The sequence below is a fragment of the Aequoribacter sp. genome (assembly GCF_965659035.1).
Lineage (GTDB): Bacteria > Pseudomonadota > Gammaproteobacteria > Pseudomonadales > Halieaceae > Aequoribacter.
Genome location: NZ_CBFHWH010000001.1, coordinates 68,356 through 125,654, shown reverse-complemented (window position 1 = coordinate 125,654; position 57,299 = coordinate 68,356). Strand labels below are relative to the sequence as shown.

51 protein-coding genes, 1 pseudogene and 1 riboswitch (2 of these 53 only partly in view) are annotated in these 57,299 nt (G+C 52.6%); of the genes and pseudogenes, 30 read left to right on the top strand and 22 right to left on the bottom strand.

The features are described from left to right. The 4 genes in view from ACTF5Z_RS00575 to ACTF5Z_RS00560 are tightly spaced (at most 8 nt apart) and all read right to left on the bottom strand, a layout consistent with a single transcriptional unit that may run on beyond the window. On the bottom strand, positions 1-169 hold the 5' portion of the coding sequence (locus ACTF5Z_RS00575) for a heme ABC transporter ATP-binding protein (RefSeq protein ID WP_438984083.1). It extends 623 nt beyond the left edge of the window; only the first 169 of its 792 coding nucleotides appear in the window; it begins with the start codon at positions 167-169; the stop codon falls past the left edge of the window. Next, on the bottom strand, positions 162-1,175 hold the full coding sequence (locus ACTF5Z_RS00570) for a FecCD family ABC transporter permease (RefSeq protein WP_438984082.1): 1,014 nt from the start codon (positions 1,173-1,175) through the stop codon (positions 162-164). Before ACTF5Z_RS00570 ends, ACTF5Z_RS00575 begins: the two co-directional genes overlap by 8 nt. Continuing rightward, positions 1,162-1,767 carry a cob(I)yrinic acid a,c-diamide adenosyltransferase gene (gene cobO, locus ACTF5Z_RS00565; RefSeq protein ID WP_438984081.1) on the bottom strand — a complete coding sequence of 202 codons (606 nt, stop codon included), beginning with the start codon at positions 1,765-1,767 and terminating at the stop codon, positions 1,162-1,164. Before cobO ends, ACTF5Z_RS00570 begins: the two co-directional genes overlap by 14 nt. Positions 1,768-1,775: 8 nt before the next feature. Then, positions 1,776-3,626, bottom strand: coding sequence for a TonB-dependent receptor plug domain-containing protein (locus ACTF5Z_RS00560; RefSeq protein ID WP_438984080.1), 1,851 nt, complete (start codon positions 3,624-3,626; stop codon positions 1,776-1,778). 94 nt (positions 3,627-3,720) lie between these two features. Next, positions 3,721-3,866: riboswitch (cobalamin riboswitch) on the bottom strand. 130 nt (positions 3,867-3,996) lie between these two features. On the opposite strand from ACTF5Z_RS00560, the gene ACTF5Z_RS00555 reads away from it, so the two are divergent. From ACTF5Z_RS00555 to ACTF5Z_RS00535, 5 genes are all read left to right on the top strand, one after another. Continuing rightward, positions 3,997-4,515, top strand: coding sequence for a DUF501 domain-containing protein (locus ACTF5Z_RS00555; RefSeq protein ID WP_438984079.1), 519 nt, complete (start codon positions 3,997-3,999; stop codon positions 4,513-4,515). Between the two features lie 31 nt (positions 4,516-4,546). After that, on the top strand, positions 4,547-5,599 hold the full coding sequence (locus tag ACTF5Z_RS00550) for a 3-deoxy-7-phosphoheptulonate synthase (protein ID WP_423849315.1): 1,053 nt from the start codon (positions 4,547-4,549) through the stop codon (positions 5,597-5,599). A 63-nt stretch (positions 5,600-5,662) separates the two neighbouring features. Beyond that, a complete protein-coding gene (locus ACTF5Z_RS00545) occupies positions 5,663-5,950 on the top strand; it encodes a FeoA family protein (protein WP_438984107.1) in 288 nt (95 codons plus the stop codon). Continuing rightward, positions 5,950-7,776, top strand: a complete 1,827-nt coding sequence (feoB, locus tag ACTF5Z_RS00540; RefSeq protein ID WP_438984106.1) for a ferrous iron transporter B — start codon at positions 5,950-5,952, stop codon at positions 7,774-7,776. The genes ACTF5Z_RS00545 and feoB overlap by 1 nt, the downstream gene beginning before the upstream one ends. A gap of 59 nt (positions 7,777-7,835) precedes the next feature. Next, positions 7,836-11,363: a PAS-domain containing protein gene (locus ACTF5Z_RS00535; RefSeq protein ID WP_438984078.1), complete on the top strand. Its 3,528-nt coding sequence runs from the start codon at positions 7,836-7,838 to the stop codon at positions 11,361-11,363. Between the two features lie 28 nt (positions 11,364-11,391). On the opposite strand, the gene ACTF5Z_RS00530 is transcribed toward ACTF5Z_RS00535, so the two are convergent. Further along, on the bottom strand, positions 11,392-12,054 hold the full coding sequence (locus ACTF5Z_RS00530) for a LuxR C-terminal-related transcriptional regulator (protein WP_438984077.1): 663 nt from the start codon (positions 12,052-12,054) through the stop codon (positions 11,392-11,394). A 270-nt stretch (positions 12,055-12,324) separates the two neighbouring features. Between ACTF5Z_RS00530 and ACTF5Z_RS00525 the strand changes: the two genes are divergently transcribed. From ACTF5Z_RS00525 to ACTF5Z_RS00500, 6 genes are all read left to right on the top strand, one after another. Further along, entirely contained in the window at positions 12,325-13,707 is a 1,383-nt protein-coding gene (locus ACTF5Z_RS00525) for a DcaP family trimeric outer membrane transporter (protein WP_438984076.1), read from the top strand. 78 nt (positions 13,708-13,785) lie between these two features. Beyond that, the gene (locus ACTF5Z_RS00520) at positions 13,786-14,052 is read left to right on the top strand and encodes a DUF4212 domain-containing protein (RefSeq protein WP_423849319.1); all 267 of its coding nucleotides are present in this window, start codon (positions 13,786-13,788) and stop codon (positions 14,050-14,052) included. Positions 14,053-14,064: 12 nt separating this feature from the next. Continuing rightward, entirely contained in the window at positions 14,065-15,795 is a 1,731-nt protein-coding gene (locus tag ACTF5Z_RS00515) for a sodium:solute symporter family protein (protein WP_438984075.1), read from the top strand. A gap of 63 nt (positions 15,796-15,858) precedes the next feature. After that, on the top strand, positions 15,859-16,341 hold the full coding sequence (locus ACTF5Z_RS00510) for a hypothetical protein (RefSeq protein ID WP_438984074.1): 483 nt from the start codon (positions 15,859-15,861) through the stop codon (positions 16,339-16,341). A gap of 8 nt (positions 16,342-16,349) precedes the next feature. Then, positions 16,350-18,197 carry a DUF294 nucleotidyltransferase-like domain-containing protein gene (locus ACTF5Z_RS00505; RefSeq protein WP_438984073.1) on the top strand — a complete coding sequence of 616 codons (1,848 nt, stop codon included), beginning with the start codon at positions 16,350-16,352 and terminating at the stop codon, positions 18,195-18,197. Continuing rightward, positions 18,197-18,853: a 3'-5' exonuclease gene (locus ACTF5Z_RS00500; RefSeq protein WP_438984072.1), complete on the top strand. Its 657-nt coding sequence runs from the start codon at positions 18,197-18,199 to the stop codon at positions 18,851-18,853. The genes ACTF5Z_RS00505 and ACTF5Z_RS00500 overlap by 1 nt, the downstream gene beginning before the upstream one ends. A gap of 6 nt (positions 18,854-18,859) precedes the next feature. Here ACTF5Z_RS00500 and ACTF5Z_RS00495 read toward each other — a convergent pair whose 3' ends face one another. Next, the gene (locus ACTF5Z_RS00495; RefSeq protein WP_423849324.1) at positions 18,860-19,825 is read right to left on the bottom strand and encodes an NAD(P)H-dependent flavin oxidoreductase; all 966 of its coding nucleotides are present in this window, start codon (positions 19,823-19,825) and stop codon (positions 18,860-18,862) included. An 88-nt stretch (positions 19,826-19,913) separates the two neighbouring features. Between ACTF5Z_RS00495 and ACTF5Z_RS00490 the strand changes: the two genes are divergently transcribed. The 3 genes from ACTF5Z_RS00490 (at position 19,914) to ACTF5Z_RS00480 (ending at position 22,912) form a co-directional block, all read left to right on the top strand. After that, on the top strand, positions 19,914-20,459 hold the full coding sequence (locus ACTF5Z_RS00490) for a PadR family transcriptional regulator (RefSeq protein ID WP_438984071.1): 546 nt from the start codon (positions 19,914-19,916) through the stop codon (positions 20,457-20,459). A 62-nt stretch (positions 20,460-20,521) separates the two neighbouring features. Next, positions 20,522-22,126, top strand: a complete 1,605-nt coding sequence (locus tag ACTF5Z_RS00485; protein WP_438984070.1) for an ExeA family protein — start codon at positions 20,522-20,524, stop codon at positions 22,124-22,126. Positions 22,127-22,129: 3 nt separating this feature from the next. Beyond that, positions 22,130-22,912, top strand: a complete 783-nt coding sequence (locus ACTF5Z_RS00480) for a general secretion pathway protein GspB (protein WP_438984069.1) — start codon at positions 22,130-22,132, stop codon at positions 22,910-22,912. On the opposite strand, the gene alr is transcribed toward ACTF5Z_RS00480, so the two are convergent. The 5 genes from alr to ACTF5Z_RS00455 are packed head-to-tail and all read right to left on the bottom strand — an operon-like array spanning position 22,907 to position 27,191. Further along, complete coding sequence (gene alr, locus ACTF5Z_RS00475; RefSeq protein WP_438984068.1) at positions 22,907-23,971, bottom strand: alanine racemase; 1,065 nt, start codon at positions 23,969-23,971, stop codon at positions 22,907-22,909. The two genes, ACTF5Z_RS00480 and alr, sit on opposite strands and share 6 nt — an antisense overlap. Further along, positions 23,968-24,837 (bottom strand): aminotransferase class IV, encoded by an 870-nt coding sequence (locus ACTF5Z_RS00470; RefSeq protein WP_438984067.1) that lies wholly within the window; start codon positions 24,835-24,837, stop codon positions 23,968-23,970. Before ACTF5Z_RS00470 ends, alr begins: the two co-directional genes overlap by 4 nt. Further along, positions 24,837-25,694 (bottom strand): glutamate cyclase domain-containing protein, encoded by an 858-nt coding sequence (locus ACTF5Z_RS00465; protein ID WP_438984066.1) that lies wholly within the window; start codon positions 25,692-25,694, stop codon positions 24,837-24,839. The genes ACTF5Z_RS00470 and ACTF5Z_RS00465 overlap by 1 nt, the downstream gene beginning before the upstream one ends. Beyond that, the gene (locus ACTF5Z_RS00460) at positions 25,684-26,424 is read right to left on the bottom strand and encodes a 5-oxoprolinase subunit PxpA (protein WP_423849331.1); all 741 of its coding nucleotides are present in this window, start codon (positions 26,422-26,424) and stop codon (positions 25,684-25,686) included. The genes ACTF5Z_RS00465 and ACTF5Z_RS00460 overlap by 11 nt, the downstream gene beginning before the upstream one ends. After that, positions 26,421-27,191 (bottom strand): putative hydro-lyase, encoded by a 771-nt coding sequence (locus tag ACTF5Z_RS00455; protein ID WP_438984065.1) that lies wholly within the window; start codon positions 27,189-27,191, stop codon positions 26,421-26,423. Before ACTF5Z_RS00455 ends, ACTF5Z_RS00460 begins: the two co-directional genes overlap by 4 nt. A gap of 131 nt (positions 27,192-27,322) precedes the next feature. On the opposite strand from ACTF5Z_RS00455, the gene ACTF5Z_RS00450 reads away from it, so the two are divergent. After that, the gene (locus ACTF5Z_RS00450; RefSeq protein WP_438984064.1) at positions 27,323-28,888 is read left to right on the top strand and encodes an acyl-CoA synthetase; all 1,566 of its coding nucleotides are present in this window, start codon (positions 27,323-27,325) and stop codon (positions 28,886-28,888) included. A gap of 12 nt (positions 28,889-28,900) precedes the next feature. Next, complete coding sequence (locus ACTF5Z_RS00445; protein ID WP_438984063.1) at positions 28,901-30,418, top strand: DUF3336 domain-containing protein; 1,518 nt, start codon at positions 28,901-28,903, stop codon at positions 30,416-30,418. 1 nt (position 30,419) lies between these two features. Here the strand turns inward: ACTF5Z_RS00445 and ACTF5Z_RS00440 are convergent, their stop codons facing one another. Next, positions 30,420-31,439 carry a phosphotransferase family protein gene (locus tag ACTF5Z_RS00440; RefSeq protein ID WP_438984062.1) on the bottom strand — a complete coding sequence of 340 codons (1,020 nt, stop codon included), beginning with the start codon at positions 31,437-31,439 and terminating at the stop codon, positions 30,420-30,422. Between the two features lie 137 nt (positions 31,440-31,576). On the opposite strand from ACTF5Z_RS00440, the gene ACTF5Z_RS00435 reads away from it, so the two are divergent. Further along, a complete protein-coding gene (locus tag ACTF5Z_RS00435; protein WP_438984061.1) occupies positions 31,577-33,271 on the top strand; it encodes a class I adenylate-forming enzyme family protein in 1,695 nt (564 codons plus the stop codon). A 7-nt stretch (positions 33,272-33,278) separates the two neighbouring features. Here ACTF5Z_RS00435 and ACTF5Z_RS00430 read toward each other — a convergent pair whose 3' ends face one another. Beyond that, positions 33,279-34,277, bottom strand: a complete 999-nt coding sequence (locus ACTF5Z_RS00430; protein ID WP_438984060.1) for an AraC family transcriptional regulator ligand-binding domain-containing protein — start codon at positions 34,275-34,277, stop codon at positions 33,279-33,281. Positions 34,278-34,400: 123 nt separating this feature from the next. Here ACTF5Z_RS00430 and ACTF5Z_RS00425 point away from each other — a divergent pair, with 123 nt between their 5' ends. From ACTF5Z_RS00425 to ACTF5Z_RS00395, 7 genes are all read left to right on the top strand, one after another. Further along, the gene (locus ACTF5Z_RS00425; RefSeq protein ID WP_438984059.1) at positions 34,401-35,576 is read left to right on the top strand and encodes an acyl-CoA dehydrogenase family protein; all 1,176 of its coding nucleotides are present in this window, start codon (positions 34,401-34,403) and stop codon (positions 35,574-35,576) included. Positions 35,577-35,703: 127 nt separating this feature from the next. Further along, the gene (locus ACTF5Z_RS00420) at positions 35,704-35,976 is read left to right on the top strand and encodes a hypothetical protein (RefSeq protein ID WP_438984058.1); all 273 of its coding nucleotides are present in this window, start codon (positions 35,704-35,706) and stop codon (positions 35,974-35,976) included. Further along, a complete protein-coding gene (locus ACTF5Z_RS00415; protein ID WP_438984057.1) occupies positions 35,964-37,097 on the top strand; it encodes a CaiB/BaiF CoA transferase family protein in 1,134 nt (377 codons plus the stop codon). The genes ACTF5Z_RS00420 and ACTF5Z_RS00415 overlap by 13 nt, the downstream gene beginning before the upstream one ends. 13 nt (positions 37,098-37,110) lie before the next feature. After that, a complete protein-coding gene (locus tag ACTF5Z_RS00410; RefSeq protein ID WP_438984056.1) occupies positions 37,111-37,893 on the top strand; it encodes an enoyl-CoA hydratase/isomerase family protein in 783 nt (260 codons plus the stop codon). After that, positions 37,894-38,667 carry an enoyl-CoA hydratase gene (locus ACTF5Z_RS00405; RefSeq protein WP_438984055.1) on the top strand — a complete coding sequence of 258 codons (774 nt, stop codon included), beginning with the start codon at positions 37,894-37,896 and terminating at the stop codon, positions 38,665-38,667. 8 nt (positions 38,668-38,675) lie between these two features. Then, the gene (locus ACTF5Z_RS00400; protein ID WP_438984054.1) at positions 38,676-40,220 is read left to right on the top strand and encodes an acyl-CoA carboxylase subunit beta; all 1,545 of its coding nucleotides are present in this window, start codon (positions 38,676-38,678) and stop codon (positions 40,218-40,220) included. Further along, entirely contained in the window at positions 40,220-42,028 is a 1,809-nt protein-coding gene (locus ACTF5Z_RS00395) for a DUF3604 domain-containing protein (RefSeq protein WP_438984053.1), read from the top strand. Before ACTF5Z_RS00400 ends, ACTF5Z_RS00395 begins: the two co-directional genes overlap by 1 nt. A gap of 4 nt (positions 42,029-42,032) precedes the next feature. Here ACTF5Z_RS00395 and rapA read toward each other — a convergent pair whose 3' ends face one another. From rapA to ACTF5Z_RS00360, 7 genes and pseudogenes are all read right to left on the bottom strand, one after another. Then, positions 42,033-44,771 (bottom strand): RNA polymerase-associated protein RapA, encoded by a 2,739-nt coding sequence (rapA, locus tag ACTF5Z_RS00390; RefSeq protein ID WP_438984052.1) that lies wholly within the window; start codon positions 44,769-44,771, stop codon positions 42,033-42,035. A 6-nt stretch (positions 44,772-44,777) separates the two neighbouring features. Beyond that, positions 44,778-45,596, bottom strand: coding sequence for a TatD family hydrolase (locus ACTF5Z_RS00385; RefSeq protein WP_438984051.1), 819 nt, complete (start codon positions 45,594-45,596; stop codon positions 44,778-44,780). 167 nt (positions 45,597-45,763) lie between these two features. Then, positions 45,764-45,958, bottom strand: a pseudogene (locus tag ACTF5Z_RS00380) (cold-shock protein); the annotation flags it as partial. Positions 45,959-46,203: 245 nt separating this feature from the next. Then, the gene (locus ACTF5Z_RS00375; RefSeq protein ID WP_423849970.1) at positions 46,204-46,416 is read right to left on the bottom strand and encodes a cold-shock protein; all 213 of its coding nucleotides are present in this window, start codon (positions 46,414-46,416) and stop codon (positions 46,204-46,206) included. A 56-nt stretch (positions 46,417-46,472) separates the two neighbouring features. Continuing rightward, the gene (locus ACTF5Z_RS00370) at positions 46,473-49,235 is read right to left on the bottom strand and encodes a valine--tRNA ligase (protein ID WP_438984050.1); all 2,763 of its coding nucleotides are present in this window, start codon (positions 49,233-49,235) and stop codon (positions 46,473-46,475) included. A 32-nt stretch (positions 49,236-49,267) separates the two neighbouring features. Then, the gene (locus ACTF5Z_RS00365) at positions 49,268-49,705 is read right to left on the bottom strand and encodes a DNA polymerase III subunit chi (RefSeq protein WP_438984049.1); all 438 of its coding nucleotides are present in this window, start codon (positions 49,703-49,705) and stop codon (positions 49,268-49,270) included. A gap of 4 nt (positions 49,706-49,709) precedes the next feature. Next, a complete protein-coding gene (locus ACTF5Z_RS00360; RefSeq protein ID WP_438984048.1) occupies positions 49,710-51,185 on the bottom strand; it encodes a leucyl aminopeptidase in 1,476 nt (491 codons plus the stop codon). Positions 51,186-51,270: 85 nt separating this feature from the next. Here ACTF5Z_RS00360 and lptF point away from each other — a divergent pair, with 85 nt between their 5' ends. Together lptF and lptG are read left to right on the top strand one after the other, a co-directional pair. Further along, positions 51,271-52,389 carry an LPS export ABC transporter permease LptF gene (lptF, locus tag ACTF5Z_RS00355; protein WP_438984047.1) on the top strand — a complete coding sequence of 373 codons (1,119 nt, stop codon included), beginning with the start codon at positions 51,271-51,273 and terminating at the stop codon, positions 52,387-52,389. Beyond that, on the top strand, positions 52,376-53,437 hold the full coding sequence (lptG, locus tag ACTF5Z_RS00350; RefSeq protein WP_438984046.1) for an LPS export ABC transporter permease LptG: 1,062 nt from the start codon (positions 52,376-52,378) through the stop codon (positions 53,435-53,437). The genes lptF and lptG overlap by 14 nt, the downstream gene beginning before the upstream one ends. A 1-nt stretch (position 53,438) precedes the next feature. On the opposite strand, the gene ACTF5Z_RS00345 is transcribed toward lptG, so the two are convergent. Further along, a complete protein-coding gene (locus tag ACTF5Z_RS00345; RefSeq protein WP_438984045.1) occupies positions 53,439-53,888 on the bottom strand; it encodes an RDD family protein in 450 nt (149 codons plus the stop codon). Positions 53,889-53,975: 87 nt separating this feature from the next. On the opposite strand from ACTF5Z_RS00345, the gene ACTF5Z_RS00340 reads away from it, so the two are divergent. Together ACTF5Z_RS00340 and ACTF5Z_RS00335 are read left to right on the top strand one after the other, a co-directional pair. Further along, positions 53,976-54,656 carry a response regulator transcription factor gene (locus ACTF5Z_RS00340; protein ID WP_438984044.1) on the top strand — a complete coding sequence of 227 codons (681 nt, stop codon included), beginning with the start codon at positions 53,976-53,978 and terminating at the stop codon, positions 54,654-54,656. Beyond that, positions 54,649-56,070, top strand: a complete 1,422-nt coding sequence (locus ACTF5Z_RS00335; RefSeq protein ID WP_438984043.1) for a sensor histidine kinase — start codon at positions 54,649-54,651, stop codon at positions 56,068-56,070. Before ACTF5Z_RS00340 ends, ACTF5Z_RS00335 begins: the two co-directional genes overlap by 8 nt. Here ACTF5Z_RS00335 and ACTF5Z_RS00330 read toward each other — a convergent pair. Continuing rightward, positions 56,033-56,662, bottom strand: a complete 630-nt coding sequence (locus tag ACTF5Z_RS00330) for a hypothetical protein (RefSeq protein WP_438984042.1) — start codon at positions 56,660-56,662, stop codon at positions 56,033-56,035. The two genes, ACTF5Z_RS00335 and ACTF5Z_RS00330, sit on opposite strands and share 38 nt — an antisense overlap. A gap of 146 nt (positions 56,663-56,808) precedes the next feature. On the opposite strand from ACTF5Z_RS00330, the gene ACTF5Z_RS00325 reads away from it, so the two are divergent. Further along, entirely contained in the window at positions 56,809-57,120 is a 312-nt protein-coding gene (locus tag ACTF5Z_RS00325) for a BolA family protein (protein ID WP_438984041.1), read from the top strand. Next, a protein-coding gene (gene trhO / locus ACTF5Z_RS00320; RefSeq protein WP_438984040.1) for an oxygen-dependent tRNA uridine(34) hydroxylase TrhO crosses the window boundary here: on the top strand, positions 57,117-57,299 show its 5' end (the start). It continues 795 nt past the right edge of the window; 183 of the gene's 978 nt are visible here — the first part of the coding sequence; its start codon is at positions 57,117-57,119; the stop codon falls past the right edge of the window. The genes ACTF5Z_RS00325 and trhO overlap by 4 nt, the downstream gene beginning before the upstream one ends.

Here is a 57,299-nt window from a genome sequence, read left to right as displayed (position 1 = left end):
CTAGCTCACCGGTTAGAGCTCTAAGTAGCGTGGTTTTGCCAGCGCCATTAGGCCCCATCAAGCCAAAGATTTCGCCCGGAATGAGATTAACGGATAAGCTGTGTAAGCGTGTCTTGCCGCTAATTGCGATGCTGATTTCGGATGCTGAAATGACCGTTTGATTAGGCATGCTTCGCACCACGATTCAACAGATACAGAAAGAAAGGTACGCCAAGCAAGGCGGTTATTATTCCCGCCGGTAATTCCACTGGCGCGAGCACCGTACGTGCAATCGTATCAGCGCAGATAAGCAGAAAGGCCCCCAGCAAACTGGCGGCAGGAATCAGCCGTGTATGGCTCGGGCCGAATAGGAGTCGCGCCATGTGCGGAACAATGAGCCCGATGAAGGCGATGGTGCCCCCCATCGCAACCGACGTGCATACAGCAATCGCCACGGCGATGATCAGCGCGTTACGAACGCTTGAGACGTCGATGCCGAGATAACGCGCTTGTGAATCTCCAAGTAACATGACGTTGAGTGCTTTGCGGTAATGCAAGGCCGCTATGGTTAACACAAGGGCCGGTCCTGCTACTACCGTCACGCGCTCAAAATTTGCCGAGTCCAGGCCGCCCATGCGCCATAGTGAAATTTGCCGCAGTGCGGCATTATCGGCGAAAAAGTCCATGAGGTTGCCCAAGCTACCCGCCAGAGCCGTGATAGCAATGCCAGCGAGTAGCATCGTGCTCACAGAGAATTCGCTGCCTCTTTTAGCCAGTTGATACACCAGATAGCTGGCGGCTAGACCGCCAACGAAGGCGCCGATACTGACGGTCGTTAAGGACATCAAGCCCACGCCAGTGGCGCTGAACAGGACAATGGCAAGGCTGGCACCCAGCGAGGCCCCAGCGGTGACCCCGATCAGAGAAGGATCCGCCAAGGGGTTGCGGAATAGGGCTTGCATGACAACACCACCGAGCGCCAGTATAGCGCCAATCAGCCCAGCTAAAAGTACCCGTGGAAGCCGCAGTTCCATAACGATGAGCCGGGCACTGTCGTGATCGGGTCGAGCGATGTCGAAAAGAGACGCAACACCAATATCAATGGTGCCCGTAAACAAAGCCGCAACGCCGGCCCCAACTAATAGTATCGTCAGTACCAGCAGCGTTGTCGGCTGTGCTTGTTTAGTAATCCACACCGTGACGAGCCTTGATCCCAGCCGTGTAGGCGTGCTTGATCTCTTTGACTTCCGATACGGTATCCATGATAGCCTGCAAAGCCTTGCCACCGCCGCGGCCGGTCACTACCACGCTCTGCTCTTTAGGGCGCTGGGAAATGGATGAAAGCACCTCGTCATGATTCAGGTAGTCAAACGACAGCATGTAGGTCAGCTCATCGAGGATGATAAGATCAAACGCTGGATTATTCAGCATGCTTTTCGCTACCGCCCAGGTTCTCTCGGCGGCTGCAATGTCACCGCTTCGATCTTGAGTGTCCCAGGTAAATCCTGTGCCCATTTGATAAAACTCTACTTGGGGGCAGTGCTTGCGCAGGTACATTTCTTCCCCCGACAAGATGACGCCTTTAATAAACTGAACAACGCCAACCTTTTGGTCGTATCCTAAAGCGCGCATTACCATGCCAAAGGCTGAGCTCGATTTGCCTTTGCCATCTCCGGTTAACAACAGCGCAATACCCCGTTCCTCGGTCGCTAGCGCGATGCTCGCGTCGACCGATGCTTTTTGTTTCTGCATCGCCTTTTTGTGCTTTTGCTCGCGTTGTTCAGACATAAGGACCTCTAAAATTGATAGGACAAGCCGGCATAAATTGCCGCGCGACTGGCGTAATAACCGGGGATTTCTCGGGTATCTGCGTCGAGCGCGTTCTCTATGCGCAGATAGGGCTTAAGATCGCGTGTCAACGCGTACTGTAACTTGAAGCTCAACGCAGTATACCCATCGATCGACTGATTCACTATGCCGCGCGAATCGCCGCGGTACTGCATCGCTACTTGGCCAGAGAGCTTGTGTTGCGGATGGTTGTAGCGTATCGAGAGCGCAGCTTGGTTATCGGGTCGATAGATTCGTGCACTGCCATCTGGACGTTCGCTATTCATCATTGTCGCGTTGGTTGCTACGGTCAATCCTGGGGTTACTGCCCAGTCAGCACTCAGCTCGAGACCCGATACCAATGCTTCGCCGTCGTCTTGTAAATAACCGGTGTAAGCCTCCAAATCGAAGAAAATTTCGTCCTCCACGGTCTGCCGAAAATAGGTGGCCTGAACATGAAGGTCAGCGTTGACCAGCCATTCAACCCCAATGTCAAAGCCCGCGCTTTGCTCTTCTTTAAGTTGAGTCGTGGTGGCTAAGCCATAGGCATAAGGGCCAGAATTGTAGGCGATTTCATACAAGCTGGGGGCTCTGAAGCCGGTGCCGTAGCTGATTTTGTATTTTAAGGTGCTATCGTTCAGTGTTTGTACGACGATGCCTGTGAGTCGAATTGAGTTGTGACGCCCAAAGTCGTCGTTGTCGTCAGTCCGGGCACCGGCAGCTAAAGTGAGCGAATCCATTGGCGCCCATTTGATTTCGGTGTACACGCCGAGCTGATCGCGTTTACGGGTCAGGCTACCGTCATTGAGTTCTGATTGATCTGCATCGGCACCAACAACCGCATGAATGCGCTCGTTCAAATCCAGTTTGCTGGCCCATGCAAGTGACCTCAACTTACCACTAGCGCCAAACGAAAAGGCCTTGTCACTATAAAAAGCTTTGTCAGTCTGACTTTGGCTGTAGCTGAGTCGATGCAGTGCGGTGTCGCCGGTATAGTTTGCTGCAATTTGGTGAGCTTTGCTGTCGTACTGGTCGGTGCAGTCATGGGTCACTTGGAAACTCGCGCTGTAGCAACCATCGTATTCGTTGGTCGCTGATGTGGTCCGGTGCACGACACTGAGCTGCAGGTTGTTGGCTGCTTGCCAGCTGCCGCTCAGATGCTTTGTGTCGTTATCGTAGCCGTCAGAATCTTTTGCCGCGGTATCGGCTGTCGATGCATTGAATCCGTCTAGCGAGCTATTCTGCCAACTTGCCTGTAGGTAGCCATGCTCACCGCTGATCGCGCTTTTGACAAACAGTGATTGCTGATTGTAACGTCCGGTCTCAAGAGAGAAGGTGTTGCTCCATCCCGGTTGGCTGGGTTTCGAGCTCAAATAAATAATACCACCTGCATCCGCCCCGTACATGAGTCCTTGCGGGCCGCGTAAAATTTCCACCGAGGTGAGGCTTTGTGTAGTTAGGTGTTCTAACCGAGGACTGTGTTGTGTGCCTGACGTATCCGTTAAAGGGATACCGTCAAGTACCACAAGGGTTCGGTATCCTTCCTCGCCTCTAATACGCACAGTAGCGGCCTTGCCCGCGCCACCGGTGTGTGTCACCGACATGGATGGCTGGTACTGCAGGACATCCACTAAAGATAAGTTCCCATAGTAATCGAGATCTTCTTTGGACAGCTTTGTGATCGCGGTTGCGATCTCACTCCAGGGCTCGGGGACCCGTGAGCTGGTTATTACGATTTCTTCCAGAGCAGTGGTGCTCGAAGCGAGTGCGTTACAGCTTGCAAGAAGCAGGGCGCAAGAAGCGCTTTTTTTGATAAACACAGTGTATCCTCAATGCCAAAATGTACGGCGATTGAGGGAGGGGTCATAGGCCTAATCGGTGTCAACGAGAAACCCTGATGGAAAGCCCTCCGCTCCATCGGTTGCTGTTCCGGCAGGTATCGGGCTTACAGCGGGGGCTGATTACCGTTGCGGGGGCAGCGCTGGATTTCTCACCAGACTTCCCTTTTAACCTACCCAGCCCACGAGAGGGCGGCAGGCACCAAGAACGCAACCAGAGTAGGTCGTCAGGTACCAGCTGTCAATTGCATTGAGTCGCATTAGCGTATGCAAATATGACGTAAATCACTGTCTGCGGTAGCTGTATCTGCTATGCTAGCGCGCTTTTAGCGCATATAAGACTGTGTTTACTGTGAGCCTAGAAACAAATATTGAAGCCATTGTTGCCCAACAGATAGGACGAACCCCGCAGGGTTTTCAGGGCGTCGCGGTTTGGCGCCGCAGTCGCCCAGCGGTTATCCGAGTCGCTCCTATTGTTCGCAAACAACCGTTCCCGACGACGTTTTGGCTAACTGATCCGGAACTTAACCTGGTGTTAGATCGACTCGAGGCGGGCGGGGCGATCGCCACTTTGCAGTCTCAAGTGGATGTTGATCCGGCAATAGCGGCGCGAATGGCGCAGGATCATCGAGCACACCAAGCGCTGAGACAAAGGCTGTGGACGTCTGTGCAGGCGCAGGAAGTGGCAAGTTCAGCCTTTGCAAAAGTGTTTGAGTCGCGCGGGATTGGGGGTATTGAGGCGGACGACCGAATTCGGTGTTTGCACACGTGGATGGCCTCGCATCTGGTGGTCAGGAATGTCATCGGGGAGATGACGGAAACCCTGCTACCTGAAGGTTTGTTGGATGATTTAACTAAGGCCACAGATTGATGTGGCATAAAAAGTAAGAGGTAGTAGCTGAATGACGACCACGGATGATACTCGGATCAATAAAATCATAGAACTGGTTGCGCCAGAGGCCCTGGTGGCTGAAATCCCGGCAACTGAGGTGGCTGTACATACGGTTTCACGCGCTCGGTCTGCCATTCACAACGTGCTGAACGATGAGGATCCTCGTTTAGTCGTGGTTGTTGGGCCGTGTTCTATTCATGACCCAGTAGCGGCGATGGATTATGCCCGCCGACTAGCAGCGTTGCGTGAACGCTATGCCAATGAGCTTGAGGTGGTCATGCGTGTCTATTTTGAAAAGCCCAGAACGACCGTGGGCTGGAAAGGCCTCATTAACGACCCGGACCTGAACAACACGTTCAAAATCAATAAAGGTTTGGGTCTAGCGCGACGTCTGTTGGCAGAGTTGGCTGAACTCGGTTTGCCTGCCGGTACCGAATATTTAGATTTAATCAGTCCTCAATACATTGCTGATTTGGTTTCGTGGGGTGCAATCGGCGCACGCACCACCGAGAGCCAAACACATCGAGAGTTGGCGTCAGGGTTGTCTTGCCCCGTCGGTTTTAAAAACGCCACGGATGGAGACATTCAAGTTGCCATCGACGCGATTAAGTCAGCTTCTAACCCTCATCATTTTTTGTCGGTCACAAAGCAAGGGCATTCGGCGATTTTTCAAACCGTCGGAAACGAAGATTGTCATGTCATTCTGCGGGGTGGTAAACACCCCAACTATGACATGTTCTCGGTCGATGATACGGCAGCAATGCTGATAAAAGCAGGTCTGCCACAGCGTATTATGATTGATGCAAGCCACGCCAATTCTAGAAAGAATCCTGCGCGTCAGATGGACGTCATCAACGATATCGCAACGCAAGTTGGACGGGGTAGCCGCAGCATTTTCGGAGTGATGATCGAGAGCAATATCGTCGGCGGGCGTCAAGATGTTATCGATACGCAGGCGCTGACCTATGGCCAAAGCATCACCGATGCCTGCATTAGCTGGGAAGATACGGAGCGCGCGCTAGAGGTCTTAGCCGACGCTGTGCTCAAATCGGGACGGCTGTAGTCAACACCCGCGACCTTGGTTTTTGCAAATGATAAGTATTACCATTTGCATTTAAATCTGTTAATGTGTCGGCGTCTATCGTGTGCCGTTTCGAGGTTTAGATTGGATCAACAGTCCCTTTCATTGTGGCAACTGCAGCGCGGGGATACTGTGCTGATTGCACGTTATTCAGACGCGCTTGCTAGCAACTATTGCCGTCGGCTCCAAGAGCTGGGTTTTCGTCTTGGCGCGAAAGTGGTTTGCACCGCAGCTCCAAGTCTGGGTGCGCCGAAACTGTACCGCGTTGATAATGCCGTGTACTCCTTAGACAAACTTGTTGCCGGCGCAATTTACGCAGAGAGACTGGCGTGATGAAAGACGTGCTCGTTATTGGAAGCCCCAATTCGGGTAAAACCCTGCTGTTCAATCGTTTGACTGGCCTGAAGCAAAAAGTGGCAAACTTTCCGGGTGTCACTGTCAGTACCCACGCGGGCACAGCGAGCTTTGATCCCACCTTACAGTTGGTTGATTTCCCGGGCGTTTACTCCTTGCACACTATTTCTGGCGAGGAGGAAGTGGCCGTCAGAGCATTTCAGGAGGCCATTCAGAAGATCGATAAGACTAAAGCCGTGCTCTGCGTGCTTGACGCTACCCGCTTAGAAAAAGGCTTGTTTTTCGCCCTTCAGGTACGTGAGGCCTGTGTCGCCGCAGGCCTGCCCTTTGTCGTTGCGTGCAATATGGTCGATATCCTGGACAAGCACAAACTTAGGCTCGACCTCGACGGGTTAGAGCGCGAATTGGGCGTACCCCTGGTTGGCGTATCCGCTAAATCTGGATTCGGGTTGGAGCGCCTGCAACAGGTGCTATCTTCCGATAACTTGACCACTCCTCCAGCAGACTCAAACTTGCTTGCTAGGGATGAGGGATGGGAGCGCAATCGGGCGGAGCAGCTCGCACACACTTACGGGCCAAAAGGCGACTTGTTACTCAAAAGCCATAGCCGCTTAGATGATTTCTTTTTACACTCAGTCAGTGGTGGATTGGCGTTTTTCGTTATTATGTTCTCTCTGTTCCAGGCCATTTTCACTTGGGCTGCTCCGATGATGGATGCCGTCGAAGCCTCCCTGGGGTGGGCTGCTGAGGGCATAGTGCCCTATATCGGCAATCAACTTGCCGCAGATTTCGTCCGAGACGCAATTTTTGGCGGTGTGGGTGCCTTTTTAGTGTTTGTGCCGCAAATTTTTGTGCTGACTTTGGTGGTCGGTACTCTCGAAGATTCTGGCTATCTCGCGCGTGCGGCGGTGATTTGCCATAGGCCCCTCAATGCGTTTGGGCTAACGGGTAAGAGTTTCGTGCCTATGCTCAGTGGCGTGGCGTGCGCCATTCCGGCAATTTACGCGGCACGTACCATAGAATCGCCCCGCAAGCGCTGGCTCACCTATATGGCCATCCCCTTGATGCCTTGCTCGGCGCGTTTACCGGTTTATGCGCTGCTGATCGCGGCCTTTATTCCCAACGAGTCAATAGCCGGTGGTCTGTTAGGATTACAGGGTTTGGCGATGTTCGGCATTTACTTATTTGGGATTGTAACTGCTTTGCTGGTGACAGCGGCAATTTCTCGGGTTACGCCGGACGCAGAGCACGATGCACCTTTCGTGCTTGAGATGCCACCCTACCGACTACCCTCGTGGCAATCTATTCTGAGAGGCGCTATCGAGCGTGCGGGGTATTTCGTTAAGAAGGCTGGCCCCGTTATTTTTTGGATTACCATGTTAATTTGGTTTTTAGGCTATTTCCCTAATCAAGGACAGGATTTATCGCAGTCTTATTTAGCCTGGGCGGGCCGTTTGATCGAGCCTGTATTCCAACCACTTGGCTTAGATTGGAAGTATGGTATCGCGATTTTAGCGTCTTTCGTGGCACGCGAGGTGTTTGTGGGTACTTTGGGGACGCTGTACGGTATCGAGGATGCGACCGAGAACGTGGTGTCTTTGGCGACGAGGGTTCAAGAGAGCGGCTTGCCTTTGGCGTCTGGCGTTGCGCTGCTGGTGTTTTTCGCGGTCGCGGCACAATGCGTCTCGACGCTAGCAACCCTCTACCGCGAAGGCGGTAGTGCCAAGTTACCACTGCAGTTACTGGTCGGTTATGGACTGCTGTCTTACGCGTTGGCTTGGTGTGCCTTTACTCTTCTAAGCTGACCAATAGTTCCTAGCTCGCGGCTCCTGAGGTATGCTTCTCTTATAAAAAAGGGGAAGCAATGATTTCACCAACGCTGTTAGCGACACTCGGTATTGCCTACATCTTTGTCTTGTTTCTAGTGGCATGGCTAGCGGATCGCCGAGTTGAGGCTGGCCGTTCGCTATTGTCCGGAAAGACCATGCGCGGGTTAGTCTATGCACTCTCGCTTGGTGTGTATTGTTCTTCTTGGACGTTTTATGGCGCCGTGGGTACAGCTAACACTAGCGCTTGGGCGCACGCACCCATCTATCTCGGTCCAATCTTGCTAATGATCTTGGCCTGGCCGGTATTCAAACGCCTGGTCGATACACGGCGAAAGCAGCGCGTCACATCGTTAGCCGATTATTTATCGGCTCGGTTTGGAAAGCGACCTTCTTTAGCGCTTATCGTGACTGTGGTTGCCGTCGCTGCGGTGGTGCCCTACATCGCCCTGCAGTTCAAAGCCTTGGCTCAAGCATGGCAAATGATCAATGTGCACTTTGCGGGTCAAACCTTCCAACAATTGGACACTCAAAGTGTTCCACTTATTGCGGGGCTATTGGCAATTTTTACAGTGCTGTTTGGCGCTCGACGCCTAGATGGCAGCGAGCGGCACGCTGGCGTTATGTCGGCTATTGCTTTCGAATCGCTGATAAAACTGGTGTCTTTTTTAGTCGTGGCATTTTTTGCGCTTGAATATTTGGGGGAAGACAGTGCCTTAGATCCGATACCCAATTTTATGCCCCCGCTTCAGGCAGCAACTTTAGATGCCGATTTCATTGCCAAAACCTTGTTGAGCGCGTTAGCCATTTTGTGCTTACCAAGACAATTCCACGTGAGCGTAGTGGAATTACAAGAGGGCACTAGAGTGGGTTTAAGTCGCTGGGTGTTCCCACTGTATTTATTGTGCTTTCTGCTGCTGGTTATCCCGATCAGCCAAGCGGGGCATATATTGTTTGCCGACAATCCGCAAGTCAGCCCTGACACATGGGTGCAAATGATCCCGCTCGCTCTCGACGCACCTTGGGTGGCCACCGCCGCATTTATTGGTGGTATCTCGGCAGCGACGTCCATGGCGATTATCGCAACCCTAAGTTTATCGATTATGCTCACCAACGAAGTGGTGGCGCCTGCACTGATGCGATTGAGCGCCGGCACGCCCTCGAGTCTGCTGCGCTTGGGTGATAATTTAAAGCGGGTCAGGCGCTTGCTGATCGTGGTGATTATGATTGCCGCTTGGTGGGTTACTGAAGCACTGGTGAATGTGACCTGGCTGACATCTATTGGCTTTATGTCGTTTTTAGGAGCAGCGCAGGTAGCTCCCGGTTTAATCGCCGGCTTGTATTGGCGCAAGGCGCATGGCTTAGCCGTCATGCTGGGGATGTGTTTTGGTTTGTCTCTGTGGTTTTACACTTGCGTCATTCCTTTTGTGTTTGCTGGACAGTATGAATGGCTCAGTGCTGGCCCTTGGGGTTTGGCTTGGCTCTCGCCGATACGATTTTTAAGCCTCGATTTGGGCTCGATTATTGCCAATGCCACATTTTGGAGCCTGGGATTTAACCTAGTCACGTTGATACTGATGTCGTTGCTTTTGCCAATGGCAGCCTCGGACAAACGGCAGGTTGCTTTGTTTTTCCCGGATACCGAACGGGATGCCACCCATCTGGACTTTTCCTTGACCTTAGTCAGGGTGAGTCAGATTCAGGCGCTTTTGACACCGTTTCTGCGCGATCATGGCTATCAGAGTTTGTGGCGCGAGTTTGAGAGCGCCTATGAACAACGTCTTTTGCCCGGCGATCGGGCGCCAAAATTTGTGGTCGAGCGAGTCGAATCAATACTCGCCGATATCATTGGCGTGGCATCAGCGCATCGTGCTATGGAACAACTCGAGTACGGACAACAGCTCGCATTTCAAGATCTCGCTGGAATGGTGACCGATGCCAGTAAGCACAACAGTATTAACCGGTCACTGCTGGAGAGTGCGGTAGAAAACTTAACTCAAGGCATTGCTGTGGTAGACCCTGAACTACGACTGGTTGCCTGGAACAAACGCTATGAGGAACTATTTGATTATCCTCCACGCTTTTTATACTCGGGCTGTCCAATCGAGCGTGTTTATCGTTTTAATGCACAACGAGGAATCTTAAATACACGAGAGGGTGACATTGATGGCGAGATCGAAAAGAGACTTGGATGGTTACGTGAAGGCAACCCTCATCGGCTCGAACGAACGCTGCCGAATGGCAAAGTGATCGATATTCGAGGGAATCCGCTACCACAGGGCGGCTTCGTTACAACGTATATCGAAGTCACTGACTACCACGATGTGTTGGCGCAGTTAGAGGATACGCGAACGGCCCTCGAAGCCGAGGTTGCCTCGGGCACGAGAACGCTGCTTGAGACGAACACTCAATTGCGCAAAGAAAATCGACTGCGAGCTGAAGTCGAATCGCAGCTGCGTGACGCTGGGCGGAGTAAGTCACACTTTATGTCAGCGACCAGTCATGACTTATTACAACCCATTCATGCAGCACGTCTATTTACAGCAAGCTTACAGCAAAACCTGTTACAAAGCGGTGAGATGAATCCGGGCTTGGTTGCGCATATTGACCAGTCCTTGCAGCGGGCAGAACGTCTGATCACGGATCTACGTGAAATCAGTCGGCTCGATTCTGGTAGGCACGAACCTGCCGTCGCCGAGATCGCATTGCTTGATGTGCTCAGTCCTGTACTCGCCGAGCTTACAGCGATTGGGGAATCAAAAGGGCTGACCTTGCGGTGCGTGCCTTCAACACTTTGGCTTAAGGTCGATCCGGCGATGCTCACACGCATCCTGCAGAATCTAATTGGTAACGCCATTCGTTATACCGACCGTGGCAAAGTATTGGTCGGTGTGCGGCGACGAGCTGCTCACGCAGAAATTCAAGTCTGGGACACAGGTCGTGGCATTTCGCTCGCCGATCAGGCTCGAGTGTTTCAGGAATTCGAGCGGATAGGGCGAGGCGACGCGAGTCAAGACGATGGCTTAGGTTTGGGACTGGCGATTGTTCAACGTTATTGCGATTTGCTAAATATTAAGCTCGATATGAAGTCCGAGGAGGGAAGGGGCTCGTTATTCAGTGTTCTTGTGCCTGTGGTCACGCCGCGTGCGACAGCGCCTACTATTGCAGCAGAACCCTTGGCGCCGCGCACTGCCTCGGGCCGGGTGCTGTGCCTTGACAATGATCCGACGATTGTCGCGGGTATGGAGCAATTGATGACCGCCATGGGTTTACAGGTCACGACCCTCACCCACGAACGGGAGTTAATGAGTCTTCCTGCTCCCGTTGCCGAGAGCATTGATGTCGCATTAGTGGATTATCATTTGGACGACGGCACTCGGGGTGTCGATGTCATAACACAGTGGTTTAGCAATTTGGGCAAGACCTTACCTGTGGTTGTGATCAGCGCCGATGATTCGGATTCTGTGCGCAAAGCAGTAGCAGAGGCAGGGTTCAGGTTTATGCCCAAGCCCGTGAATGTAGGACGGCTGCAAGCCCTGATATCCGCGTTACTGAGTAAATCCTAACGCGTGGATGTCCGCCGTTTGGCCCGCATTACTGAGCGTGCTCTTGGGGTTGCTCAGCGGCTAATTGACTCAGGGCAAGAACAGCTTGAGTCCGCGAAAATACACCGAGTTTGCGCATGATCTCTGTCATGTGCGCTTTGATTGTGGCTTCTTTGACATTCAACTCGTAGGCAATCTGTTTGTTGAGTAATCCCTCTACAAGCATAGACGAGACTTTGAGTTGTTGTGGTGTGAGCGATGCGATTGCGGCGGCCGTGTCGATCGTTTCCAATTGTGTCGGGCGGGAGCTGATTGTAAGGTTCGGGTGCAGTCCGGTTTCCCCTTTTAAAACCGCCAGCACACATTGTTCGATCGTTGTTTTATCCGCTGATTTTTCGATAAACGCAGCGGCTCCAAAGTCCAAGGCTTTTCGAACGGTCGTACTGTGCCCATTGGCTGAAATCATAATAACAGGCGTTGCGGGAAAATTACCGACAAACCATGACAAGGCCGAAAACCCAATGGCTCCGGGCATGTTTAAGTCGAGTAAAAGCAGTGATAGCTCCGTCTCGCGCTCAGCCACTTTTTGCAGGGAATCAACATCTGGTACTGATAAAATCTGGTGGTCAGGTAGCAAATCTTTGAGAATGCCGCCAATGGCACCAGAGAAGAGCGGGTGATCGTCGGCAATTAATATGGTTTTTATTGTCATTAGCCCTAGCCAGTAATTCAGGAGTCAACAAAGTCTACCAATAAAAAGGCCGGGAGCAAGTCCCGGCTAACTGGTGGCATTGCCACCAAGGGCTATGTCATCGAATCAAAGAGTGACTCGACGGGTAAAGTGTAAGCGTCTTTCTTAATTCGTGCAGTCGACTTTGGTCTAAATTCGCTCAAAATTTGACTAAGGTCTAATAGTCGTCGGTCTTTCTTGCCCTGCAAACTGCCCCCTGCGGTAACAACAACCAAAAAAGGGGTAGAGAATATGAATAAAAAACGATTGGCTTTGGCTTTAAGCGTACCGTTGCTAAGCGCTCAAATGGCGCTGGCATCGGGTGGTGCTGAGAACGTCGAGTCGCGTATCAATGCTTTGGAAGCTCAAATTGCGGAGTTGAAAGCCATGCTGGCAGCGACGCAATCGCAAACTGACGCAAACGCCAAAACCTTGCAGACCACACAGGTTCAAGCGAGCGAAACAGCGAGCGGCTTAGAAACCGCGGTCGCCACGTTAGACTCCATGAAGGGCAAACTGTCGAACACCGAGTTTGATTATGGCGGCTTCATCCAGCTAGACAGCATTACCACGACCTATCAGGAGGGTAAGCCCGGTAATCGTCTGATCGATGATTTTTTGGTGGCATCGCTTATTCCTGTGTCGGGCCCGGGCGCGCAGACCGACAGTTACACCAACACGAACATTCACAACAAGACCTCTCGGGTATTCTTTAAAACCAAAACGCCCACGGACGCGGGAACCATCTCGAGCCATGTCGAAATGGACTTTATGCTCAGTGGTGCAGGGGATGAGCGTATCTCGAACTCTTGGAACCCTCGCTTGCGGCATGCTTTTGTGAAATGGGACTACGAACCCGGTAAATCGGTATTGGCAGGTCAAACGTGGTCGACCTTCTTCAACGTGGGTGCGTTACCCGGTGTATTAGACTTTGTTGGCCCGGTAGGGACCTTGTTTAATCGTCAGCCGATGATCCGTTGGACGAACGGGAACTATCAGTTTGCTCTGGAGAATCCGGCGACACGTTTGAATAGTTTGACGGGCACACGCTTGGATGATGCGGAAGCTATGCCGGATATCGTGGTTCGCTACAATGGCGGTGATGGCAGCCATTCGTATTCTTTGGCCGGTGTAATGCGGACCCTTCAGTATGAGGATCGCAGTAATCTAGCGCTAGAGGGCCAGAACGACAAGGCCATGGGGTACGGTTTGAGCTTGGCGGGTAAGGTTGTCACCGATGGTAAGAACAACCTCAAATACATGTTGAACTATGGCTCTGCTTTGGGTCGTTACTTAGGCTTGAATGCCTTTAACGACGGTTACCTGAATGCGCAAGGGGATATCGAAACCATCGATCAAACCGCATTAACGCTCGCCTACGAGCACTATTGGACCCCTGAGTGGCGCAGCGTGTTTTCTGCTTCTGTCGCGAGCGCTGATAACCCCTCGATGGCTGATTACGCCGCTGCCGGCGGTTTGGCCAAACAATATCAGTCGTTCCACGCGAACCTACAGTATTTGCCAGCGCCCGGATTGATGTTAGGCGGTGAGCTGTTGTTCGCCAGCAAGGAGTTGGAAGATGGCCGTGATGGCGACATGAATCGTCTGCAGCTGTCGGTCAAATATGCTTTCTAAGACTAAGGTCTAACAGCGCGTGACTGGCTTGAGGGGTAACATCAAGTCAGTCGGGTTTATAACAACAAGGAGATACTCATGTCCAAATTAACCGATGATCAAGCTCGAGCTTACTGGAAGCGAAATTTATCGCTGATGGTCAAGCTCATGGTGGTCTGGTTTATCGTCAGCTATGGTTGCGGCATTTTGCTTTTTGATGCCTTAAACGAGATCAGATTGGGGGGTTACAAACTAGGATTCTGGTTTGCACAGCAGGGTTCGATTTACACCTTTGTGGCCTTAATTTTTTATTACACCAAAAAGATGGCAGCGTTGGATCGCGAATTTAACGTTGAAGAAGAATAAGGAATTAACGTCATGGATTTACAAACATTAACCTATATTGTGGTTGGCTTCACCTTCGCGCTCTACATCGGTATTGCAATTTGGTCGCGTGCCGGCTCAACCAAAGAGTTCTACGTAGCCGGCGGTGGTATTCATCCCGTTGCTAACGGTATGGCAACAGCGGCTGACTGGATGTCGGCAGCATCTTTCATTTCAATGGCCGGTATGATTGCCTTTATGGGCTACGGCGGCTCGGTGTTTTTAATGGGCTGGACAGGCGGCTTCGTGATCTTGGCGATGTTGCTGGCGCCCTATTTGCGCAAGTACGGCAAGTTTACCGTACCTGAGTTTATCGGGGACCGTTTCTATTCTAAAGCTGCACGAGCGGTGGCGGTTGTCTGCCTCATTATCTGCTCCGTAACTTATGTTATCGGTCAGATGAAAGGTATCGGCGTAGCCTTCTCGCGCTTTTTAGAAGTCAGTTACGAGACGGGGCTGTTGGTTGGTATGGTCATCGTGTTTTTTTACGCCGTGCTCGGTGGTATGAAAGGCATTACCTATACCCAGATCGCGCAATACTGCGTACTGATCCTGGCCTACACCATTCCTGCGATCTTTATCAGTTTGCAGCTGACAGGTAATCCTTTCCCTCAGTTGGGGCTAGGCAGTACCCTAAGTGGCACCGATACCTTTTTGCTCGATAGACTTGACCAGACGGTAACCGAACTGGGGTTCAAGGAGTACACCACGGATGTACGACTATCAACCTTGAACATGTTTGCTTACACGCTGTCACTGATGGTGGGCACAGCGGGCTTGCCTCACGTAATCATCCGTTTCTTCACGGTACCTAAGGTGCGAGATGCCCGTTCTTCTGCGGGCTGGGCCTTGGTGTTCATTGCCGTGTTGTACACAACGGCGCCTGCGGTTGGTGCGATGGCTCGATACAACATCATGAACACGGTTGAACCCGAGCCAGGCCAGTACTTGGCGTACGAAGAGCGTCCCCAGTGGTTCAAAAATTGGGAGAAAACCGGTCTTTTGGGCTACACCGACAAGAATGGCGATGGCCTTATTCAGTACAGCGCGAATAAAGAGACGAATGAGTTGACCAAGGTAGATAACGACATTCTGGTTCTGGCTAATCCAGAAATCGCCAAGCTGCCTAACTGGGTCATCGCGCTCGTGGCTGCCGGTGGATTGGCTGCGGCTTTGTCGACGGCTGCCGGCTTGTTACTCGCAATTTCTTCAGCGATCTCGCACGACCTATTAAAAGGTATGCTGACACCAGACATCGATGAAAAGCAGGAGCTGATGGCTTCACGAGTGGCAATGGCAGCCGCGATTGCCGGAGCGGGTTATCTCGGGTTTAATCCTCCTGGATTTGCTGCAGGTACGGTTGCTCTGGCGTTTGGTTTAGCCGCATCGTCGATCTTCCCTGCGCTGATGATGGGCATTTTCAGCAAACGCGTTAACAAAGAAGGTGCCATTGCAGGTATGGTAGCTGGTATTGGTGTGACCTTGTTGTACGTGTTCCAGCACAAAGGAATTATGTTTATCCAAGGCACCGAATTCTTGGGAAGCATGTCACCGAACTGGTTTATGGGGATCGAGCCCAACGCCTTTGGTTGTATTGGCGCGATTGTGAACTTCGTAGTAGCCTTTGCTGTGTCTAGCGTAACGAAAGAAGTGCCAGATGAAGTGCAAGAGTTAGTTGAGAATATTCGCGTGCCCGCAGGAGCAGGAATGGCCCAGGACCATTAAGGTGGCAATGGAGCTATAAATCTAGAACGGGCAGTTTACTGCCCGTTTTTTTTAGGAATACTTATGTCAGTTTTTACCAATAAACATGTCGTCGTCGCGTTACTCGTGGCCCCGGTTTTAGCGATTGGCGCGTGGTACGCGGTCGGTCTGATTGGGGCTGAGCCTGCACAAAAAGCTCTACCAGGTCAGAGTTACCCTTTGGTCGCGAAGAGCAACTGTCGGTATGCCAGTGGGCAGTGTTCACTGGAGAACGGTGACATTGAGTTTGAGCTCACTCCAGTGACCTCTAACGGCGCGCTGAGCTTAAAAATTACGAGTAACCAGAGTATTGGGCGGGTCATGCTGGGACTAGGGCTGGATACCGATCCGCCCAAACCAGAAGAGGCGCCTTATGATGCCTCCAGCAAGTCCTGGCATTACGCGGTGACTGAGAATCAAGCGGATAAATTGTTTTTTGTCGCTGAGATTCGCGGTAGCCGCTATTTTGCGAAACTCGATACCGTATTTTTTGAACGTTTAAGTAGCATACCCCAAGGCCGGGATTAGGTGGTGCTATGGCAGATGAGTCCGCCGAATTAAATCCGGTTCTTGAGTTCTTGGGTGGCACGCTCCCGTTTGATTCGTTAGCATCAGAGCGACTGGCTGCGATCGCGGCCCAAATCCAAATTTGTTACCACCCACAGGGCGAGCTTTTTGACGACGACGAGGAAGTTGGGTTAAGGGTTCTGCGCTCGGGCGCTGTCGATTTATTCTATCAAGATGGCTCCTTGATGGATCGCTTGGGCGAGGGGGAAAGTTTCAGTCTTCAGGGGCTTAACGCAACAGGCCTTCAGGTAAGCGCCAAAGCTATCGAGGATGCTCTTGTTTATATCTTGCCTGCCAGCGCCTATCAGGCGCTGCGAAAGGAACACCGGCATCTTGATCGCTATTTTTCGGCCCAGCGCAGTCGGCGGTTGCGACGAGCAGCGCGCTATGAGCCCGTTCCACACAGGATGAATGCGCCAATCGCTGGCATTATGGCGAGATCTCTGCTGACGGTCGCGGCCGCCACACCAATACAGCACGTCGCGCAGTTGATGTCCGAGCGGAGAGTCAGTTCGGCATTTATTACCGAGGGCGAGACCTTATGCGGAATCGTGACTGATCGTGATCTCCGGGTCCGTTGCGTGGCCAAAGGGCTTGATGTGCTGGAACCTATTAGCGCCATCATGACCACGGATCCAAAGACTTTAAATGCGCAGGCCACCATCTTTGACGCCACACTTGCTATGACGCAGCTCGGGGTGCACCACATTCCCGTGGTCAATGAGGATTGTTTGGTGGGTATTGTCACGACCTCTGATCTGATGCTCGCCAAACAAGATGATCCAGTCTACTTAGTCACACACATTGGGCGCCAGGACTCCGTTGAGGCGATTGCGACAATGGTGGCCCAATTGCCATCGCTCATGGTTGCTTGGTCGTCATCTGGACTAAAGTCCCAACATGTGAGCCGCTTACTCACAGCAATCAGTGATGCCGTGGTTATTCGATTGTTGCAGTTAGCTGAGGTGCTGTATGGCCCCGCGCCTGGTCCATACTGCTGGTTGGGTTTTGGGTCGCAGGGACGGGGTGAACAGTTGCTTGGTGCCGATCAAGACAATGGGATGGTCATCGATGATAGCGTCCCAGAATCGCAGCGAGATTGGTATCGAGATGTCGCCCATTATGTCTGCGATGGACTCGCGCGCGTGGGCTATCGCCACTGTCCCGGTAATATCATGGCGAAGAACCCTGAGTGGCGATTGAGTTTGCAGCAGTGGCAAGAGACCGTTGCTAAGTGGACCCGAACTCCCACTGATGATGCGGTAATGCGGGTGACGATATTTTTTGATATCCGCGGGATTTATGGTGACCAAAGTCTGGCAGAGAGATTGCAGCAAACCATGTTGCGTGAGGCCAAAAACAATACGATTTTTATTGCTGCACTGGCATCAAACGCGCTTGCTGCGACCCCACCTTTGGGCGTATTCCGACGCTTTATCGTTGAACATGACGGTGAGCACAAAGAATCGGTCAATATTAAGAAGAGGGGTATTCTACCAATCACAGATATTGCGCGTTTGCATGCCCTGGCCAATGGCTTGACTCAGGTTAATACCGACGAGCGTATTACCACCTTGGCTAAAGCCGGCGTGTTACAAATTAAAAATGCACGCAACCTGAGCGACGCACTGCATACTTTGCAGCAGGCTCGAATAGATGAGCAGTGCCGGTTGATTACGGCAGGAGAGGCACCTGGCAACTATATCAACCCTAGAGCGCTTGGCACCATGGGGAAGGAACAACTACGTGACGCCTTCACCATTATTAAAGAGGCGCAGAGCGCTATCAAACTGCGCTACCGCTCGGGTTTAGATTGATGTTGAGCCGGTGGCGCACACTGTGGCGACAAAGGCGAGCCCGGCCTCTCGCAGGACAGTGCTTAAAAGATTTTTGGGCGCTGGGGAAGGGCACGCAGATCAGCGACTATCGGGGCTTTATTGTTGTTGATTGCGAGATGACAGGGCTCAACGCCGCTAAAGATGAGTTGCTTAGTATCGGGTGGGTTCGGTTATCTCATCAACGTATTGAAATGCGCAGTGCTAAGCATCGTTTAGTGAAGAGTGGTGTGAGTGTCGGTCAGAGCGCCACCATTCATTTGATTCGTGATTGTGAACTTCAAAAGGGACACAACATTGATGATGTGTTGCGTGAATTGCTGACGGATGCTCTCGGCTTCTTACCTGTGTTTCACAATGCGAGCTTGGACTTGGCGTTTTTAAATGGCGCCGTTGAGCATGCGTTTGGTGCACCTTGGTGGCCGAGTTATGTGGATACCTTGTTAAACGAGAAACGCCTATCGGAGCGTCACACTGAAGTGCCCAAGAGTGGGGCTTTGACGCTGGCCCAGAGTCGACGGCGATACAATCTGCCTGACTACCAGGGGCATAACGCTATGGTCGACGCAATTGCGACGGCGGAACTGCTATTGGCCCAGATAAAAAAAGGGGTGACGATATCACCCCTGTGGTCTTGATACGCTTTAGAGTGCAGCCAGTCGGGCTTTCGCCGCTTGGTACTCTTTGATTAAGCGTGCTACGCGGTCGCCAGCAGATTCTACTGACTTAACCGCCCCAATGCCTTGGCCGCAGCCCCAGATGTCTTTCCAGGCTTTAGCGTCGGTGTTGCCGCCCGAGCCGAAGTTCATCGCTGACGGATCACTCACGGGCAAATTGTCTGGATCCAAGCCTGCGGCGCGTACAGAGGGCTTAAGGTAATTGCCGTGTACACCGGTGAATAGATTGCTGTAGACGATGTCATCTGCTGCGTAATCAACGATCGCCTGCTTGTAACCTTCGTCGGCATTCGCTTCTTTGGTCGCAATGAAAGCTGACCCGATGTAGCCCATATCTGCGCCCATGGCCTGTGCTGCGAGCACAGCGTCTCCGGTCGCGATTGACCCTGATAGTAACAGTGGCCCATCAAACCACTCGCGTATTTCTTGGATCAAGGCAAAGGGTGACAAGGTTCCCGCGTGACCACCCGCGCCGGCGGCTACGGCAATAAGGCCATCCGCACCTTTCTCAATCGCCTTGCGGGCAAATTTATTGTTGATGATGTCATGCAGCACAACGCCGCCATAGCTATGAATGGCCTCGTTGATTTCAGGTTTGGCGCCCAAAGAGGTAATAATGACCGGCACTTTGTGTTTTACACACAGCGCTAAATCTTCCTGTAATCGGTCGTTAGACCCATGCACAATTAAATTGACTGCGTAGGGTGCCGCGGGAGCGTCAGGGTTTGCCGCATCGTGTTCTGCAAGCTCTGTTGTGATGCGAGTCAACCACTGATCTAGCACTTCAAGGGGACGCGCGTTTAAAGACGGAAATGAACCGATCATTCCCGCTTTGCATTGTGCGATCACGAGGTCTGGGTTAGAGATGATAAACAGTGGCGAAGCAATGGCTGGAATGCGCACCTTGTCCTTCAAAATTGCGGGTAAACTCATGGCCTGTCTCCTAGGTGGTTTTAGATTTGCTCAACTATGCAATAAATTGCATAATGAGTCTACCGATAAATGGAGTTTTAATCGTCACATGTCGCTTGCCCACGCCATCATGACCGCCGTTTTAGATGACGAGCTGACTGGCTATGAGCTGGCCAAGCGGTTTGACACCAGTCTTGGCTTTTTTTGGCAGGCCTCGCATCAACAAATTTATCGAGAGTTGAAGACGCTAAGCGAGAAAAACTTCCTCACCTCGCGTGCAATATCGCAACAAAAGCGCCCTGATAAAACCGTCTATCGTCTTACCGATGAAGGCCTTGAGCATTTGCAGGCATGGGTGCATAACACCACTAAGCCTAGGCTTGCGAAAGATGAGTTGTTTATCAAACTCTACAACTTGTCAGAGGACAATCTAGCCGCTCTGATAGGTGAGGTGCGAGAGCGTCGCGAGCACGTGCAGAGAAACTTAAGTTTGTACTATCGCATCCGTGAAAAAAGCTACGCGAATTTTTCGGAGTTGAGCACGCGCATGAAAGGTGTTGCACTGGTGCTGGACGCTGGTATTCGCGATGCCGAGTCGATACTGCTATGGTGTGACAGTGCCCTTGAGCGCTTGGGTATGATTACGGCTGGATGACCGGTTGTTTTCCTCTCCCTGCGCCTGGGGCATAATGGCGGCATCTAGCATTGAGGTAGTGTATGTATCTTGAATATTTTGGTTTGGTTGACGCGCCGTTCTCGATTGCGGTCAATCCGCGCTACTTGTATTTAAGTTCACGTCACAAGGAAGCTCTCGCACACCTGTTGTACGGTGTCGCGGGGGGCGGTTTCGTCATTCTGACAGGTGAGGTCGGTACCGGTAAGACCACATTAAACCGTTATTTTTTGGCGCAGCTGCCAGACACGACCGATATCGCGATGATTCAAAATCCTGCTTTATCGTCGCAAGAGTTTTTAGCCTCTGCCTGCGATGCCTTTGGTATCGACGTGGACCAAGACGCAAGTCTGAAGGTGTTAACCGACAAGCTGCGGGCATTCTTGCTGCAAAATCATGAAAAAGGCCGACGCAGTATTCTGATGGTAGACGAAGCACAGCACCTTGAGTTGGATGTGTTGGAGCAGGTTCGGCTGTTGACCAATCTAGAGACAGACACTCAGAAGTTGTTACAAATTGTACTGATCGGTCAGCCTGAACTGATGGCAAAGCTGAATAAACCAGAGCTCAGGCAGCTGAATCAGAGGATCACTGGCCGCTATAAACTGGGCGCCTTGACGCTAGACGAGACGCGCGAGTATGTCGAACACCGCCTCTCAGTCGCGGGAATGGCGCCTGGTGTAAGCCCCTTTAGCGATGCCAGCATTCGCGCGATTCATGAGCGTACGGGCGGAGTCCCCAGACTGATCAACTTACTGTGCGATCGCGTATTGGTCGCCTTGTTCGCCAAACAAAAGCGCAGTGCAGACAAAAAGCTGGCGCACCTAGCGGCTCAAGAATTATGGCAAACGGATGGGGAGGTTCAGGTGCGGACCGATGCGGTCGCGTCTTCGAGACGACCCTGGGCGATCTTAGCGAGCGCGGGGGTAATAGTTTTCGCAGCGGTGCTGACTTGGTATTTGGTTCAGCGCGACGTCAGTGTCGCAAACCAGTCACCGCAAGCTTTCACCCAGCCTCTTAACGACGCCGGCGCATCCGAGCCTGAACCGATGCCTATTCGTGCTTTTAATCAATTGAAGCAAGTGCTTTGGCGTGCCTATGATGGCTACGGACGCGCTTGTACCAACGATGCACTGTTGCGTTGTGTCGAGGCCACACAAGGGGATTGGCAGAGTATTGCCCGCTTAAACCGACCGGTTATCCTGCATTTGCTGACGCCTCTGCGCGAGCGACACTTTGTGCTCGTAGATACTGTGCGACTCGATAATGGGCGAGTGTCGAGCGTGACGCTGGTCTCGGATGACGGTGGTGTGCAGGCTGAACTTGACGAGTTGGCAGCTCTGTGGACGGGCGACTATTTTTATATTTGGCGACCCCCGATGAGTTTTGACGCGGCAGTCGGTTTGGGTTCAATCGGTTTGGACGTAGTAGACATAGCTCAGCGTTTTGGGCGCTACGACAGAACTAACCAGGTGCTCGCGGACGAGGTATTTACCCAAGCCCTGCATGAACGGGTAATTCAATTTCAGGCGGAGCAGGGTTTGACAACGGATGGTATGGTAGGTCGTGAGACCTTGGTTGCTTTGGCTGCGCAGATGAATGAAAGACCGACTGCCGCTAGCGTATTAGACGCTTGGCGAGATTTGTAGCCTATGTCTCTTGTAAGCGATGCGCACCGTCGTGCTAATGGTGAAATAGTCACCACACAAGTGCCGTCTCACTCGATTTCGGTATCATCGTGGGTATTGAGTATTGTGCTTGCAGCGGCACTGGGAAGTGCAGCGACGGTCTGGTTTGTAAGCACAGCTTTTGCACCTGACAGTGAAGTGGTTGTTGAGCCCGCGCAGACTCCTGTGATCAATAGTGCCGTATCGAGTGCAAAACCAGTGGCCTCTGGCAGCGCTGATCCAGTCGAGACGCAGACGTCGAGTGAGCCTTCGGCGGCTCTTATGGCCTTGTACGATCGCGCCAGAGCAGAGCGAACAAGTTTTACTCAACAATCCGTTGAGTCTGAGATGCCAGCGAGTTCGATTCAAATCGCCACAGATTCAGCCCCTTTGCCATCGCAATCTGAGCTTAGTGTGCCAGCTCCAGCGGGCATGAAACCCGCTGAGATAGACCAGAATCAGCTGCTCGCTCGCGCACAAAGCTTGTTGGCGAGCAGTCAGCGCGATGCGGCACTCGCAAGCGCCTTACCCTTGCTCGAGTCTCTAAGTGACGAGGCTAGGAATAGTGTGCCGACTTTATTGTATAGTGCGCACGATTTCCAATCCCAAGGCGTGAGCAAAGTGATGATTAACCGCGAATGGTGGTCCGAGGGGCAGCAAATTAGCGGCATCAAAATCATTGAAATCCGGGAAAAAAGCACCGTGTTCGAGACTGGAGATGGCACGCGCTTTTTGTTGCCGGCACTCAGCAGCTGGGTAAACTTATAGCAACCAGTTGCCGCTTCGTGGTAAGCGTTTCGGAATGCGCGCCATGATCTCGTAGCCGGATAATTCATTGTGGTTGGCTAAAGCATGAAGCGTCATGTGGTTGCCCCATACTTCGACCAAATCTCCCTCTTTTGCCACAGGTATGTCGGTCACATCAATCGTCAGTAAATCCATTGAGACTCGACCGACCACTGGGGCAAATTGATTGTGGAGCCAGACCTTGGTTCCACTCTTTATGGATCTTGGGTAGCCATCGGCGTAACCGATAGGCAAGGTAGCAATTTTCGACACTCGCTCGGCGCACCAGGTGCTACCGTAGCCGACGCATTCGCCCACAGCCAGCGATCGGATACTGTGAATACGAGTGTAAACACTCATGACCGGCCGCAGGTTCTCTTCGATATGCGCCAGCGGGCTTCCCCCGTAGAGTGAGTAACCGGGTCTTACCCAGTCCAAATGCGTATTTGGGTGCATAAGGCACGCCGGTGAGTTGGCCGCACTCATCATGAGCTTGTGGCGTTCCCCCAAACGAGTCAGTCTGGCGAGCTGCAAGGCGGTCTTCTCAGCATCGGTATCGGCGTCCGAGAAGTGCGTAAACAGGACGGTATCCTGAGGTAAGCGGTTATCGCGACACAGCTCGTTTAGCTGTGTTTCTGATAGGCCTAGCCGGTGCATACCGGTATCGGCTTTTATCCAGACCGTAGGGCGTTGATCGAGCGGTTGAGCCAGATAGTCACGAACTTGCCAAGTGTTGGTGAGCGCGACCGTCAAGTCGTGTTGATAAGCCGCATCGAGCTCAGCGGCATCAAACGTGCCTTCAAGCACTAAAATCGATGCGGTTGGGTTGAGGGCTCTCAGCTCAAGACCTTCGGTACAGTGAGCCACCGCGAATCCATCGGCGATGTCGGACAGAGCGGGCGCGATAAGTTTAAGGTCATGCCCGTAGGCGTCGGCTTTGACGACACACATGAGTTTGCTGCCGAGGCAGTGCTGCTTTAGCCATAGCGCATTGGCGCGAAGCGCCTCAATATCGATATAAGCGAAGGTTGGGCGTGTCATGCGTACTCGTATTTATGCCGTTGGAACAGGTCAATAACACTTGCCCACATGGGGCCAATCTCTCCATTGCCAATGACTCGCTCGTCGATTTGTGTTACCGGCGCCAGCTCTCTCGTGGAAGAACTCAGCCACACTTCGTCCGCGTCTAGAAAATCCTGCAGACCGAGATCTTGCTCTAACACGGTGATCTTGCTGTGGTCTCGAAGGACATCAATGACTAAGCCTCGAGTAATACCAGGCAATAAGGTGTTGTCCAAAGCCGGGGTAAAAATCACGCCATTTTTAATGCAGAACACATTGCTGGCCGAGGCTTCTGTGATTTTTCCGGAGGGCCGATACAGTAAGGCCTCGTCAAAACCTTCATCAACGGCGTGTTGATAGTGCAGAACGTTACCCAGCAGTGCGGTGACTTTTACATCACAATGCAGCCAGCGAAGATCCTCCTGGGATTTTAACTTTAGGCCCACACTAGGCTTGTTGGTGCTGGAGGGCGGTGCAGGTATTTGGAAACTGTAGGCAAACTGAGTTGGGCTTAAATCGTCACTGTAGGTGTGATGACGCTTTGCCGCGGCGCCCCGTGAAATGTGCAAATAAACGCCACAATGCTCTGTGGGTGATCCCTGTGCTAGCGTGCGAATGATGCCGGCCCAGTGGCTGTCGTCATGACCTGCTTTTATACCGATTGCTTTTAAGTTGCGCTGTAAACGATCGATATGCCGCTGCAGTGCAATCGGTTTGCGATTGTGACACGGAATGACCTCGTAGATACCGTCGCCAAACAAGAAGCCTCGGTCCATAGGCGAGATCTGTGCTTCGTTTTTTGGTAGGTAATGACCGTTAAGATACGCGAGTTCAGGTTGTGTCATTAGGCGCCCTTCTCTGTGCTAAAAATGTTAATCAGCGCATCAATCAAACGATTGCCGCTACCCAATGTCAGTCCATCCTCGGTCGCTGTGGTTTTGTGGGTAACACCATCGACAGCACCATGCTGGGTCAGCCATTCTAACAAAGGTCTTTGCTGCAGATCCTGTAAAAACGGCTTGTCCGACCAGTGACCTAAGAAGCCGACGAGGGCATAGGCCCCCCAGTTACTCACGTCGGCAATTACCAGCTCGTTACACCGACCCACCGCTTGCTGTATCGGTAGATCCGCGGCGACAGCGTCGATGTTCCCCATGCCCGCCTCGTTACCACCGTCGCCAATGCCTATGGTGGGGCAACCTTGGGTCTTCATAAAACTTTCGAAATTACCGCATTGCGCTGATATGTCGATGCCTCGGATATTGTAATAATTGCCGTCTGCCGCGGCTCCAGGGACCTCAATCGCGAGAATCAAGTCGGGCTTGATCCTCCCCAAACTTTCATCGCAGTGTCGCTGCTGCTCGCTGGCATGTGCTGCGTGCAGCGCTAACACTTGGTGCGTCGGTGCAAGCACAGCGGCTAATGCGGGTGGTCCTGCAAGCCAGACTTCAGCGCCCAGGCTTTGCAGAGCTTCGTACAGTGCCATCGCGCCAGCCGGCCCGTCTGTCTCAAAGGTATTGGATACAGGGAATCCTGTGCCGATAAGAATTGTTTGATTTCGATGTTCCCAAAGTTGCTGCGCTGCGCGAGCGCAGTAGCCTGGCGTTAGTTGCGGACGAAGGCGAGCCATACCTCGGGGATTGTGCGCTACCAGCAGTTCTTCAACGCGCTTGCTTAATCTCAATGACTCTTCAGTTAACACAGGTATCCACCAAGTCGCGAAGTTCTGTCAGTGCCGCTAAGGCAGAAGGGCTGTCGCCATGCACGCACAAGGTTTCGGCCTGAAGGTTTATCGCTGCGCCGCAATCGCTGATAACTCGACCCTCTGTGATCAAGCGACGTGCTTGGTTTAGCATTTCAGACTGGCTTAATACGGCGCCCGGTTGTGATCGCGCAAGCAGAGTCTTGTGTCTGGTGTAACGACGATCCGCGAACGCCTCAAGCATTAAATCCACGCCCACATGAGCGGCCTGTTCGAGCATCGAGTCTGTGGTTGCCCCGGCCGGCACCATCAGTTTGAGTGCGCAGTCTTTTGCGACCTGCAGCAAGGCATTGAAGGTCTCTGGCTGGCTGAGCATGTCATGGTAGAGCGCGCCGTGGGGTTTGATGTACGTGACCTGTGTTTCAAGCGTTGTGGCCATGCCGGCTAACGCTGCCGTCTGATAAAGCATATCATTGTACAGGTCTTGAGGCGCGATTCGCATTGATCGCCTGCCAAATCCGACGCGGTCGGGGTAGGAAGGGTGTGCCCCAATTTCCACTTGGTTTTTTTTAGCCAGCTTTAAGCTTGCGAGCATGGTGCTCGGGTCGCCAGCGTGAAATCCACAGGCAATATTTGCTTGGTCTATCAATGGCATAATGTGTTCATCGTCGCCGAGATGCCAAGCGCCATAGCCTTCGCCTAGGTCGCAATTTAATCTAAGTCGTGTCATAAGGTCGCAAGCTCTGCATTGCGTAAATCGGTCACTAACATATGCCCGGGTGCATGGGTAATCGCACATGGAATTTTCGCCGCGCGCAGGGCCTGTTGCGGTGTGACGCCGCAGGCCCAAAAAACAGGGATCTCACTCTCGAGAATCTCGACGTTGTCACCGTAGTCTGGTTTGTTGATGTCATCAATACCGATATCTTTGGGGTTGCCAAAGTGAATCGGCGCACCGTGCACAGCGGGGAAACGGCTGCATATTTGAATCGAGCGAATGGTATGAGACACGCTCAGAGGCCGCATGCTCACCACCATATTACCGCTAAAGGGCCCCGCACTTTGACAGGCAATGTTGGTATTGTACATTGCGACATTCCGATCCTGTTCAATATGGCGCAATGGTATGCCCGCCTGGAGTAGGGCGTCCTCGAATGAGAACGAGCAACCCAAGCCAAAAAAAACCCAATCATCCTGCCAATAGTCGTTAATGTCCTGCAGTTCTTCGGTTGGACTGCCATCGACAAAAAGTTGGTATTTTGGGCAGTCAGTGCGAATATCGAAATCCCCAAGCAAAGGCACATTTGTCTCCCCTGGGTTCGATTGCCCAATAATGGGGCACGGTTTGGGGTTTAGAGCGCAGAACCTTGCGAAGTCAGCCGCAAAGGCTTCGGGCAAGGCTACGATATTGCATTGCACATAGCCATCGCACGCACCCGCAGTGGGCCCTGTCCATTTACCTGTTCGGCACAGTTGTCGTAAGTCACTCGGTGTCATAAGCTAAGGGCTGAGTAAAGAAAGCAAAACGTTATCAGAAGCGCCAGGTTTTAGACAGTACTTGCCGCCAAAATTCGTGACCCTGAGCACTTGTGCTCTCGATCTCTAAGACATTGGATAAGGATAAGATCATGCCGCATATCTCAGTAACCGCTGAACAAACACCGTTAAAGCCAGCCGTCATCATGGCCAACAGTGGCGAAATCACCACCTATCAAGAATTCGATCAGCATTCAAACCAAGTGGCGCAACTGTTCCGTACTCTGGGTGTACACGCGGGCGATCACATAGCGTTGATGATGGAAAACACTGCGCATTTTCTAGAAATTTGCTGGGGTGCTTATCGAAGTGGAGTGATTTTTACGCCGATCAGTACGCATTTAAAGGCGGAAGAAATCGCCTATATACTCGAAAACTGTGAAGCCAAAGTCTTCGTCATTAGTCATCGTTTGCGGGACCAAGCGGCAGATTTGTTGCAGGTCGCCAGTGGTATCGAACACCGCTACATGTTCGGCGGGATAGCAAAAGGCTACGAGTCGTGGGATGAGGTGTTGGATCAAATGCCCCGCGAACCTATCGATGATCAAAGCAAAGGCACGGCCATGCTGTATTCATCGGGTACCACGGGTAAACCAAAAGGTGTGTTGCCGGTAACACCTGATGCGGCCTACGATTCACCGCACCCATTGGGGGCTTCTCTGGGTGTGTTTTTCGGTTTTAGCGACGAAACAACCTATTTAAGCCCCGCGCCTTTGTATCACGCGGCGCCCTTGCACTACAGTATGATGACGCAAGATATGGGCGGCACTGTCGTCGTTATGGAGAAGTTTGACGCAGAGGACGCGCTCTCTGCAATCGAACGCTATGAGGTGACCCACAGCCAATGGGTGCCGATTATGTTTGTGCGTTTGCTGAAACTGCCCGCCGAGATTAGGGCCAAATACGATCTGTCGACGCATCGTTTTGCAATTCATGCCGCCGCGCCGTGCCCGGTTGAGATCAAGCAGCAAATGATCGACTGGTGGGGGCCCATCATTAACGAGTATTACGCCGCGAGTGAGAGTATTGGGGCGACGTTGATTACATCCCCTGAGTGGCTCGAGCATAAAGGCTCGGTGGGGCGTGTCACCGCAGGTAAGCTACACATTCTGGATGACGACGGCAACGAATTACCTGTGGGTGAGGTTGGTACGGTGTATTTTGAGGCTGCAGCTACGTTGGGAGCGCGCTTTGAATACTACAAGGAACCCGAAAAAACAGCCGAGGCGTATTTGAACGACGCGTTGGCGACCACAGGTGACGTGGGTTACGTCGATGAGGAAGGCTATTTGTATCTTACCGATCGTAAACACTTCACCGTTATCAGCGGTGGCGTAAATATTTATCCCCAAGAGATCGAGAATATCCTTATCAATCATGACTTGGTCGCAGATGTGGCGGTCTTTGGTGTGCCCGATGAAGAGTTTGGGGAGCGGGTGCACGCAGTCGTTGAGCCCGAAAATTGGGTCGACGCTACAGACGAGGTCGCCATCGAGCTGGTAGAGTGGCTGAAGGAACGTTTGTCGTCGATAAAAGTGCCCAAGGCTATCGATTTTACGGAGAAGTTGCCACGTATGGATAACGGTAAACTGTACAAACGTCATTTGGTTGATGCCTACAAGGCAGCGGCTAGAGCAGACGATACCAAAGCCAAATAGAGCGAGAAGAGTATGTCGAAAATAACTGAGCTGAAGGCGCAAGAAGAGGCTCTTGCCACCGCACTGAGCTATCCCGAATGGAGGAGCGCGGCGCAACAGCACGATGAGCTATCTGGCGCTTTGCGGTGGCGTCAGCGCGATCAGTCAAGTTTGTACGACTACGCTCAAATTCGGTTGCGACTGGATCGACTGCGCGCCTTACGCGTCAAGCAAGATTATCACGGTTTGCTTTTTACTCTAAATGAAGGCATCCATGGCAATATGGGGGGGATGGGGCGCAACACCCTATATCAGCGTTCTAAGTTTGGCACCAAAACGCTTATCGAGCAGTACATAGAAGAAATCAGCGACGCCCTTGTCACGCTTGCTGAACTCGATGATTCGGTGATCAGCGTGGAAGAAAAGCTCGATTTCTTTTACCGCGCCAACATTTGCTATGGACGCTCTGCTCTGATGCTCAGCGGTGGCGGCGTGCTAGGTTTTTACCACATAGGGGTTGTGAAAACACTGCTAGATCAAGGTTTGCTGCCACGGGTCATATCGGGGTCAAGTGCGGGGTCTTTGGTTGCGGGTATTGTGGGCACACACGACGACAAGGCCTTAGAGCACTTCTATGATCCAACGTTGATTCGAAATGAGGCGGAAAGAGAGGCCGGTGTGCTCGCTCGTCTGTTCGGCGGTGGTGCGAGCATCGATATTAGTGAGCTCCGCGACATTATTGCGCGTCTGATTCCCGATATGACGTTTCAGGAAGCCTACCATTTGACCGGGCGGCAAATAAGTATCACGGTAGCGCCAGCAGAGCCGCATCAGCGGTCGCGGCTGTTAAATGCCATTACGTCACCCAATGTGTTTATCCGGTCTGCGGTTGAGGCTTCTTGCGCTGTGCCGGGCGTTTTTCCGCCTGTAATGCTGATGGCTAAGAATGTGCACGGAGAGGCACAACCCTACCTGCCGTCGCGGCGCTGGGTAGATGGTTCCATAGCGGACGATTTGCCCGCTAAGCGACTGTCGCGTCTGTACAGCACCAATCATTTTATTGTGAGCATGATCAATCCCTTGGTGACGCCGTTCCTAAAACTGCGAGGGCCAGAGGATCGCTCACGGTTGCGAAAAGCGCTGGGCGATTTGGGTGTTGGAGTGTCGCGTGAAGTCTTAAATTTTTATCGCGGCATTGTGCAGAAAGAGGGCGATCGCTGGCCGCGTTTAAATTTGTTGGTTAATGGTGTCCACAGTCTGATCGACCAAGATTACAGCGGCGACGTTAACATCGTTCCAAAATTTCAGTGGCGGAACCCTGCTAAGCTGTTGGCTCATATGTCTGAGCAAGAACTGTTGGAGTTGATGCAGGCCGGAGAGCAAGCCACATTCCCCCACGTGGAAACCATCCGCACTTGCACGCGGATATCTCGAGTGATGGAGCAAATCCTGGAGCGCTTTGAGTCAGGCGATCTCAAACCCAAAGTGCTCGTGAAAAGGCCCAGAATGGCGCGGCGTCGCCCCGCGCCTCGAGTCATTAAAGCCGCTTAAGTTAGGGAATTAAACTCACGCCCATGGCCGCCAGTGGGTAAACCAAATCGCCTCTGGCGTCGGCTTCGGCGCTTGAGGCCGTGCCAATCTGAGCCCGTTTTCGAATACCTTGAACAATGGCCGCGAGGCGAAAAAGAGAGAAGATCAAATAAAAATTCCAGTGTTGAATCTCTGTTCTACCCGTGCGTTCGCAGTACTTAGCAATGTACTCGTCGTTGCTTGGAATGCCCAAGGAAACGCGGTCAACATCACTCAAGCCGCGCATGCTGCCCTCTGAGGGTAGCATCCAAGCCATGCACTGGTTTGCCAGGTCTGCGATGGGGTTGCCCAGGGTGGATAGCTCCCAGTCGAGTAAAGCAATGACCTGCGGCTTGTCGTGCGCAAACATCATGTTATCTAAGCGGTAGTCACCATGAACGAGTGATACTGAACCATCGTCGGCAGGCATGTTGTCGACCAGATACTTCATTAAGGTTTCCATGTCGGCGATCGTATCGATTTCCGATGCTCGGTACTGCTTGGTCCAACGGATGACCTGGCGCTCGAAGTAATTTCCGGGGCGTCCGTAATCGCCTAAACCTACCGCCTCAACGTTGACGTTGTGTAAGGCCGCCAGAGTGGCGTTCATCGAGTCGTAAATACCCGCTCGTTCTTCGGGTGTTTTAATTTCGGGAAGAGTGGGATCCCACAGAATTCGCCCTTCTTTGTATTCCATAACATAGAACATAGAGCCAATAATAGAGTCGTCTTCGCACAAGACATACGTGCGTGGGACCGGCACGTCAGTATCAGCCAAGGCACTGATCACTCGGAACTCGCGATCGACCGCGTGCGCCGACTTTAAGAGCTCGCCTTTGGGTTTGCGACGCAACACAAAATGCTGCTCGCCACTGGTCAACTTGAAAGTTGGGTTGGACTGGCCTCCCGCAAACTTTGCGGCTTGGAGTTCGTCGCCCAGCCCTGGAATGTAATCTTTTAAATACGCGCCCAAGCGTTTTGTATCGATATCGTGGTTGCTCATACCGTTTCCTATTGTTATGCGAGGGCCGAGTTTAGCATTGATTTGTGGTGCTTGGTAAAGTGCGAATTCGGCCCAGGGGCATTGCAGGGGCGGGAGGGTGCAGGTATGCTCGCTGACAATAAAAAGAGGAGGTAATCGTGTTTGATGTCTTAAATACTGTCTGGGAAGAAATGGTTGCCGAGGGTAGCCCCTTTGAAATTGTTAACCGTGAAATCCACGGTGTGCTGCAGCGAGACTTTAAAACGGCACCCCCCAACTTGGCTGCGTTTTGGCAGGCAACCGAGGCGCACGGTGAGCGTGATTACTTGGTCTACGAGAACGAGAGAATTACCTATGCGCAGGCTCACCAGATTACACGCTCGATAGCCCAGTATCTTCACCAAAACGGAGTCAAACAGGGCGATCGCGTTGCGATTGCAATGCGTAATTATCCCGAATACATGCTGATTTACTGGGCGATAGTGTCCATGGGCGCGAGCGTCGTTGGTATGAATGCCTGGTGGGTCGACGACGAGATGGTCTACGCGCTAAACGATGCGAAACCCGTATTTGCATTTATGGATAAAGAGCGCTTGGAACGTTTCGAGCGCATTCGCAGCCAGTTTCCCGATTTGCAGGTGGTGGCTGTCCGTGTTGCCGATGCTGATCTCGGGTGCGCCAACTCTTACAGTGAGGTATTAACTGCGGATTCAATTTGGCCAGAGGCGTCACTCGATAGTGATCAAGACGCTTGTATATTCTACACCTCTGGTACGACGGGGCGCCCCAAAGGTGCTCAATTAACGCACCGCAGCTGCATCGCGAACGCGTTGAATATGGTATTCATGACAGGTGTTCAGGGCGAGGCTTTACGCCGCATCGCGGGTGCACCGCCCAGCACGCCGTCGCCGCCTCCCGTCGCATTGGTCGCCACGCCGTTGTTTCATGTGACCGCCAATAATTGCGTCGCGTACTTGGCAACGCTCGCTGGAGGTACACTCGTACACATGTACAAGTGGGATGTGGTCGAAGCGATGCGTCTGATAGAGGCCGAAAAAGTGACCGCCCTCAGTGCGGTGCCCGTGATGTCACGTGAGATTATCTTGCATCCTGATTTTCATAAGTACGATTTAAGCAGCTTGACCACGATGGGTGGCGGCGGTGCCGCCTTGCAACCTGATTTGGTGCACAAAATCGATAAAGAGATGGCCACTGCGAAACCCAATACGGGTTATGGTATGACCGAGACTTCGGGCATCATTACCTCCATGGGTGCTGAATTCTTTGTCGCTAAGCCCGCGAGTTGCGGCAGAGCGGTGCCGACTCTAGAGGCAAAATGCGTGAATGAGGCGGGCGAGACCGCAGCCCCCGGCGTAGTCGGTGAATTGTGGGTGCGCGGTGCGAACGTCATCAAAGGCTACCTGAACCGTCCCGAAGCCACAGCCGAGTCCATTACCGATGGCTGGCTACACACGGGCGACGTAGCGTACATCGACGAGGATGGCTGCATTTTTTTGGTGGATCGCGCCAAAGACATGGTGATTCGCGGTGGCGAAAACGTGTACTGCGCCGAAGTAGAGAACGCTGTGTTCTCGCATGATGCGGTTGCAGAGTGCGCTGTGTTTGCGGTTCCTGATGAGCGCCTAGGTGAAGAGGTGGGTGCCGCGGTTTACGTGCGTCCCGGACACGCTGTGGGTGCCGATGAGCTAAAGGCCCACGTCGCGTCTCAGTTGGCACCTTTTAAAGTGCCCAGACATGTCTGGTTTGTGTCCGACCCCTTGCCGCGCAACGCCAATGGTAAGTTCGTGAAGCGCACGCTGCAGGAAACTTTGGCCTTAGCAGACGCTCAGTAGCTGTGCACTATAACCCCTTACGATAGGTGTAAGGGGTGACTCCAGTCCAGGTTTTGAACGCTCGTATAAACGCACTGGATTCCGAGAATCCGGTGCGGTAAGCGATTTCCTCGATCGATAAGCCCTGTTTTCCCAATAAGTGGAGCGCATAGTCGCGCCGCATAAAGGCTTTGATTTCGCTAAACGAGGTGCCCTCGGAGTCTAGTCTTCGGCGTAATGTTTGGGTGTGAATGCCCAGCTCCAATGCGACTTTTTCCAGCTCTGGCGGTTGGTCTATGCTGCGTCGAAGAATACCGTAGACTTTTCCCGCCCAGCCGCTCGCGGCGTGGCTTTGCGTAAGCATGATCAGATTAGGGTGTCTGGAGTAATGCCGAAGAGATAGTGGTGTCTGTTCGATGTTTGCCAGTAAAGCCTTACGGCTCAACACCAGGGTGGATGATTCGGCGAAGCTTACGGTCGCGCCCAAAAACATACGGCGGTAATCCTGCTGGGAGAAGCGTTGTGGGGCCAGCAAACAGACTTTGTGAATCGGGACAAACGCGTTCCCAAGCCAGCTGAGATAGCGATGACAATTAAACAAAAACGTATGATCCAAGAAGTTTCTGTTCGGGGAAGACGATAAATGTCGCAGCGTAATCGCCGTATCTTTGGCGCTACTTCGCGTGTCGCACTGGATGTCAAAATCAAATAATTGATAAAACTGGCAGAGTCGCTCGACCGCCTCAAGTAGGGTACCCGCACCGATCGTGGCATGACACATCATCGCCCAAGTACCAAGGGGTAGAGGTCTTACATGATATCCCAGACTTTCGTCGTTCATAGCGCGCATCGTGTGGGTTTGTAAATCTGCAAAGCGCTCCATAGAGATACGTGCGTCGGGTTCTAGCAACAGTCTTGGGGATATCCGGTTTTTGATCAGGAGCTGGTTTGGGTCAAGCCCGGCTGCGACCGCGTTAGCGAGCGTTGCGTGAACAAAATCCACCGATATAGAGAGCTTTCTGAGCATGCTTTGAACTTTTTCTGAGGCAGTTTGTTAGTTTATGTCAATTTACCTGTATTTCTTTGTCATTGCAGGCTTTTGTTGTGTTTCTTATTGTCGCTGTCTGAAACTAATCCTCGAGGACCCAATATGTTACCCAGAGCTTTTACCGAAGAGCAGCAGATGTTTCGTGATGCCTATCGAAAATTTTTGGCAGCAGAAATCGTACCCCACATGGAATCGTGGCGAGATCAGGGCCGAGTCGATCGCTCAGCGTTTGAGGCCGCGGGGGCACAAGGTTTTTTGATGGTTTGGCCAGACGAGGCTTATGGGGGAATGGGCGACGATGATTTTCGCTTCGAGCAAGTCATTATTGAAGAAACCGCCTATGCACGTTGCGGCGATTGGTACAACACCTTGCATTCGCGCTTGGTGGGCCCGTACTTGACTCGATTTGGCAATGAAGAACAGCGTCAGCGATTCTTGCCCAAAGCGGTTCTAGGGCAGTGCATCATGGCGATCGCGATGACTGAGCCCGATGCCGGTAGCGACTTGGCGGGCATGAGAACGACTGCGGTAGAGCATGATGATCACTGGGTCTTGAATGGCTCCAAAACCTACATCTCGAACGGGATAAACGCTGACTTAGTATTCGTCGCGGCCAAAACTGATCCAGAGAATAATCCTCACCACATGACCATTTTCATGGTTGAGCGGGGTATGGAGGGTTTTGAGCGAGGACGAAATCTGAAAAAGATGGGCTTGAAAGCCCAGGATACCGCCGAGTTATTTTTCAATGATGTGAAGATACCTAAGGCCAACGTACTAGGCGAGGCGGGTCGGGGGTTTATCTATTTGATGGAAGGGCTGGCGGAAGAACGTTTGATTGGCGCGGTGGGCTATTTGGCTGCGGCGCAATTGTCTTGGGATCTGACCTACGATTATGTGAGACAGCGTAAAGTATTTGGTAAGCCTCTTGCTGCTCATCAGAATACCCAATTCAAAATGGCGGAAATGCGAACAGAATTAGACCTGGCACAGAGCTATGTTGACCAGTGCGTTGCCGCGTTTAACGCGGGGCAATTGAGTGCTGTAGATGCTGCAAAAGCAAAATTGGTGACCAGTGAACTCCAGGTGTCGGCGGCTGACTTGGGTGTGCAGATGCACGGTGGTGCGGGCTACATGGACGAATACCCTATCAGCCGTCAGTTTACCGATGCTCGGATCTCGCCGATCTACGCCGGCACCTCGGAAGTTATGAAGATTATCATCTCTCGTGACTGCCTGTCGGATGACTACGTGCCCTTCAACACGCGCAATTTCTAAAGAGCTTGGAGTTCACGATGGCGTTATGCGGCAAGACTGCCATCATCACAGGAGGGGCTTTGGGGCTGAGGAGAGGAACGGTAGGGACCTGTGAGCTTGCACCGCGACCAATGGTGGCGTTGTCGGTATGACCTTACCTGCCGCTCGTGACTTGGCAGCGTGCGGGATTTGGGGTAGCACCGTGGTGTTAGGCTTAATTCATACCTCCTTGTTTGAAGCGCTTCCCGGACAGGCTTATCAATCTTTAAAAACGAGCGTGTGTTATCCTCAGCGCTTGGGTAAAGCAGAAGACATTGCCTATTTATCAGTATTTGCTGCAAAAAATGATTACAAGAATGCACTCGCCTCGATGGTGCTATCCGAGTGCAAGCTCGATAAGGAGAACTTATGGGACCTTTGAATGGGTTTACGGTCTTAGAATTAGGTGGCATTGGCCCTGCGCCGATGGGCGGAATGATTCTGGCCGATATGGGTGCGGAAGTGATTAGGATTGACCGCAAAGGCGGCATGGATCCGCGCATCATGAAAGATGTGAGTGCACGCGGTAAAAAGTCGATCGTAGTTAACCTGAAAACACAAGAAGGGGTCGAGACCTTTTTGCGTTTGGTTGAAAACGCAGATGTGGTGATCGATCCCTATCGTCCGGGGGTTTGCGAGAAATTAGGCATTGGTCCCGACGTCTGCATGGCGCGGAACCCTAAGTTAATTTTTGCTCGCATGACAGGCTGGGGGCAAGAGGGTCCTATGGCACAAGCTGCAGGGCACGACATTAACTACATCTCTCTGACCGGAGCGCTGTTTGCTACTGGGAGACGTGGAGAGCGTCCCGTGCCCGCCTTGAATCTCATTGGCGATATGGGCGGTGGCGGTATGCTTTTGGTTAATGGTGTGCTGGCCGCCTTGCTGGAAGCTTCACAGTCGGGTAAGGGGCAAGTGCTAGATGTTGCAATGGTCGACGGTGCGGCACAGTTGATGTGGATGATGCACGGCTTCGAAGCCGTGGGAGCATGGGATGCGAGGCAACGCGAGGCGAATATGCTCGATGGTGCGGCGCATTTCTACGACACCTACGAGTGTGCCTGCGGTGGTTATGTGTCGATTGGCTCTATCGAGCCGCAGTTTTATGCTCTGCTAATTGAGTTGGCTCAATTGGACAAGGCCACGTATGCGGATCAGAATAACCAAGCGTTGTGGCCTGAGCTGAAAGCTAAGCTCACCGAAGTCTTTAAGGCAAAAACGCGCGATGAGTGGTGCGCGATTATGGAGGGCACGGATGTATGCTTCGCACCGGTGCTTAGCTTCAAGGAAGCTCCATCTCACCCAGCGAACATCGCTCGGAATGTGTATCAAGAAGTTGATGGGGTGGTGCAGCCGTCTCCCGCGCCGCGTTTTTCACGCACACCGTCAGAGATTCGTCATGGCGCTCATGGCATCGGTGAAGACACCGTCTCGGTGCTGCAGGCCATGGGTTTTGCTGCCGACGAAATCGAGCAGCTTCAAAATAACAACAGCGTAGCCTAAAAGGGAATTTATTATGGCCGAATACACAGCAGTTACCGTAGAGCGGTTTGACCATGTCGCGCGAGTTACGATGAATCGACCGGATCAGCTGAATGCATTTAATGCCGATTTGCGTTCAGACCTATTAAAGGCGATCCGCGAGGTTAACGAGGATGACAGCATTCGTGTTGTAATACTCACGGGTGCCGGGCGCGCCTTCTGCGCGGGAGCGGACTTAAGCGAACAGGTGCCTGCGGGCTCCCGCGTTGACGACCAATTGAATCATGAATACAAACCCGCTCTGCTGGGTATCACCGAAGCATCTAAGCCTTGGATCAGCGCTGTCAATGGCGCCGCGGCGGGCATTGGATCAGCTTTTGCTATGGCGTGTGACTTGTCCATAATGGGTGAGAATGCGTTTCTGTACCAAGCGTTTACCGCGATCGGGCTGGTGCCCGATGGTGGTTCAACCTGGTTGCTGGCTCGTGCTGTAGGGCGTAAGTTGGCGTATCAGCTGATGATTGAGGGCACCCGAATCACGGGTGATCGTGCGCTTGAGCTGGGTCTGGTGAATAAAGTGGTGGCCGATGATGCCCTCCAAGACGCGGCCTTAGATTGGGCTAAAACTCTGGCAGGTAAGTCGCCCTTATCGTTGTCTTGCACCAAAGAGGCCTTGAACGCTGCGATGGAATGCGACTTCGGTACTGCGATCTCGGTGGAAGCAGACTTGCAAATGGTTTGTGTGGCGAGCGAGGATGCGAGAGAGGGCGCTATGGCTTTCTTTGAGCGTCGCGCGCCGGTGTGGAAGGGGCGTTAAATGCCAACGATCTTAATTGATCGTAAAGAAGGGTACGCGGTTTTGACGCTGAATCGCCCCGAGAGCCTCAATGCGCTCAATGCCGAAATGATGACGGAATTGTGTGCGGCACTGCGCATGCTCGAGGACGATGCTGCCTGTTCAGCGATCGTGCTCACCGGTGCCGGACGAGGCTTCTGTGCGGGATTAGATCTTAAGCTATTAAGTCAGCCTGAAGGCATAGCGGCCTTGGATATTTCAGGGGCTAACGACATCCACGAGGCATTTCAGCGCTTTTCTAAGCCCGTCATTATGGCGGTTAATGGTATTGCCGCGACCGGTGGTTTTGAACTTGCCTTGATGGGGGATATCCTCTTGGGTTGTGAAAACACCCGCTTCGCGGATACTCACGCGCGCGTCGGTATCGCCCCGGGTTGGGGCCTTTCCCAAAAGCTCGCGCGAATTATTGGCCCCAGTCGAGCTAAAGAGGCTCACTATACGGGTAACTTCATCAGTGCCCAGCAAGCGTCCGATTGGGGTTTGGTGTCGCGGCTCGTTGCTGCTGACCGACTGCTTGTGGAGGCCGAAAAAATTGCTTCAGACATCCATGAAGCCGACAGGCGAATCGTGGGTGTGGTCAAGCAGATGGTTGATCAGGGCTTGGCTGTTGGGCTCAAAGAGGGGCTTGCTATCGAGCAGGCCCTAATGACGCGAGCCAATAAGAGTGTTCGGGGCGAACTCGTTGCACAACGTCGTCTCGCGGTGCAAGCACGCGGTCGAAATCAAGTGAACTAAGGCGTCTTATGAGCGGTAAAAAATCGACCGAAGTCCGACCAGAACTTGCAGCTCTGCAGGCGCGATTGAATGCGAGCTTAGATGCGGGGCGATCCAAGTCTGTGGCGAGCCGTCATTCTCGAGGGTATCGTACAGCGCGCGAAAATCTTCACGATTTAATTGATCCAGATTCCTGGATCGAGTGGGGGCAACTTGCGATTGCTGCCCAGCGCTCGCGTCGTTCAGTCGATGACTTACGTATTGCGACGGCCGCGGATGGCATTATCACTGGTATGGCGAGTATTAATGCCAGACAGGTAGGGCCTGATTGCGCATCGACAGTGGTTATCGTGAACGACTATACCGTGCTCGCCGGTACCCAAGGCTATTATCATCACCACAAGTTAGATCGCGCGATTGCGCAGGCTAGGCAGCTTAAACTGCCTGTGGTTATGTACACTGAGGGCGGAGGTGGACGGCCTGGCGACGACGATGTGAAAACACAGATTGCTGGTTTGCACCTCGCATCTTTTCGGGATTGGGCGGCCTTAGGGCAGTGTGTGCCTCGTATCACGGTCAATCACGGCTACTGTTTCGCTGGCAATGCAGCCCTATTTGGCTCTGGCGATATTCGCATCGCTACCCGTGCGTCTTGGATCGGTATGGCTGGGCCGGCCATGATCGAGGGCGGTGGTTTAGGACGGTTCGAGCCCACCCAAATTGGCCCGGCCGAACAGCAGTTTAAAAATGGGGTGGTGGATATTCTCGTAGACGATGAGGCGGAAGCTACAGCTGCGGCTAAGCAGGTTTTGAGCTACTTTCAGGGTGCTATTGCGGGGTCTGAGCCCGAGCTGGCTGCCCACACGCTTCGAGATGTAATACCCGAAGATCGGCGCTGGGCTTATCCTGTACGGCAAGTCATCAAGGGTTTGTGTGACAAAGATACGTTTTTTGAAGTGGGACGAGTTTATGGGCGCAGCGTGATCACCGGTTTTATTCGCATCGATGGTGTGCCCATTGGTTTGATTGCAAATGACTGCCAGCAACTGGGTGGCGCTGTGGATGCCCAAGCGGCGGATAAAGCTGCTCGGTGGTATCGTTTGTGCCAACGCTTCAAGCTGCCACTGTTGTCGTTGACAGACACGCCTGGCTTTATGGTGGGCCCCGACAGTGAGGCCCAAGCTGCAGTAACACGAATGGCATCGATGTTTGAGGCCGGTGCGGCCTTCGATCAGCCTCTGGTCGCTTTGTTTTTGCGTAAGGGGTACGGTTTAGGCGCCATGGCCATGACGGGCGGAAGTTTTGCGGCGCCCAGTTATGCGGCAGCTTGGCCAACCGGTGAGTTTGGGGGGATGGGGCTAGAGGGCGCTGTTCGACTTGGCTATCGCAAGGAACTCGAGGCTATACAAGACCCCGCTGAGCGCCAGGCTCGCTTTGACGCTCTGGTCGCGCAGTTATATGACATTGGTAAAGCCACAGAAGCCGCAACACATCTTGAGATTGATGCGGTTATAGACCCGAAAGATACGCGCGCGTTTCTGCTTCGCGCTTTTCGAGCATGCGGAGTACTGTAATGATTTTTGATAACGGGAGCATTTCTCGGGCGGTGCGACGATTAACTCTAGCCAGTGCGCTTGCCTTGGTTGCAAATACGGCATCGGCAAAGGAGTTGCTGTGGGGGGATACCCACCTTCACACCTCTTATTCGTTCGATGCCTATACTAATGGAAATCGCTCGGCGGACCCAAGCACCGCGTACCGATACGCCATGGGCGAGCCAGTGATACATCCCTTCCATCGAGCCCGGGTGCAAATACACACGCCACTCGATTTTTTAGTCGTTAGTGACCACGCCGAGTTTATGGGTGTGATTAAACACGTGTATGAATCCGGTGGAAGCAACGCAAACTTAAGTTGGAGTGACTGGCTTGGTGCTGAGATCACGGCGTGGTTACTTAGACGTTCGGTCGAGAACGACACCAGTTTGCAGTTTTTTGGCGCACTGCTACCTGAACACTCTGATGCTCGCGATGCCGCCAAGATAATGGAGGGGAAGGGCTACAGTACGGGAAGTTTAATGCCCGACATGCCGGTGGTTAGAACCACTGCGTGGGATTCTATAAGTGCGATCGCTGACCGCTACAACAAACCCGGCGAGTTTACTGCGCTCATCGGCTGGGAATGGACGGGAACGCCGGGTGGCGCCAATCTTCACCGTGTTGTTGTATCGGATGCCAATGCCGGACAAGCCTCAAAAATTACGCCGTTTTCGTTTAATGATTCGCCTTTTCCCGAGGATTTATGGCAGTTTTTGGATGCTTCTGAAAGGGAGATCGGCGCTCGATTTGTGTCGATACCGCACAACTCTAACCTTTCCAAGGGTTGGATGTTTGATACGACATCCCTAAGAGGTGCGCCGATTGATGCGGAATATGCCCAGAAGCGCGCCCGTTGGGAACCTATTGCCGAGATTACTCAGATTAAGGGTGACTCAGAGACCCATCCCGATCTGAGCCCCGATGATGCATTTGCAGACTACGAGGAATATCCGCATTACTTGGCTAAGATTGGAGATGTGGAATATAAAGCGACCGAGGGAGATTATCTTCGCAGCGCTCTGAAGCGAGGATTGGCGATTGAGGCACAGGTGGGTGTGAATCCTTACCGGCTCGGTTTCATTGGATCGACTGACTCGCATACCGGTTTGTCGTCAGCTGAAGAGGATAATTTTCATGGCAAAATGGCCTTAGATTCTGTGCCAGAACGCAAACAAGCCATGTGGGGCGACGACGCGGGCCCTAACGGATGGTCAATGTCAGCGGCGGGTCTTGCGGCGGTTTGGGCAGAGTCGAACACCCGCGAGGCAATTATCGATGCCTTTAAACGAAAAGAGGTTTACGCTTCGACAGGACCGCGTATTGCCCTACAAGTTTATGCTTTGGGGGCGGATGCTGAGCTTGATGTCAGGAAGGCCAGTGCGACGGCGAAATTGGCGATTGATGGTGTGCCTATGGGTGCGTCTATTGCCGGAGACGGTAGAAGCCAGTTCCGCTTGGCGGTCTTTGCAAGTCAAGATCCAAAAGATGCAGGGCTACAGCGTTTACAGGTGGTGAAGGGCTGGATCGATGCGCAGGGTGAGACCCATGAACAGGTATACGATGCGCTTGTGAGTGAAACGCCCGGCGGTGCGCCCTACCTAAATACCTTATGGCAGGATCCTGATTTTGATGAATCCCAGACCAGCTTTTACTACGTTCGGGTACTCCAAGTGCCCACGCGCAGGCATTCAAATCTGGATGCTCGAGCGCTTCAAGTTCGCAGTACCGGTCATCCCGATGCGATTCAAGAGCGGGCCTACTCGTCGCCCATTTGGTATCGCTAGAGTCTCAATGGTGGGTTGCAATTAAGCGCAGAGCGTGGATGCTAACCTGTGATTGTGCCAAAGCGGCATAGCCCGTATCCCGTTCCTGTTTGAGTGTCGCCAGGTCGTTATTTCGATGCTCATCTGCTTGGGCAAGGCTGAGTAGCGTGGCGCGCTCAATTTCGGCGTCGATATGGTCGGTGAACGCTTTCTGAGCCTTGATGATAAAGGTATGCGCGAGTGTTTGAGCTTGCTGCTCTGTTTTGCTAATGAGGTCTAACAGCGCTTCTCGTAACTGCTTTATCGCGTTGCCAGCGGCTTTGGCTGGTAAATTCTCAAGCCGCGGATGCAACTTCTCAGGCGGCAGGGCGTCAGCCAAATTACGCCCTTGAACGTCGATGAGTAGTCGGATGGGTGTGCGAGGTAAAAAACGTTTCAAATCCATACGCGACTGCCCCAACACTCGAACGACAGCGACTGCTTCAAGCAGCAGTGTACCCTCGGGTAGATTGGGTAGGCGGAGGCGGGACAGTGCTCCGCTACCGAGCGTATCGGCCTCGAACAATTCCAAGGTCTCTGTGACTAAAGGGTGTTCCCAGGTCAGAAACTCCCAATCTTCACGACTGGCGGCGATCTCACGACTGAAGGTGCCCGTTACTGCGTCGTCCTGAAAGAAGGGGATCAGTGCCTCATGCGTATGCTCGTTAGCTTTAAAAATCCATGTATCTCGATCGAGGGGTTCGATATCTAGGTCAAGCGCATTGCTGGCTAATTCAAGCCACTCCCGAAGCTCGGTCGAATCATCCCAGGCTTTGATTTGCTCGATGTACTGCGTGGCTTTTGTCGAGTCGAGGGAGTGGCGTTCTAATAGTCGGTTACGACCGGCATCAAGCGATGCTTTAAGTTGAGACGTGGCCACAGCGACCCGTTCAATAAAGTCCGTGGTGTTGTTTTGCTCTAGGCAGTAATCTCGAAGCTCTTCGGCGTATTGGTCGTATAGGCGTTGTGCGCCGGCACAATGTTCGGTAAAGACCTCAAGTCCTTGTGCGTACCACTTAAATAGGCGCTCTTGCGCACTTTTGACGACGAAGGGAACATGAATATGGATGGTTTGCTTTTGTCCAATGCGGTCCAACCGCCCAATGCGCTGCTCCAGTAAGTCGGGGGATAGAGGTAGATCAAACAGCACCAGGTGCTGGGAAAATTGGAAGTTCCGGCCTTCGCTACCAATTTCCGAGCAGACTAATACTTGTGCGCCTTGCTCGCTCTCTTGAAAGTAGGCAGCGGCGCGATCTCGTTCGACCAAACTCAGACCCTCGTAGAACGCGGCTGATCGGATTCCCGCGCGCATATGCAGATAATCCTCTAGAGCTGTGGCTACCGAGGCATTACCGCAAATCACCAGCACTTTCTCGGCTTTGTTTGCCTTAAGAAACTGCACCAGCCACGTCACTTTGGGGTGTGCTGGCACCCAGTTATCGTCGGTTTCATAGCGCTCGGGGTAGAGTTGCTGCATTAGGTCATCGCCAGCAATGTCATTTGTCGCGCTTTCCAGCGGGTGGGGATGTAAAGCGCGCGCGGGCAGACCCGCTACCGAGGCTCGAGTATTTCGATACAGACAACGCCCTGTACCGTAAAAATCCAGCAGGTATCGAACCTGCGCTTCCGTCGAGCTCCCGTGAACCGGGAAGGGGAGATCCGCTCCTGTACCAGATTCAATGGATTGAATCGCTTGGTCTATGCGTTGATACTGAGCCTCACTCGTTTGATAGTCACTGAAGCTCGCAAACCGCTGTGGGTCCAGAAGATGCAGGCGTTCGAAATGTGCTTCTTGGCCGAGCTGCTCCGGTGTCGCTGTCAGCAAAAGTAAACCGCGGGCGCGGGCACAAAGCAGGTTTACGCACTGCTTGAGCACCGGTTCTGCATGTTCAAGCTGGTGCGCCTCATCGATCACCACCAGGTCCCAGACCTCTGACACCATCTGCTCGGATAAATGCTCTTGTCTCGCGACCAAGTCTAAGCAAGAGATGACCCATTGAGCTTCTTCAAAGGGGTTGTCGTCGGTATCCATGCGCTCCTGATTCAGAAGGTCGAACCGAAGGTTGAATTTTCGTCGCAATTCCACCAGCCACTGCGCCATCAGTGGTTCTGGTGTTAGCACTAACACACGCTTGGCGCGATGGGTGTGCAGCTGTTGATGGATGATCATGCCGGCTTCAATCGTTTTACCGAGGCCTACTTCATCCGCGAGCATCACTCGGGGTGCGTGGCGGGTGCCGACTTGTTGAGCCAAATACACCTGGTGGGGTAACAACAACGTTCTGGGAGCTAACAGTCCCCGCACCTCGGTTTGATCCAACTGGTGCAGATGTTGCACGGCTTTGTAGCGCGTCTCAAACAGCGTCGCGCTGTCAATTTGTCCGGTTAATAAACGTTGTTGAGGTTGATTAAGTTCAAGTTCAGCTGCCAAGGCAACTTCGCTTACCTCGATCTCATGGCCTTCGCTGGTGGACACTGTATAGACCGCGACGCCCGAATTTTCTGTGACCTTTATTACGGCGTAGACTTGGTTGTCGGCAAGACGAACTTTGTCTCCGATCCTAAAGAGTAGTCGGCTCAGCGGGGCATTGGCGGTGGCATAGGTCCGCTCCTCGTCGACCGCTGGAAACGCGACAGTAACTCTGCGGGCCTGAGTTTCAACGATAATGCCCAAACCCAGCTGTGGATCAAGTTGTGAAAGATATCGTTGTCCAACTGTATACATGGGCGGCTATTGATTCCAAAACAAACGTAAGCTGTTAGCTCGCACTGTTTGCAAGCAGGTCTCGACAGGTAGATCTTTAATCTGCGCGATCTGTGTCGCAATCAGTCCGAGCAAATGGGGTGCGTTGGGCTTTCCGCGATAGGGCACCGGTGTCAAATAGGGGGAATCTGTCTCAAGCACGATGCGTTCGATCGGCGTGAGTTCGACAATGGCACGGACGTTATGCGCATTTTTGAAGGTGGTGATGCCATTGAAACCCAAATAAAAACCCAGCTCAAGGGCCGCTTCGGCCAGCGCTTGCCCCGATGTGAAGCTGTGTATTACACCTTTCTGCGAGAGGTTCGGTGCGCGCTCTCGGAGTATCGCTAGCATATCCTCATCCGCGTCACGCGAGTGTATGACGACAGGTAAACCCCGCGATGTAGCGATGTCGAGTTGGCGCTCGAAGGCGGTGATTTGCGCTTGTCGATCACTGTGGTCGTAGTAGTAATCAAGTCCAATTTCACCGATGGCGACGACCTTACTGTGCTGGCATTGCTCCTCGATTTTGCTGTGTACGCTGTCGCTGTATGCATTCGACTCGTGTGGATGAACACCTTGAGTGGCCCACACTTGATCGCGACTGTTTGCAATTTCAAGAACAGTATCAAGATTCTCTGGCGACACGGCTATCGTAATGACTCGATCTATGCCGACTGAGCAGGCCAGATCGAGCGCACGATCTAAATCATGATCGTTGAGGTAATCGAGATGACAATGCGTTTCGATGAGCGCCGTTGTAAACGACGGCAGTAGCGTCACAATGTCGGGGTCAAAAATTTTCATTGGTCAGCCCGGATGCACATAGGAATTCACGGCGCGCATTGTCCCTGTTACGGAACCGAAAGCCAAGGGCTAAACGCTCTCTGTGAGTGATTTGTTCACGCCGAGCGAGGTGATTTTAAGCAGTGCTATGGCGCGAGCGGCCGGGTCGGCCGAGAGATAGGTCCGTCCTACAGGATTTCCACGTCGCTCGCTTGCGGGCCGCGATCTCCACTGGTAATGACGAAACTAACCGGAAGGCCGTCTTTTAGGCTTCGACGACCGCCGTTTCGCAGCGCACGAAAGTGCACGAAGATCTCGTCGCCGCTGTCGCAAACAATAAAACCAAAGCCTTTGGTGGCATTGAACCACTTAACCGTGCCTGTCTCCCGAGGACCTTCGTTCCCGCTCGGGACGCTTGTCTTAGGCGATGAAGAAGCGGAGCGCAGCATGAAGCTCGCTACGGTCAAAGCAATGGCTGACGCTAGCGCCGAAATAGACCAGGGCGCGTAGGGGAGTGTCCCCAGCGCTTGGCTGGCAAGCCCCGCAACTAAGGTGCCCGCAACCAAAGAAGTCGCGGCGCTTATGAGGTTCATATTGAATCCTTAATGCTTATATAGATGTTGTCGAGCTATTTAGCCATTACGTCTTCGGCTTGTAGCCCTTTTGGGCCTGTCGTCAGCGTGAACTCGACGGCTTGCCCCTCATTGAGAGTGCGAAAGCCCTCTCCTTGAATGGATCGGAAATGGACAAACACGTCATCGCTTTCGTTTTCACGCTCAATAAAGCCGTAGCCTTTAGCGTTGTTGAACCACTTAACTTTTCCACTGACACGATCAGACATAGGTTACCTTCGGTGCTTTTATTGTTATTAGGCCGAAACTTAGCGTTTTCTGAGTCTTATTTCAAGGCCTTAACGCTTTCGAGTTGCTCTAGCATCTTGCCAAGTTCAGTTTGATAGGCACTGAGCTTGTCTTTTTCTTTGGCAACCACTTCCGCAGGCGCTTTGTCTGCGAAATTTGGATTTGTGAGTTTGCCGTCGATTCGAGCGATCTCTTTGGTTAACTGTTCAATTCGTTTGCTAATGCGCGCGACTTCTTGTTCGACATCGATGAGTCCCGCCAGTGGTATGCAAAGCTCGATATCGCCGGCGATCAGTGATGCACTTGCTGGAATGTCAGACTTTGACTCGGCCCACGAAATGCTGTCCAATTTGGCGAGTTTGATCAGCAAACTTTCGTTAGCTCGAGCCGCCTGAACGGCGCTGGGTTGCTCGCTGAACAGCACTGCGGGGAGTGCTTGCCCTGGGCTCAAATTCATGTCGCTTCGTAGGGTTCGAGTGGCGCCGATAAGCGCCTGGACACACTCAATAGACTCGTTGACAGCGGGCGTCGCGGCGTCAAAGTCAGCGATTTGCGGATACGAAGCGAGCATGATTGAAGCTTTGTGTTCTCCGAGCAAGGGCGCCGCGCGTTGCCAGATTTCTTCGGTAATGAACGGCATAAAGGGGTGGAGCATGCGCAGTGCTGCCTCTAACACCGAGACTAGCGTGTGATGGGTACCCCGTTTGCGCTCGTCCGATGCATTGTCGTCCCACAATACAGGTTTGCTGAATTCGAGGAACCAATCGCAGTAATCATTCCAGAAAAACTCGTACAAGCTTTGAGAGGCGTGATCAAAGCGGTAGTGTGCCATAGAGTTCTCAACCTGTTTTAAGGTTTGATGCAAACGCCCTTGGATCCAACGCTCCGCATCACCGAGTTCCCTGGCGCCGTTTAGATCGACGTTCTCGCATTGTGTCATGACATAGCGCGAAGCATTCCAAATTTTGTTGCAAAAATTTCGATAGCCCTCGATGCGGCCCAGATCGAAACGGATATCTCGTCCGGTGGACGCTAGCGAGTAAAAGGTATAGCGCAGCGCGTCGGTACCGTAAGAGGGGATGCCGTCTGGGAAATGTTTGCGCGTCGCTTTTTCAATGGCCTTTGCTTTTTGCGGCTGCATCATGCCCGCTGTGCGCTTCGACACAAGCGATTCCAGATCGATGCCATCGATGAGATCGATAGGGTCCAGCACATTCCCCTTAGATTTCGACATTTTTTGCCCTTCGGCATCGCGGACCAGGCCGTGTACGTAGACGGTTTTGAAGGGTACCTCACGTTTAAAATGCAGTGTCATCATGATCATGCGGGCGACCCAGAAGAAAATGATATCAAAGCCCGTTACCAGCACAGATGTCGGGTGATAGCGCTGCAGTTCGGGAGTTTCTGATGGCCATCCAAGCGTTGAAAATGTCCACAAGGCGGAGCTAAACCACGTATCCAATACATCGTCGTCTTGACGCAAAACGACAGAGTCACCGAGTTGATGTTGGGCTCGTACAGCCGCTTCGGTGTCGCCAACATAGACCTTACCGGCTTGGTCGTACCACGCAGGAATGCGGTGCCCCCACCAGAGTTGGCGACTGATGCACCAATCTTGAATGTCACGCATCCATGCAAAATAGGTGTTTTCCCATTGCTTTGGTACGAACTCAATGTCGCCGTTTTCTACGGCCGCTATTGCGGGGATCGCGAGTTTTTTGGCATCGACATACCACTGATCCGTCAGATAGGGCTCGATGACAACGCCCGAGCGATCGCCGCGCGGTACTTTTAGGGTGTGTGGTTCTATTTTTTCTACCAGGCCCAGAGCCTCAAGATCGGCAACGACGCGCGCTCTGGCGTCAAAGCGATCAAGTCCCTGGTAGCAATCGGGTGCCGAGTTGTTTATGGCCGCGTTATCGGTAAAGACATTGATGATGGGAAGGTTGTGGCGTTTACCTACTTCATAGTCGTTGAAGTCATGCGCTGGCGTAATTTTTACGCAACCCGTTCCAAACTCTTGATCAACGTAGTCGTCAGCAATAATTGGAATGCTGCGGTCGCACAAGGGTAAGTCGATTGTTTGACCCACGAGGTGACGATAGCGCTCATCGTTGGGGTTCACGGCTACGGCTGTATCGCCAAGCATGGTCTCTGGTCGTGTCGTTGCAACCACCAAGAAGTCGTTGGTGCCGCTAATTGGATAGCGAAAATGCCACAAAGAGCCTTGCTCTTCCTCGTTCAATACCTCGAGATCTGAGACCGCGGTATGCAGCTTTGGATCCCAGTTAACAAGGCGTTGCCCGCGGTATATAAGACCCTCGTTGTATAAATCGATAAAGACCTTTTGAACGGCATCCGAAAGCCCGGGATCCATAGTAAATCGCTCTCGAGACCAATCGAGCGAGGCTCCGAGACGTCGCAGCTGTGACGTGATTGTTCCGCCTGACTGCGCTTTCCACTCCCACACTTTGTCGACAAATGCATCGCGGCCTATGTCATGACGTTTGATACCTTGCGCCTCGAGCTGTCGTTCTACGACCATCTGGGTAGCGATACCGGCATGATCGGTTCCCGGTTGCCATAATGTGTCGCAGCCCTGCATTCGGTGGTAACGAATCAAAGCGTCCATGATGGTATCTTGAAACCCGTGTCCCATATGCAGACTACCCGTCACGTTTGGCGGCGGAATCATGATGCTGTAAGGGGTGCCCTCACCACTTGGCGCAAAGTACCCTTGGCTCTCCCATTCTTGGTACCATTTGTGTTCAATAGCGTCGGGTTGAAACGTTTTTTCCATTTGCTTTGGGGCCTTAGCGTAAAAAGGGCGAATTATACGTGATTTGGAAGCGCTACGTCGTGTTTTTCTAGCGTAAAGCCACGGTGTTTGTACCAGCGCCAGGCATCCCGCATAGCCTCTAAATGGTGCGCTTGTTGCGTTACAATTTCGACGATACGTTGGAAGCGAGAGGCAAAGTTGTCTGTGGTCATAGACAGATTAATCAGGCAGTCATGGTGCTCCGGTGTCGGGTTGGAATGCCCAATGACGATCGCGGAAGTGGCCCTTTCATGACAGAGGCTGACCGGCAAGAACGCATCGTGACGAAACGACCAAAAAACATCGTACAGTTCTTGCGCGTGAGATTCATCGCGAGCCAAGACAAAAATACGATGCCCGCGATTCAGTGCTTTCTCAGCCAGCACCGCGGCGACGCGATGACTGGCTAAGGCATCGTCCGATTGGACAACATAAAATCCTACACGCGTCATTGGTTTACGACTGACTGCTCAGGTATTTTGTGAGAAGAGCAACAGGACGTCCCGTTGCACCTTTGGGCGCTGAATTCCAAGCGCTGCCAGCGATGTCTAAGTGCGCCCATGAATAAGTTTTGGTAAATCGTGACAAAAAGCACGCCGCGGTGACACTACCCGCCGCAGGACCCCCGATGTTGCCCATGTCGGCAAATGGGCTGTCGAGCTGTGACTGGTATTCGTCCCACAAAGGCATGCGCCACGCTCTATCGCCCGTTTGCTCGCCAGCCGCGAGCAGTGCGGTGGCAAGTTCGTCGTCATTGGCGTAGAGGCCGGTTGCGTGATGTCCTAGTGCCACCACACAGGCGCCGGTTAGCGTCGCGATATCGACGACGGAGGAGGGGCTAAACCGTTCGGCGTAGGTCAGTGCATCGCACAATACAAGTCTACCCTCGGCGTCGGTGTTTAAGATTTCTATCGTTAGTCCTGCCATGCTGGTGACTACATCCCCTGGTTTCGTCGCGCTGCCGCTGGGCATGTTCTCTGCGGCGGCGACGATGCCCACGACGTTGACCTTAGCCTCGAGCATCGCCAGCGCTTGCAGGGTGCCGAAAACACTCGCTGCACCACCCATATCGAACTTCATTTCATCCATCTTCGCGCCCGGTTTAAGTGAAATGCCACCGGTATCGAAGGTAATGCCTTTTCCCACTAAGCAGTGCTGTGTATCGCTTGTGCTGTCGCCTTGGTAGCGCATGATGATCAGTTTGGCTTCCTGATCAGAACCGGCAGAAACGGACAGCAGAGAATTCATGCCCAATTCGCGCATTTCAGCTTCACCTAGCGACTGGGCCGAAATAGATGCAAAGGTGTTTGCCAGCTCTGTGGCTTGGTCGGCCAAGTACGTTGGCGTACAAATGTTGCCCGGCAGGTTTGCAAGCTCGCGCGCGTAGTTAATACCCTGACCAATGGCCTGCCCCGACACCAGAGCCGCTTTTGCAGAGGATGCCTCGTTCTTGTTGGCCACAAGCAGCGTCACTTTCTTGATGGTGCTATTTGCTTTGGGCTTGCTCAGCGTGCGCGTGTAGCTGTAATTTGCCGTTGTGATTTCTTGGCCTACAATTTGGGCGATGTCACACTCGGGATCAACATCGGCTGCGCTGAAATCGATGACCATATCCTTAGCTTGCGTTTTCGATGCGTTACCCCACAGGGAGGCGATGGCTTGTCGAGCTTTTGGTGCCGGCACCGGGCCCTCGCCCAATCCCAGAAGCAGTAATCTTGGCAACGCATCGTTAGGCGACAACGACACAATTTGTTTGGCATCGCCGTTGAAGTCTTTGTTTTTGATCACCCTCGTCAGAGCCCCGTCAAGCGCGCTGTCGAGGTTCGATAAGGCTGCGGGAAGCGATTTCGCTTTACTCATGGCGACTACTAAGCAGGTTGTCTTTTGAGTCTCGGGTGCCCCGGATTTGGCGGTAAATACGATATCCGACATAAAAATTCCTCTGAAGTCGTTTAGGCCATAGTGTACTATGGAGACGTTTTTTGTGAGCCACTAGTATAGGGGGCAAAGCGGCAAGGTGCTAATAGTTCGATATCTAACCCGCGATATTTTGGTGAATACAGGTGCCGTTTCTCTGGTCGTTTTCCTGGTCGTATTCAGTAGCCAATTTGTGCGTCGCTTAGCGGATGTGGCCGAGGGCGATTTGGCCGCCGGTTTTTTGGCATCGATCATGTTTTTTTCCATCCCCAGTTATTTGGAGCTGATCTTACCGCTCGGTTTTTTTGTGGGCTTGATGTTAGCCCTTGGTCGTCTCTACACCGACAGTGAAATGGTCGTTCTGAGCGCTAGTGGTATCGGACCTTGGCATCTGTTGCGGTGGGTCTTAGTGTCGGGCGCGGCGGTGGGTATACTCAGTGCGGGGCTGTCTTTAGGCTTGACCCCATGGACGAAAACCAAGGTCTTAAACTTAGTCACCGAGGCATCGAATGAGAAAGGCCTGGCGGCTTTTGTTCCCGGTCGGTTCCAGCGCCGCAGCGGTGGGTTCGATACGTTTTACGCCGAGTCTATTGAGTCTGATCAGCAAGGTCTTAAGGGTTTGTTCGTCGCAGAACAGGGATTGTCGAGTGCTGGAGAACCCCTCGTTACTATCACCTACGCCGAGCGTGGTCGCGTGGTCAGTTCGCAAGAGCACGGCGGACGTTACTTAGAGCTGTTAAATGGACGACGTTATCAAGGACAACCTGGCCAACTCGAATATCGAGTAACGGAATTCGAAGTGTTAGGCGAGCGCTTACCCGATGCCGATTCTACGGGCAGTGCTTTCGGCGACGACTTGTATGATGCGCTCCCCACACAGATGCTGTTTCTCGAGAAGAATTCAGCGAGCACGGCAACTTTGCACTGGCGACTGTCACTGGTTTTGATGCCGTTTAATTTGGCGCTTCTTGCGTTGGGGCTTGCGCGCACCGATCGACGACGAGGGCGCTACACCATGCTGTTGCCCGCAATTGTGCTGTATCTCGTTTATCTGGTGGGCTTGGCGAGCCTGCGCGGCGCCGCCGCTGAGGGCGCGTCTGTGGGCAGTCTTTGGGGTTTGCATGCGGTGATCGCTGGGATCGGCTGTGTTGTGCTACTTTGGCCCCAATGGCGCCTGAGGTTCGCGGGAGCACAAAGAGGCATTCATGCGACTGCTTGATCGCTATGTGGGCATGCAGGTGATTTACGCCACCTGTCTCGTTCTACTCGTGTTGGTTGGCCTAGATGCTTTGTCTGCTTTAGTCGACGAGCTGCAGGATTTAAAGGCGAATTATACTTTCTCGAAAGCTTTACTTTATGTGGGAGCATCTGTGCCTGCGCGTATCGTAGAGCTTGCGCCAATTGGCATCTTGATCGGCGTGCTTGTTGCTCTGGGGCAGTTGGCTTCAACCAGTGAGCTTGTGGTTATTCGAGGCGCGGGTTTGTCGTCTTGGCATTTGCTCAGAATATTAATGAAGCCCATTTTAGTGTTTGCTGGCCTGATGCTAATCATGGGCGAATTTGTGGTGCCAAAAAGCGAGCAGTTTGGCGAGGCGGAGCGAGCATTGGCTTTGAGCAACAAGGGCTCGATAACGGGGCGCTACGGCATGTGGAATCGTGAGGGTCGCCACTTTATTCACTTCAACGCGGTGCAAGCCGGCGGTGTGATCTACGGCGTAACGTTATTTACGTTCGACGATAATTGGCGGCTGCATGAGTCGATGAGCGCGAATCGTGCCACATTTCAAAGTGCGGGCTGGCTGCTGGAAAATGTGCAGCGGACCCAAGTAAATTCATGGGGCTCGCAAACCAGCGAGCATACCACCTTACTGTGGGAAACAGATTTAACGCCCGACTTGCTGGCCATGGAGTCGCTAAGCCCAGAGCGATTGAGTATTAATGGTTTGTTTCAGTACAGCCAGTACCTGAAGCAGCAGGGGCTCGAATCGGCGGATTATGAAGTCGCGGCTTGGCGTAAGCTCACTCAGCCGATTGCAATTTTTGTATTGGTCCTCGTCGCCATGGGGTTTATTTTTGGTCCTCTAAGGGATGGTACACTCGGGCTCAGAGTATTCATTGGCACCTTAGTGGGATTGGTTTTTAAGATCAGTCAAGATGTTGTGGCTTCAGTGACGATCGTTTACGGCATCTCTCCCGCCTTGGCGGTCACTTTGCCATTGTTGGTGGGCCTCTTGTTGGCAGCTTGGTTGTTATATCGAGCGCCCTGATTTAGTGAGCTTTTGCGACCGAGGTGAGCCGAGTGCCGGACAGCCGATCATGCAGGTAACAACTATCAGGGTCGACAAAACGCCAAACTAGGCCTAGCCCGAGCGCACCATAAGACAGTGTGGCCGCGATTAAACGCAGTAAAATTTGGGCGTTCGAGACCGGCAATCCCGAGGAATTCACGAGTTTCACTCGCCAGGCTTGCATACCCAGTGTCTGTCCGCCACGCCGCCAAAAAATAAAATAAAAAATAGCCACGCTAAGCACCGCAGTTAATTGCACCACACCAGGGGGTAGTGCCACGACTTCTGTGGTCTTATCAACCGGAATTATCTGTACGTAAAGCCCCATAACAAGGGCTGTTGAAGCCATGATGATGGGGATGACGAGAAAGGTGTCATACACCAAAGCTAAGAGGTGGCGATGAAATGGCGGCGCGATAGGGGCAGACATAAATGGAAGTTTCCTAGTATCATGAAACGAATCGGAGCTAGTATACGATAGTCGTGCGGTAGGCGCAGTGGTTGGGTGGTAGATGTCATGAGAGTGTTACTAATAGAAGATGATTCGTCAGTGGCTGATTTCGTCGCCAGTGAGCTTGCATTGAAGGGGCATAATTGCGAGTGCGCATCGACTGGTACAGAGGGGCTTTTGGCCGCCAATTCTGCGCGTTGGGATGCTCTGATCGTTGATCGAATGCTGCCAAAGCTAGACGGTTTGAGCGTGATTAAGAGCTTGCGAGATAAAGGCGATTTGACGCCTGTGCTTATTTTGAGCGCTCTTGGAGAAGTAGATGATCGCGTCAAAGGTTTACAAATAGGGGCCGATGATTACCTCGTAAAGCCGTTCTCGTCGGAAGAACTCATGGCAAGATTAGAAGCCATACACAGGCGTTTGGCTCCACTGGGTGCCGATTTTCGAACAACGCTTGAAGCCGATGACCTGCGGCTTGATTTGATTACCCAAGAGGTTCGACGAGCGGGGCGCGTGATTGCTTTGCAGCCGCGCGAATATCGCTTACTCGAATATCTGATGCGCAATGCAGGCAAAATCGTCACTCGCAGCATGCTCCTAGAAAACGTTTGGGGGTACCATTTTGACCCGCAAACGAATGTGATTGACGTTCACATTTCCCGCTTGCGCCAGAAAATTGATCGCGACTTCGATTATCCCTTGGTGCACACCGTTAGGGGCGCAGGGTATCGCTTCGGTGATGAATAGCGGCACCGCAAAAGCTTGGGTTCAAACATTAGGCTTACAGCTGCTATCGGGTTTTGCTGCCGCTTTGGCCTTGGGTGGGGCACTGCTCTTTGTCATTTTCGCACTGGTCTCGTATACGAATTTGTATTCGACCTTGCATTCGGATGTTCAAGGGCGTGTTCAGTTTTTGTCAGAGGTTTACCACACGCAGGGGATGGAGCGTCTTACGGAAATAGTCGGCCGGCAAGGTTTCAGTGATGACAGCGCTGATGTGCTGTATTTTCTGCAAATGAAGTCCGCCGAGACCAGTGCTCTCGCTCCCAACTTTGCCTATCGAGATGACACTCTTGGTCTCGTTCAGTTTTTACTGCAAGGGCTCTACTGGAATAACGAGACAGAACGCAAAATGTTCGCAGAGACTGAATCCCTGAACCCAGAGCTCAGGTTGACGGTAGGTCGTTTTTATCAGGACGAGTTTGATGCCATTAACTATCTCGTTGGCAAGGTTGCGATGGTGATTGCCGTGTTTTGGTTATTCGCGATGTTAACAACGACAGTTGCGACACATCGAGCGCTGATGGGAACACATCGAATTGGTACAGAGCTTCGAGCGATTATGCAGAAAAATTTGGAGGGGCGTTTACCGCGAGAGGCTGTCACGCCGTATCTGAAGGACTTAGTCGACGTTGGAAATGAAATGCTGGATCACGTTGCCATGTCGCTGCAAGGGGTCCGCTCTGTATCTGACAATATTGCGCATGATTTGCGCACCCCGCTGACACGCCTGAGGAATAAGCTGACTCAACTGAAGCCTAGGGTGCCGAAAGAATATGAATCGACGATCGACGAGTTATTGTCGGACTGTGATGACCTGTTAGCCTCTTTTAACGCACTGCTGAGGATATCGATGCTCGAGGCGGGCAGTCAGATACGTACTGACGCTAAGCAAGTCAGTCTGCGCGTGGTGCTACAGGACGTGGTTGAAATGTACGAGCCGGTAGCACACGATACGGGAGTCTTGATTGATTTTCAGGCCGAATACGTCGAGCAAATCAACGGGGAGACCGACCTCCTAGGACAAATGTTCGCCAATATCATTGATAACGCTATAAAGTTTACCCCGTCAGGTGGGGTAATACGGATTCGTCTTGAGCGTTTCGGGGCAGAGCAAGTACGGGTGATTATCGCCGATAGTGGCGTGGGTATTCCAGAGGCTGAGCGCAAGCAGGTCTTTAGGCGCTTTTATCGCGGGGAACCGAGTCGTAGCGAGCATAAAGGGCACGGCTTGGGCTTGTCTTTGGTGCAGGCGATTGCCTTTTACCACCGTGCCAGTATCGAGCTAAAAGATAATAACCCGGGGTTGCGGGTACAGGTTTACTTTCCTTTGACGCTTGATGTTACTCGGTCATTGGCGCCAGATCGAGCTCAAGCATAGGCTCGACGGTAGGCAGTGAGGGACGCGCAAACTCTGATAAATCGTGTCCTTCCTCGGCTAGCTGATAGGCGCTAAGATTGAAGCGTTTAGCAGGTAAAATGACCCGTCCCATGGGCTCGGAGTTGTTGCTAATACGCAGGTGGTTGGTATTGGGTACTTCACCGGTTTGAGGTTCTGGTGGCGCGTTGTAGACGCCGGGTTCGAGGGCATTGAGATGCTCAGTATTCACCCGAATAGCAGCTACTTTCGGTCGCTCTTCTGGGCGCAGAATGAGGCTCCCTGGGGGACTTAAATCGAATACCCCGGAGTTTGTGGGCCGCTGAAACGTACGGGGGTCGCTGCTTGTTCGCGATGATTGCGCAATGGCTCTTTTGCGAACTAAAGGTTTGGCGCCAGCTTTACGCAGCGCGCTGGCATAGCGTTTGGCGCCCGCCTCGTTGAGACCCCCTTTAACCTTTTGCTCTTTACCTGAGAACAGTAAATCCAGAATGGCGTTGTTGGCTTTGAACAGCTCTTGGAGATTCTCGCGCACCTCTTGCTGTTCAAAACCTGGCAGGCACTGCCCGTCAAAATAAACGTCGAATTCTGTCATTGTGTGCCTTGATACCACGTGACTGGATTGAATAACGGAAAGACTAGAGAACTTGTGGCGGCGTTTCAACTGAATTGTGACAGATTGTGTTCTCCTAGACTTTGCTGTATCGGGTATACTTTGGGTTTTTTCGCAAGGATCTATTAATGACGATAGAGGCTACACTTCGGTCGCGCGTGAGCGACGCGTTCCCGCAAGCGCGGGTGTTATTAGAGAACGAGAGTCATAAACATAACGTGCCTGAGGGTTCCGAGACACATTTTGGCATGACCGTGGTTGCCGAAGAGTTTGAGGCCATGCCCCGTGTAAAAAGGCACCAAGCGGTCTATGGTTTGGTGTCTGACTTGCTTGACGGGCCAGTACACGCTCTAGCCTTACACTTGTACACACCAAAGCAGTGGGGAGAGCGCAACCAGCAAAGTCCAATGTCACCAGAGTGTTTAGGAGGTGGTCGATGACACAAGATCCAAAACGCGAGCAGGCTGACGACATTGTCGTCGCTGCTATGTATCGTTTTGTGAGTTTGCCCAATTATCAGGCCTTACGTGAGCCGATACTGGAAACCTGCCTTAGCTTGGGCATAAAAGGGACCCTACTACTTGCGCATGAGGGTATCAACGGTACGGTGTCTGGTACT

Excerpts from the sequence above, each read along its gene's own strand:
- ACTF5Z_RS00510 (WP_438984074.1), top strand. The coding sequence starts at position 15,859 with ATGTCAGTTTTTACCAATAAACATGTCGTCGTCGCGTTACTCGTGGCC.
- ACTF5Z_RS00535 (WP_438984078.1), top strand. The coding sequence starts at position 7,836 with ATGATTTCACCAACGCTGTTAGCGACACTCGGTATTGCCTACATCTTT.
- alr (WP_438984068.1), bottom strand. The coding sequence starts at position 23,971 with ATGACACGCCCAACCTTCGCTTATATCGATATTGAGGCGCTTCGCGCC.
- ACTF5Z_RS00440 (WP_438984062.1), bottom strand. The coding sequence starts at position 31,439 with ATGAGCAACCACGATATCGATACAAAACGCTTGGGCGCGTATTTAAAA.
- ACTF5Z_RS00400 (WP_438984054.1), top strand. The coding sequence starts at position 38,676 with ATGAGCGGTAAAAAATCGACCGAAGTCCGACCAGAACTTGCAGCTCTG.
- ACTF5Z_RS00545 (WP_438984107.1), top strand. The coding sequence starts at position 5,663 with ATGTGTCGGCGTCTATCGTGTGCCGTTTCGAGGTTTAGATTGGATCAA.
- ACTF5Z_RS00335 (WP_438984043.1), top strand. The coding sequence starts at position 54,649 with ATGAATAGCGGCACCGCAAAAGCTTGGGTTCAAACATTAGGCTTACAG.
- ACTF5Z_RS00495 (WP_423849324.1), bottom strand. The coding sequence starts at position 19,825 with ATGAGTTTACCCGCAATTTTGAAGGACAAGGTGCGCATTCCAGCCATT.
- ACTF5Z_RS00470 (WP_438984067.1), bottom strand. The coding sequence starts at position 24,837 with ATGACACAACCTGAACTCGCGTATCTTAACGGTCATTACCTACCAAAA.
- ACTF5Z_RS00445 (WP_438984063.1), top strand. The coding sequence starts at position 28,901 with ATGTCGAAAATAACTGAGCTGAAGGCGCAAGAAGAGGCTCTTGCCACC.
- ACTF5Z_RS00375 (WP_423849970.1), bottom strand. The coding sequence starts at position 46,416 with ATGTCTGATCGTGTCAGTGGAAAAGTTAAGTGGTTCAACAACGCTAAA.
- ACTF5Z_RS00550 (WP_423849315.1), top strand. The coding sequence starts at position 4,547 with ATGACGACCACGGATGATACTCGGATCAATAAAATCATAGAACTGGTT.
- ACTF5Z_RS00395 (WP_438984053.1), top strand. The coding sequence starts at position 40,220 with ATGATTTTTGATAACGGGAGCATTTCTCGGGCGGTGCGACGATTAACT.
- ACTF5Z_RS00525 (WP_438984076.1), top strand. The coding sequence starts at position 12,325 with ATGAATAAAAAACGATTGGCTTTGGCTTTAAGCGTACCGTTGCTAAGC.
- ACTF5Z_RS00490 (WP_438984071.1), top strand. The coding sequence starts at position 19,914 with ATGTCGCTTGCCCACGCCATCATGACCGCCGTTTTAGATGACGAGCTG.
- ACTF5Z_RS00505 (WP_438984073.1), top strand. The coding sequence starts at position 16,350 with ATGGCAGATGAGTCCGCCGAATTAAATCCGGTTCTTGAGTTCTTGGGT.
- ACTF5Z_RS00500 (WP_438984072.1), top strand. The coding sequence starts at position 18,197 with ATGTTGAGCCGGTGGCGCACACTGTGGCGACAAAGGCGAGCCCGGCCT.
- ACTF5Z_RS00345 (WP_438984045.1), bottom strand. The coding sequence starts at position 53,888 with ATGTCTGCCCCTATCGCGCCGCCATTTCATCGCCACCTCTTAGCTTTG.
- ACTF5Z_RS00485 (WP_438984070.1), top strand. The coding sequence starts at position 20,522 with ATGTATCTTGAATATTTTGGTTTGGTTGACGCGCCGTTCTCGATTGCG.
- ACTF5Z_RS00530 (WP_438984077.1), bottom strand. The coding sequence starts at position 12,054 with ATGACAATAAAAACCATATTAATTGCCGACGATCACCCGCTCTTCTCT.
- ACTF5Z_RS00340 (WP_438984044.1), top strand. The coding sequence starts at position 53,976 with ATGAGAGTGTTACTAATAGAAGATGATTCGTCAGTGGCTGATTTCGTC.
- cobO (WP_438984081.1), bottom strand. The coding sequence starts at position 1,767 with ATGTCTGAACAACGCGAGCAAAAGCACAAAAAGGCGATGCAGAAACAA.
- ACTF5Z_RS00460 (WP_423849331.1), bottom strand. The coding sequence starts at position 26,424 with ATGACACGACTTAGATTAAATTGCGACCTAGGCGAAGGCTATGGCGCT.
- ACTF5Z_RS00425 (WP_438984059.1), top strand. The coding sequence starts at position 34,401 with ATGTTACCCAGAGCTTTTACCGAAGAGCAGCAGATGTTTCGTGATGCC.
- ACTF5Z_RS00360 (WP_438984048.1), bottom strand. The coding sequence starts at position 51,185 with ATGTCGGATATCGTATTTACCGCCAAATCCGGGGCACCCGAGACTCAA.
- ACTF5Z_RS00330 (WP_438984042.1), bottom strand. The coding sequence starts at position 56,662 with ATGACAGAATTCGACGTTTATTTTGACGGGCAGTGCCTGCCAGGTTTT.
- ACTF5Z_RS00455 (WP_438984065.1), bottom strand. The coding sequence starts at position 27,191 with ATGACACCGAGTGACTTACGACAACTGTGCCGAACAGGTAAATGGACA.
- ACTF5Z_RS00515 (WP_438984075.1), top strand. The coding sequence starts at position 14,065 with ATGGATTTACAAACATTAACCTATATTGTGGTTGGCTTCACCTTCGCG.
- lptG (WP_438984046.1), top strand. The coding sequence starts at position 52,376 with ATGCGACTGCTTGATCGCTATGTGGGCATGCAGGTGATTTACGCCACC.
- ACTF5Z_RS00365 (WP_438984049.1), bottom strand. The coding sequence starts at position 49,705 with ATGACGCGTGTAGGATTTTATGTTGTCCAATCGGACGATGCCTTAGCC.
- ACTF5Z_RS00480 (WP_438984069.1), top strand. The coding sequence starts at position 22,130 with ATGTCTCTTGTAAGCGATGCGCACCGTCGTGCTAATGGTGAAATAGTC.
- ACTF5Z_RS00450 (WP_438984064.1), top strand. The coding sequence starts at position 27,323 with ATGCCGCATATCTCAGTAACCGCTGAACAAACACCGTTAAAGCCAGCC.
- ACTF5Z_RS00385 (WP_438984051.1), bottom strand. The coding sequence starts at position 45,596 with ATGAAAATTTTTGACCCCGACATTGTGACGCTACTGCCGTCGTTTACA.
- rapA (WP_438984052.1), bottom strand. The coding sequence starts at position 44,771 with ATGTATACAGTTGGACAACGATATCTTTCACAACTTGATCCACAGCTG.
- ACTF5Z_RS00405 (WP_438984055.1), top strand. The coding sequence starts at position 37,894 with ATGCCAACGATCTTAATTGATCGTAAAGAAGGGTACGCGGTTTTGACG.
- ACTF5Z_RS00410 (WP_438984056.1), top strand. The coding sequence starts at position 37,111 with ATGGCCGAATACACAGCAGTTACCGTAGAGCGGTTTGACCATGTCGCG.
- ACTF5Z_RS00430 (WP_438984060.1), bottom strand. The coding sequence starts at position 34,277 with ATGCTCAGAAAGCTCTCTATATCGGTGGATTTTGTTCACGCAACGCTC.
- feoB (WP_438984106.1), top strand. The coding sequence starts at position 5,950 with ATGAAAGACGTGCTCGTTATTGGAAGCCCCAATTCGGGTAAAACCCTG.
- ACTF5Z_RS00325 (WP_438984041.1), top strand. The coding sequence starts at position 56,809 with ATGACGATAGAGGCTACACTTCGGTCGCGCGTGAGCGACGCGTTCCCG.
- ACTF5Z_RS00420 (WP_438984058.1), top strand. The coding sequence starts at position 35,704 with ATGACCTTACCTGCCGCTCGTGACTTGGCAGCGTGCGGGATTTGGGGT.
- ACTF5Z_RS00415 (WP_438984057.1), top strand. The coding sequence starts at position 35,964 with ATGGGACCTTTGAATGGGTTTACGGTCTTAGAATTAGGTGGCATTGGC.
- ACTF5Z_RS00520 (WP_423849319.1), top strand. The coding sequence starts at position 13,786 with ATGTCCAAATTAACCGATGATCAAGCTCGAGCTTACTGGAAGCGAAAT.
- ACTF5Z_RS00370 (WP_438984050.1), bottom strand. The coding sequence starts at position 49,235 with ATGGAAAAAACGTTTCAACCCGACGCTATTGAACACAAATGGTACCAA.